Consider the following 57671-nt stretch of genomic DNA (forward strand, 5'->3'; position numbering starts at 1 on the left):
TTGACCTCGACGCGCCGCCTACCAGCCCCAGTCGAGTTCGAGCACCACCGTCGGGTCGGCGGGACCGAGTCCGTTGAGGAACTCCAGGGCCCGGCGTAGTCCCCGGATCTCCTCGGGTCCGTGTCTGAACTCCGCCGACAGGAGAAGGCCACCGGGCGACTCCGGCGGGGCGTTGTCCACGCGGCGCAGCGCCTGGCGCATCAGCTCCCTGAACTGTCGGGTGTCGAGGAGCAGGCACAGGACCTCCTCGTCCTCCGGAGGGCGCGTCCATGCGCCTCCGCCGGCCCCGGGGGCGCAGAACGACATGATCTCGTCGGCGAGCCGCTGTTCCTCGACGGTCACGAGTTCATGGAAGGCCGAGAGGATGCGGACGAGCCGCCGGTAGGACAAGGGGCCGTGGACGGGGACGGCCTCGTCGCCCTGCGCGCTGCGCTCCTGAAGTGCGAGCGCCGCTTCGAAGCTGGGCGCGGCGGTCAGACACAGGGTGTACTTGGAGCTCGGCAAGTCGTTCACGGGCACAACGATAGGCAGGCGGCGCCGCGAGACCCCAGAGCTGGAAGGGACCGACGCGTGCCGGGGCAGGTGTCGCCGTAACCGAATGAATGGTTTCAGCAGCCGCCGGGGAGCGCGCGTTCGACTCCGGCGCGGACCAGGTTGTCCTGGACCCTGCCGAGCAGCCGCTTCAGCATCTCCTTCTCAGCCTCCGTGAGCCCCTCCAGCGCCAACCGGTCGGCCTCGGCGATCGCGGCCTGCACGACGTCGCGCAGCGCCTCCCCCGTCTCGGTGGTGGCGACCACCATGACCCGCCGGTCGTCGACGGCCGGGGCCCGGTGGACGAGCCCCGCGCGTTCGAGCCGTTGCAGGGACTTGGTGACCGTGGACGGGTCGAGCCCACACGCGTCGGCCAGCTCGGTCTGGCGCAGGTCGCCGTGCGCCCACAGGGCCTGGAGGAGTTGCTCCTGGCCGGGGAGCACTCCGGCGTCGCACAGCAGGATGCCGACGAGCTGTGCGGCGGAGCGGGCCGCCGGGCGCAGCAGGCAGGTGATCGGCGTCACGTCCGTCCTCCTGGTGATCATTGGCTAGCCAAGCATATCTTATTGCTGAAGCAATTATTGGTCAGCCAATTATCTAGGAGCCCGCCATGTCCCGCGTCTTCGAAACGGTCAAAGTCGGCGCCGTGGAACTTCCAAACCGCCTGGTGATGTCCCCCATGACCCGCAACCGGGCCGGGGACGGCGGCGTCCCGACCGCCCTCAACGCCGAGTACTACGCGCAGCGGGCCTCCGCCGGCCTGATCATCACCGAGGGCAACCAGCCCAGCGTCGTCAGCCAGGGCTACCTCGCCACCCCCGGGCTGCACTCCGCCGAGCAGGTCGCCGGCTGGAAGGTCGTGACCGACGCCGTGCACGCCGAGGGCGGCCGGATCTTCGCCCAGATCATGCACTCCGGCCGGATCGGCCACCCCGAGATCTCCGGGCACAACCCCAAGGCCCCTTCCCCGGTACAGGCCGACGGGACGACCTACACGCCCGAAGGCCCGAAGGACCACCCGGTCCCCGACGAGCTGACCGTCGAGGAGATCGCCGGGACCGTCGCGGACTTCGCCACCGCCGCACGCAACGCCATCGCCGCCGGCTTCGACGGGGTCGAACTGCACGGCGCCAACGGGTACCTGCTCCAGCAGTTCCTCTCCGACAACGCCAACCTGCGCACCGACTCCTACGGCGGATCCGTGGACAACCGGATCCGGTTCGTCGTCGAGGTCGTCCAGGCGGTGGTCGACGCGGTCGGCGCCGAGCGCACCGGGCTGCGGCTGTCGCCGGGGAACACGTACAACGGGCTCGTGGAGTCCGACCCCGCTGGGGTGTACGTGCCGCTGGTCCGAGCGCTGGAGCCCCTGGGTCTGGCGTACCTACACCTGAATGTCGCCGCGACCGAGCCCGCGCTGGTAGACGAGCTGCGCGCGATCTGGTCCGGCCCGCTGCTGGTCAACCAGGCGGCCACCGGGGCGCTCGCCGACCTGGAGTCGGCGGAGGCGTGGCTGGAGCGCGGCGCGGACGCCGTGGTCTACGGCCGGGCGTTCCTCGCCAACCCGGACCTGGTGGAGCGGCTGCGCACCGGTACGGAACTCAACGACGCCGACGGCGCGACCTTCTACGGCGGCACGCACGTCGGGTACACGGACTACCCGAAGGCCGCCTGACGTTCACCGGTGTTCCGCGCCGCCACTCCACCGGCGGCGCGGAATGCAGCAATCTGCCGCAAGAAGTGGACGGCACGGCGGCCATAGGCTCGTGGTGTGGTCGTGAGCCTGCCCGCTGTTCTCGCCACCGGCCTCCTCGCCGGTGGCGTGTCCTGCGCCGCCGTCCAGGGTGGCCTGCTCGCCGGCCTCGTCGCCCGCCGACCCGCCCCGGAGCCCGCCCCCACCCGGACCCGGGCCGCCCGGCTGGGCGACGACCTCGCCCCGGTCGGCGGATTCCTCGCCGGCAAGTTCGCGTCGCACACCCTGCTCGGCGGGCTGCTGGGCGCGGTCGGCGGTGCCGTCGCGCCGTCGCTCGCGGTGCGCACCGCCGCGCAGATCCTCGCCGGGCTCCTCGTCGTCGGGTTCGGACTCGCGCAGCTCGGCGTGCGGGGACTGACCATCGACGTGCCCGGCTCCTGGTCCCGGTTCGTGCGCGGCCGGGCCCGCTCGACGTCGGCGTTCGCCCCGGCCCTGCTGGGGCTCGCCACCATCGCGGTGCCGTGCGGGGTGACGCTGTCGGTGGAGGCCCTCGCCCTGACGTCCGGCTCGGCCTGGGCCGGCGCGGCCGCGATGGCGGTGTTCGTCGCCGGCACCGGCCCCCTGTTCGCGGCACTGGGCTACCTCGCCCGCAGGGCCGCCTCCGCCTGGCGGGGCCGCCTCGCCGTCGCCACCGGTCTCGTCGTCGTGGCGCTGGGCCTGACCACCCTCAACGGCGGACTCGAACTCGCCGGCTCGCCGCTGGCCGCGTCCCGCCTGGCCAACGCCGCCGGTCTCGGCCCGCGCACGGCGGAGGCGGGCCCGGTGACCGTGGTCGACGGGCACCAGACCGTGACCGTCACCGCCAGCAGTACCTCCTACCGGCCAGCCGACATCCGGGTCGCCGCCGGCCTGCCGACCACCCTGCTCATCCGCTCGAAGGACGTCGGCGGCTGCGCGCGGTCCTTCGTCATCGCGTCGAGGAACGTCCAGCTCCTCCTCCCGGTCAACGGCGACACCCCCGTCGACCTCGGCATCCTGCGGCCCGGACGCCTCGGGTACTCGTGCGCCATGGGCATGTACACAGGCACCCTCACGATCGTCGAGTCCCCGCAGTGACGGTGACGCACACGTTCCGGGTCGAGGGAATGCGCTGCGGCGGGTGCGGACTCCTCGTCGACGACGCCGTCGAGGACCTGCCCGGCGTGCGGACGTCCACGACGTCGGTGCGGGCCGGGCGCACCGTGGTCGAGGCCGGCGCGGAGGTCGACCCCGGGCGGATCGCCGCGGCGATCACCGCCGCCGGGTACCCAGCCACCCGGGTGGCCTGACTCCAGCTACTCCGGCGGGGCGTTCGTCGCGATCCAGGTCAGGAACGGGCGCAGTGCCTTCCACCCCTTCGACACGACAGGTACGAGGTCATCCAGCGCCACCGCCTCCTCAGCGGACACGCTCCGGCTGGCCGTGAGGAACTCCCGGCGCATCAGGTCCAGCCGGGGATGGTCGGCGGGCACCCCGCGCGGCCGGGTGCGCACCTGGTCCCCGCCGAGCTCGAAGCCGGCCTTGCGCACCGCGGCGGTGATCGTGACCAGCGCCGTCCCGGTGTCCGCGTCGTCGACGGCCGCCCAGTACCGCGCGGTCTGCGCCCGATCGACGGCGTGGAAGCCGCCCCCGACGAGCAGTCCGTCGGCGTCGAGCTGCACGTAGTAGCCCACGCTGGGCGCCAGCTCCACGAACCCGCCCTGGTGCAGCTTGTACGGCGACTTGTCGGTGGAGAACCGCACGTCCCGGTACGGGCGGAACACCGACACGCGGCCGCCGCCGAACGCCGGGGCCAGCTCGTCGAGCAGGGCGACGAACGGGGCGCGCACCTGGGTGTCGTACGTGGCGCGGTGCTCCGTCCAGTACGCCTTGGAGTTGTCGGCGGTCAGGCCCTCGTAGAACGCGAAGGCGTCCTCGGTGAATCGGGTCATGGCCCATTGTGGGCACCCCGGACGGGGGAGATCGGGCACCACGCCGGACCGGTAACCGACAGCCCATTTTGCGATATTTCCCATTTGTTCCAGGTACGGTCGGGGCAGAGTCACCGACGACCGGAGGTAACGGCACCGTGTGGACGGAAATCCCGGAGCACCGCAGAGCGACCGCCTGGACCGAGGAAGCCGAGTCCGCCCGGGACGGGGCCGCGCCCATGGAGCGCCGGATGCCGGCCCTCGCGCCGGGCACGCTGTACCGGATGGTGGCCGGCGTGGACCCCGCGCCCCGGCCGATGACCCCGGCGGAACTGGCCGACCTCGGCGACCCGATGGCCGGCACCTTCTTCCGGGCCCGCAAGTTCCCGATGACGGTGCAGGACGTCCTCGCCGGCCTGCCGGCACCGGGCCCGACGTCGCCGCAGTCGGTGTACCTGATCGGCGAGGCCGGGCAGATCCCGCCCGAGCGGTTCCCGAAGCTCCGGCGTGACCTGCGGTTCGCAATCACCCGAGGCGTGGCCGGCCGCGACATCGACCTGCTGGTCAGCACCGGGGCGAACGGCGATCCGGCGAAGACATTCCTGCAGGTCGCGGCATGGGACCCGGTGGCGAAGGTCTTCAACTACTACATGCGGATCACCCCCACGTGGGTGTGGTCCGGCAACTCGTGGTCGGCGCTGGCGGCCGAGTCCCGGGGCAAGGCGTGCTTCGACAGCCACGTCAACGGCAGCGTCGTCATGAAGGAGCTGAAACTCCCCTGGATCAACTGGCAGTCCCAGGCCGCCACCATCCAGATCGCCCCCACCGACCCCCTGCTGAAGAATCCGTTGTACCAGCAGGTCACCGGCGCACAGAACCTCGAGGTGTCGATCCGCCCCCTGGTGCGCCGGTGGACGGCAGCGCGGATCGCGCACGTCACCACCGGTGGCACTGTCGATCACCCCGACCACCTGCTGCGCCAACTGGTCACCACCACGACGATCAACCTGGCCAGCACGGCCACACAGAGCTCCGGGGTCACGAAGGACAGTCCCGACCTGGTGCTGCCGGTCGGATTCTGGTTGAACAACGACGCCCTGTTCGACGTGTTGGAGATCCCGTCACAGGCCGGCGCGCCGGCGGTGCGCGCGGCGCTGTACGTCGACAGCCTGACCACCTTCCAGTTCCGGCTGGAGGAGAAGGCCAGCGGGTTCACCCAGCCAGGGGACACATTCTTCGCGTTCGTGGTGCCCGAGGCGGCGTACGAGGACCTCGACGTGGTGAGCCAGCTGATCGACACCGAGGTGCTGACCGCACGGTTCGTGGCGTGCGCGCTGATGGTGGACTTCACCAACCCGGTGTTCAGCCCGGACCGCGCGCACCTGATGCGGTACGTGCCGCGGGTGCGGACCCCGGTCGCCGGGTTGTCCGAGCGGATCGCCGGCGCGATCGTGGCCGGCGCGGCCGGCAAGCCCGCCTCCAGCCCCGAAGCCGTGTTCGCGGCGAACTGGGCGGTGCCGGAGCGGGACTGGCGGACGGTGTTCGGGGCGCGGACCGACGCGTACCTCGGAAAGGTCTCCGCCAGGATCACCACCCCCACCGGCTTCGAGGACTACACCCGGCTCGCCGAGTCGCGGCGGCGGGACTTCCGCCGGATGAAGCTCAACGAGTTCGCGCTGACGCTGCCGGTCACCAACATCGCCGCGAACGCCCCCGCCCTGCGGATGGGCGAGGACGGCACCGTCACCGTCCGGTGACACACCACACCACGAGGGGAGCAACACCAGCATGGGGAAACTCAGTTCGTACGGGCCACCGGGACGGCTCACCGACCTCAACGACGTCGGGTGCAAGATGTGGAACGTCTTCATCTCCGACAGCGTCGACCAGGCGGCAAAGGGACCGGACCCCAAGGAGATCGTCAACGACAGCCCGCGACCGCAGTTCTACAACCTCACCACCAGGGACACCGCCGCCGACGCGGTGGACGCGACCGTGCGGTGGACGGCGTTCCCGCGCCGGGTGCAGGTGCACTCCACCTCCGACAACCAGCGCTGGCAGCGCGCCGACGCGAGCCGGGACGTCCAGGACGAGTACTGCGAATGGAGCGTCGAGCGCGACGCCCACCAGAAGGTCACCCGGGTCACGTTCACCTGCGAGGGCCCCGAGTACTGGGACGTGCTCGCCCAGACCAGCCCGGACAAGGTGCTGGAGTTGTACCGCACGCACATCAACCCCGCCGTGCTGCACGCCACCTCTTCGACTCGTTCAACCACTACAAGCGCCGCAACATCTGGAACAACTCCACCAGCCACGGGGCCATGCACCTGATCCAGAGCGCCAACACGCTCGGCGCGGAGATCGAACTGGCCGCCGCCGCGACGATCCGCCGGCTCATCAACGGCAAGGAACTCACCACCGAGCAGGAGCTGATCGCCTGCGCGAAGTACGGCCAGCCGGAGCGGCACAGCGACCCGCACATCGGCGGCGAGGTCAACGCCGTGGCCCGCCGCAAGGCCGACCTGACCCTCGCCGACCCGGTGGGGCTCTACTTCGACGACCTGCGCACCGACGGCTGGGCCACCCCGGACGACGCGGACCCGAAGAGCTTCTGGACGTACGTGCGCGGCGCGCAGGGCTACGGCGTCCGCGCCGTCTACGAGGTGCCGGCCGGCAAGCCCTACACCGTCGGCGACATCACCATCAACGGCAAACCGATCCGGTACGGCGCGCAGATCGCCGACTTCATCACCATCAAGCTGACCGCGACGGCCTGCCGGTTCGGCCAGAGCACGGCGCGGCCACAGACCGGGTGCGTGGCCCGCGCCCCGAAGGCGGAGCCGTCGGCGAGCGCGTACACGGCCGAGGCGCTGTCCACCCACGGCTACCTGGGCGCCGACCCCAGCGAGACGCCACGGGTCACCCGGCTCACCTGAGCCACGACGGTCTCATCCCCGCAGGCCGGCGGGGATGAGACCTTCCCCGATCGCCTGACGGCGGCTGCCTTCGGAGCGCTAGGCGGGCCGGACCACCAGACCTCGGTCGGTCAGGAACGCGCGGAGCCGTGCGTCCTGCTCGACGGACAACGGCTCGCGGGGCACGTCGAACATCGCCGAGTCGTCCTGGTAGAAGACATAGGCCTCGGGTACCTCCTCCACCCGGCCGACCAGGTGCCAGCCCCACCGCGTCGACGCCTGATCGGTACCGGACCACAGGCCGTCGCCGTCGATCACGTAACGCCGCGGCACCCGCCACGACGCCGGCACCCGCACCGCGACCAGAAACCGCCACCGGGCCCAGCACAGCAGCCCGATCGCGACCACGAACGCCGCCCAGTCCAGAAAACCGCCCACGCCCACGCCCTCGAAGGCCGCGAGACCCAGCAGACCGAGCACGATCAGGATCATGGCTGCGACGGTGTACGGGCGTGCCGAGCGCAGCGCCCCTCCCGCCAGCATGGCCCGGAAGTACCCGGCACTGCGGCTGGTCGTGAACTCGATGCGCATCCGGCGACCCTACCCGTCGAGGCCCGGGCACGCGGGCCCCGTTGGCGCGGGCGGTGTCGCACACGGCTGCCGGAACGCCGTCGCGGAGTTGTGGGTGCGGGGGTGGCGCGTTCCAGCTAGCGTGTCGGGATGGCCACCTCCTTCAAGATCTGCGTGGACTGCGCGGACCCGCACCTGCTGGCGTCATTCTGGGCCGCCGCACTCGACTACGAGATCGAGGACCACGCGCCCCTCATCCGCCAACTGCTCGACGCCGGAGCGGTCGGCCCCGACGACGTGACCGAGGTCGACGGCCGGCTGGCCTTCCGCGCCGCCGCCGCGATCCGGGACCCGGCTGTGCCCGCCCCGGCGGTCGGCCAGGGTGGCCGGGTGCTCTTCCAGGTCGTCCCGGAGCCGAAGTCCGCGAAGAACCGGATGCACCTGGACCTGCACGTGCCCGATCAGGCGGCGACGGTCGCGCGTCTGGTGGAGCTGGGCGCCACCGTGACCGGGCACGGCGAGGAGGGCGGCCGCGGCTGGACGGTCATGGCCGACCCGGAAGGCAACGAGTTCTGCGTGGCGAACGCCGTCTGACCACAGCAGAGAACCACCACCGTGACCGAGTCGGACCACACCGACGCCGACGAAGCACCGGGTCGCGGCTGTGACACGTCCCGCACCCGGCGTGGCGGCCCACGGTCAGCGGCGCGGTGATGATCTAAGCTCCGGCGAATGGCAACCGCACCGCGCGACACCGCGGCCAGGCCCTGGCGCACCGCGACCAGGCTGGTCGCCGCCGGGCTGGTCGCCGCCGCACTGTTCTGGCTGTTCCTGGCCCGCCCGACCGGTCCCGGTGACGGCCAGGCGGACACCGGCACGACGACCGCCCTGGCCACGGGCACGCCGGCCGTCGGTGCCCTGTTCGTCGACTCCGGGGAACACTTCTGCACCGCGAGCGTCGTGCACAGCCCCGGCCGCAACCTGGCGATGACGGCCGCGCACTGCGTCAGCGGCGGCGGGGACATCTCCTTCGTGCCCGGTTTCGTCGACGGCCGCCGACCGCTCGGCACGTGGCCGGTCACCCGGGTCGTGCTGGACCCGGCGTGGACGGACGGCGGCGATCCGGACGTCGACGTCGGGTTCCTGCTCCTCGGTGACCTCGACGGGCAGCGGATCGAGGACGTCGTCGGCGCGCATCAGCTCGGCCTCGACCGCGGCTTCGAGCAACGGGTCCGGATGACCGGGTACCCCGATGACCGCGACGCGCCCATCACATGCACGCACGACACCGAGCGGTACTCGGCGCACCAGCTCATGATCCGGTGCCCCGGCTTCACCGACGGCACGAGCGGCGGCCCCTGGATCACCGACGCCGACCCTGCGACGGGGCTCGGTACCGTCATCGGGGCGATCGGTGGTTTCGAGGAGGGCGGCGGGACCGCCGGCGTCTCCTACAGCACCTACTTCGACCACCGGATCGGTGACCTCTACCAGCGGGCGATCACCCCGCCGACCGTCACCCGCTGACCGGCACGCTCGGCGGCTCCGAGGCCGACCCGACAGCCGACGTCGCCACCCCATGTCCGGCCGCACCGGACCGGAGGCGCCGATATCAGGCCGGCTATGCCGGTAGGGCGACAGGCGCTGTGCAGCGGCGGCAGGCACAGACGTGGCCGGGTTCCTCCGTTCCGCCACCTCGGCGCTGTGGCCGTTCCAGGATGGGTAGGGACCATTGGGGCAACGGGGGCGGTCGCTCATGGACACGAACACGCACGGGGGCACAACCAAGGACTGGATGCGTCGCATCGCGTGGATGGCCCTGGTCGGCGCGGCCGTCCTGCTGATGGCCGAGATCGACTCGCTCCTGAGATCGCTTGAGGCCGCCAACGAGAACAGCTACGGATTCGGCGCGCTGAGCGGTCTCCGGGGCGACGACAAGCCGACCGTGGCGGCGCTCGACCACTGGGCCCGGGCCGCAGGTGACGTCAACCCGTTCTTCTGGATCGTCGTCCACACAGTGGCGGACTCGGTCTTCGCACTGGGGTACGCCTGGGTCATGGTGGAGGTGCTGAAGTCGCTGGGCTTCGTCTGGCGGTGGCGGCGCCCACGCACGTGGCGGTGGTGGTGGTCCGTTCTGCTGATCGCCGCCCCGGACCTGATCGAAAACGCCCTGACCGCCGCGGTGGCGCTGCCACAGGCGATCACCCCGCACACGTCGTTCGAGCCACGCTTCCTGGCCAGTACGTTCCGCGTGACCATGTGGTTGCACGTGGTCGGGTTGGTCAAGTACGCCATGATCGCCGTGGTGCTCGGCATGATCGCGTGGTTGTGGCTCCAGCGGACCCTACCCGTGGTCGCCCAGGCGACCGCGACGGCTGCTACGGCCATCGCGCCGGCCGGCACGACCACGCAGGCCCAACAGTCCGACGCTGAGGAACCACCCAGAATTCGGTTCCTGTGGACCTTCCGGGTACAGGTCGGCGTACTCGCGCTGCTGACATTCGTCATCGCGGTACCGAACAAGGACCGGATCGGGGCGCTCCAGCAGATCCCGGATGTGCTTCGTTCCTACGCCGACCGGCTGGACTGGTGGTGGTTCGCATGGTCGTCGCTGGCCCTGCTCGCCCTGTGCGTGGCTGTGTTCGTCACCGCGCACTGGCTACGGTTCGCACCACCGACGTCGGAGGCGGGATCGGAGCGGCTGTACCGGGTGCTCCTCGTTCTCGGCGTCGCCTGGTTCGTCCTCGGTGTAGCGAGCTACTTTCTGCGGGGCGCTCTGCGAGGCGTCGGTTTGATGGGCCGTGGGACGTGGGTGGGCGGTGTGGATGTGGCCCTGCCACCGGTGGTGGCCGGCACCATCCTGATCGTGGTCTGGTTCATACATAAGCGCTTCTCGGGCTCGCCGCCCGCGCCGTCCCGCCCGTGGACGGCGACGCACGGCCGGGTGGTGCACGTGCTGACAGTGGCCCCGCTCCTGATCGGGGGCCTCGGCATCGTGCGAGCTTTCGCCGGACCCATCCTGGTGGCACCTCGCGAGTCCCTGTTCTGGGCGTGGTTCGGGATCGGGCTGGGGGCTGCCGTGCTCGGCGCGCCCATCGCCTTCTGTGTGCTCGCGAAGGTGTTCCGGCGCGAGGTCGACGCCGTCGTCCCCAGGCCGATCGCCATGCCCCGCTGGGCGACCTGGGGCACGGTGCTCGTCGCGGCCGTTGTGGTCGTGGCCCTGGGGGCTTTCCCCCTGCGGTTCGCGCCCGCGCTCGGAGCCAACGGCGTCCTCGCCGCAGCGCTCTGCGTGGCCTGCGTGTCGGCCGGTGGCCTCGTGGGGATCTGTCAGCGGTCAGCGTCGTTCGTGGCGCCCAACGGTGCGGGGCGCAGTCTGCCCGTCCTGCTCCTGGTGGCCGCTATCCTGGTCGGTGTCGGTCGGGCGGACCCCGTGGGCACCTATCACAACGCCCGCCTCACGGACGTGGCCAGTCCGGCCGCCGACTCCACCGAGCCGATGTCCGCCGCCTTCAACCGGTGGCTCGATGCCGCGAAGGTGTGCGCCGAGCGGGCCGCACCGACAGAGACCAACCAGCCCGCGACACCGGCGAACGGCCGGAGGGTGCTGCCCCTGGTCATCGTCGCGGCTGCTGGCGGCGGCATCCGGGCCGCTTACTGGACCGAAGCGGCCCTGTCCAGCATCACAGACGAGAAGCAGACGCCGGCCCGCAGCGCATGCCGCCGCCAGTCGATCTTCGCGGTGAGCACCGTGTCCGGTGCCAGCCTCGGGGCCGCAGCCTGGAGCCTGGGACCGACGCCCACCAATGTGCGGCGCTCCGCCGAACTGGGCGACCAGGACGCGCTCGCCGTAGTCGGCGCCACCTGGCTGCTGCGCGATCTCCCCCGCGCGGTGACCGGGTTCAACCCGCGAATCCCGGACCGGGCCGCCGAGATGGAGAAGAGCTGGGAACACACGCTCCCAGCGCTGAAGGAACACTTCCCCGCCAAGGCCGACACGTGGCAGCCAGCGCTCGTGTTCAACGGCACGGACATGCAGACCGGTTGCCGGGTGGCGATCAGCCGACTGCGCGCGGAGCGTCCACCCGCGGATCATCCGACCCCCTGCGACGACCCTGGTGTCGGCGGCGCCGACATGGCGGGGACCTATCACGTCTCCGACTTCCTCCGCCCCGACACCTGCAACCGGGACAATCCCGAAAGAAAGCCCAGCGAGGACTCCCGTCCCCTGCGCACCAGTACCGCGGCTCTGTTGTCAGCCCGCTTCCCGTTCGTGACGCCCACCGGAATGCTGTACGACTGTGCACCGGGCACACCTCGCCGGATCCAGATCGGCGACGGTGGCTATGTCGACAACAGCGCGATCCTGACGGCTCTCGACATCTGGCGCGTCCTGGAACCTCTTGTTGAGAAGCGCAACATCGACTCCACCGAATACCTGATCGCACCCGTGTTCGCCGTGCTGGGCAACGGATACCGCACCAAGGCCACAGCCAACGTGCCCGGCCGACAACGAGAATTGGTGGCGCCACTCGCCGGCCTGCTCATTCCCAGGGCGGCATTGTCGGGAGCCCGGTTGGAGGCCGAGGCCCGGGTCGCGTTCTCCGGAACCGTGCCCGGCGCGAGCGTCACCGATCCAGGTATCCCCTCGACCCGGTTGTTCGTGCTCGCCCCCGGCTCCAAGCCCGAGGTCAGCGCACCCCTCGGCTGGGCCCTGTCGGCGGCTTCCCGGTCAAGCCTCAACTACCAACTGACCCAGGCGGACATGGAACTCGGCCCGTTCACGGAGTTGCTCAACGGCACGGTCACCGTGCCGACCAGCGCGCGGTGACCCGGTCGCTCGCCGGCGACGGAAAGTTCCCACGACCTGCGTGGGTCACGTCACAGGGCGGTCGGGAACCCCCGCTGGACGCGGGTCGACTGTTACGGAAACCGCCATCCCGGCGGCCCCTCACCCTGCCGGAGTCGCCCCGTGTCCAGCGTCCTGTCCCCCACCGCTCCACCCGGTGCGGCCCCCGAACCCACCCGACCCATCTGGTCGCTGACCCCGCTGCTGCGACGGCTGCACTTCTACGCCGGCCTCCTGGTCGCCCCGTTCCTGATCGTGGCGGCGGTGTCCGGGCTCGCGTACTCCGTGGCCCCGCAGATCGACGACATCCTCTACAGCGACGTCCTGTACTCCCGGACGGACACGGGCCCGCAGCGCACCCTGGCCGAGCAGGTCACGGCGGCGCGGACGGCCGTACCGGACGGGACGCTCACCGGCGTCCTGCCCGCCGACGGCGACAAGGCCACCCGGGTCGTGTTCGCCCGCCCCGGGCTGGGCGCCGACTACCGCAGGACCGTCTACGTCGACCCGCACACCGCCGACGTCCAGGGCCAGCTGACCACCTGGTTCGGGTCCACCCCGGCGGTGACCTGGCTCGACGGCCTGCACCGCCACCTGCAGCTCGGCGAACCCGGACGCCTGTACTCAGAACTCGCCGCCAGCTGGCTGTGGCTGATCGCCCTCGGCGGCCTGATCCTGTGGTGGGGCCGGCTGCGGGGCCGCCGTCGACTCCGTGCCCTCCTGACTCCGGAGAAGGGCATCCGAGGGGTACGCCGCACCCGCTCGTGGCACGCGGCGATCGGCGTGTGGACCCTGCTCGGCGCGCTCCTCCTCTCCGCGACCGGCCTGACCTGGTCCACGTACGCCGGCGACAACTTCAACACGGCACTCACAGCGCTGCGTGCCAAGGCCGTACCCCTCGACACGACCCTCCCCGGCAGCACCGGCGCCCCCGGCATGGGCGGCGGCCACGAAGGCCACGGCGTTTCGGCCGCGGGAGCCGACCGCGCCCCGACCGACCCGGCGACCTTCGACCGGGTACTCCTCGCCGCCCGCACCGCCGGCCTCACCGGCCCCCTGGAGATCGGCGTCGCCGAGGAACCCGGCAGCGCCTGGACCGCCGCCCAGGTCGACAACGTCTGGCCCGTGCGCCGCGACCAGATCGCCGCCGACCCGACCACCGGGGCGGTCACCGCCCGGGCGTCCTTCGCCGACCGGCCGTTTCTGGCGCGGCTGACGACCCTGGGCGTCCAGGCGCACATGGGCGTCCTGTTCGGCCCCGCCAACCAGATCTTCCTGGCGCTGACCGCCCTGGGCATCCTCACGATGATCGTGCTCGGCTACCGGATGTGGTGGCAACGCCGCCCCACCCGCGCCGACCGCCGGTCCCGGCTCGGCGCGCCGCCCGTCCGCGGCGGCTGGCGCGGGCTGCCGCTGTGGGCGCTGATTCCCGGACCGCTGGTCGTCGTCGCGGTCGGCTGGGCCATTCCGCTGCTCGGACTCAGCCTCGCCGCGTTCCTCGTGCTCGACCTGGTGATCGGCACGGCACGCCGGTCCCGGCGACCGGCGTCGGCCACCTGAGTTCCGCGGCACCCATGAGGCCAGCCGGGCGAGATCAGGTGCCGGCCCCGGCAGGGCCCGTCGCCATTCTGACAAGGTGTGGACGCTGCGGGTGGCGGGCGGGGAACGTGTGAGGCACACCCTCCTCGGGAGGCATCACCGGTGAACGCTCAGGTAGGACCGCCCCCCGCCCCGCCACCCCGCCGCGTCCTCCTGGCGTACCTGTCGAATCCCGAGCATCTCAACGCGCTGTTCTCGTTCCTGGCGCTGGTGGTGTCCATCGCGGCGCTGATCGTCACCACCCTCACGCTGAGCGATCAGCGCAAGGTCAACGCCCTGCAGATCGAACTGAACACCTTCGAACGACAAAGACAGCTCCGGGTGTACGCCTCGCGGGTGTCGATGTGGGTCCAGGTCGGCGAGGACGCCAGCAGTGTGAAGCCGCGTGGACTGGACATCCAGGTGTCCAACCGCTCCCCGGTCCCGGTCCGGTCCGCGACCCCGTTCGTGCCGTCGGTCGACGCCGCGGGGGTGCACGGCACGCTGGGCGTCGACGTCGGTGACATCCCGCCGTGCACGGAGATCACCTACCGGGTGTACGCCCGGCCCCCGCAGTCGATCCGGCGCGAGGAGCAGAGTGCCGCGTTCGGCGTGTACGTGGTGTTCGCCGAAACCGTCAACGTCTGGAAGCTCACCAGCCACGGGCTGGAACCCGCCACGGCGTCCCAGTACCGGCCCGACCAGACCGGGACGCTCGGCGTCATCCGGCTCAGCTCCACCCCCCTGGCAGACTGCGGCGAAGGAGCATGACCATGAGCATCCGCGACCGGGCCACCCGCGCGACGACCCTGATCCTGATCTTCGCCTCAGCGCTGGCCGGATGCACCTCGACGCCGCAGCCGGCACCCTCCTCCCCCGTCGCGCTCGGACCGTCGGCATCCGCGGCCCCCGGGTGCCCCGCGCCGCCCAGGAGCACCGCAACGCAGACCTCGAGCACGTTGAAGACCACCGTCGGCCGGCTGACCGACGGACACGGCTTCAACTACGCGTTCTCCGACGCCACCCTGGCGAAGCATCCGGAGCTGCTCGCCACCGGGGCGGCGCCGCGATGGTCGGCCGCGACGACGTGGGAGGAGGGCCTGTTCCTCCTGGGCGGCGCGCTCATCCCGGTGACCGTAGCCAACCCGGGCCCCGAACCGGTCACCGTGTCCAACGTGCGGCTGGTGAACATCGTCGAGGAGTGCATGCCGCTGGCCCTGGCGTACAAGATGGGTAACGAGGGCGGCGGCATCGGGGAACAGGTCGACCTGCGGTTCAACATCGACGCCGACGTGCCCGTCGCCTACGCGTACGACCCCCGCGTCGACCCTGCGCAGATCCCGCCGACCGTGCCGTACTTCCCGACCAGGGTCATCACCATCGCGCCGGGCGACAGCCAGCAGATCAGCGTCACGGTCGGCAGCCTGCGCCGGGCGCACGCCTTCGACCTCGCCCTCGACACGAATACTGGCGTGCAACTGGTACGCAACGGGACGTCGCCGTTCCGGTTCGCGCCCTCGCTGTGCCCGAACGCGTCCCAGCGCTCCCAGATGGCCCCCGCCGATCTCGCCTGGATGCGGGGACAGCTGTTCAAGAACGTGCGGGTCCGGGTCGCCATCGCCACCATGGCGGCGGCCGAACCAGCGAAATACTCAGGACCGTGCGACGCACTGTGAGCAGCCTTCGACGACACTGTCGCGCGCGTTGACCGACGCGGGCGATCCGCCTCCGCGCCCACTGCCCGTCGAGGCCGTCGCGATCCCGCGTGGCCCGACGTGTCTGTCGTGTCCGGCGCAACGCGGTCATCGATAGGGTTTCCCGCATGCATGGGCGGCTGCTCGCGGAGATCGCGCACGACGACGATCTGATCCTGTCCGGACGGACCGTCGGACGGTCCTCGGTGCGCGGGATCGTCCGGCGCCACGGCCGGTTGCTGATGGTGCGCTCCCGCGACGGGGACTACAAGTTCCCCGGCGGCGGGGTCGAGGCTGGCGAGTCGGTTCCGGACGCGCTGTGTCGGGAGTTGGCCGAGGAGTGCGGGGCGCGCGTGCTGGGCGTCGGCGAACCTTTCGGACGGGTACTGGAGCACGCGGCGGCCCGGGAGGCCGACTACGACGTGTTCACCAACACGTCCTGGTATCTGCACTGTGAGATCGCGGCGGACTTCGGGGAGCAGCGGCTCGAGGACGACGAGCGGGAGCTCGGGCTGGTACCGGTCTGGGTGGACATCGCAGAGGCGATCGCGGTGAACTCGGCACTGTTGGCGGGTGGGGCCGGTCCGCGCTGGCTCCGTCGTGAGACGACCGTTCTCCGCCTGGTCAACGGGTCCGCCTGATCCGGGTGGCGTCCCCCGGACATCCGCCCTGGCCGGGGTCTCCGCGCTACCGGCGGGCTAGCCGCTCGCCGCGTTGTGCCGTGCGACCAGGCTCGGGAGTTCGTCCAGCGTGTCGATCCGGAACAGGCACCGCTCGGACACGGCCGGGATGTCGAGGATGTGACCCCACGGGCCGCGCCGGATCAGGCACGCCTTCATGCCGGCGTCCATGGCCGGGCGTGCGTCGTTGTCGGGCCGGTCGCCGACGTACAGGATCGAGGACGCGTCGCCGCCGCCTTCGCGGATGACCCGTTCGAAGAAGGCCGGTGACGGCTTCTGCGCGCCCCAACCGTGCGACGTGCCGATCACATCCACGGCGAGGTCCAGAGCGCGGAGGGTCGACTCGGCGTGGGCCGGCTGGTTGCCGGCCAGGCCCACGAACAGGCCCTGATCCTTCAAAGCCGCCAGGCACCCCCGCGCGTCGGGGTAGAGATCCGTCTCGCCGAACGACTCCGGTTCACCGGCGGCCGCTCGGCGGTCGAGTTCCGTCGCGAGATCGAAGCCGGGCCGGAAGGCCCGGAACGTCTCCTGCCAGTCCAGGCCCCGGGCGATCACGGCGCCGTGGACCGCCGACAGCGTGTGCCGTGGGACGCCGAACCAGTCCGCCCAGGTCGCGAACTCGCGGGACTCGTCGAGGATCGTGCCGCCGACGTCGAAGAAGATCGCGTCAATCACTGACGTCCTCCGTGCGGAAGTAGTCGGCGTCCCAGCAGGTCGCCTCCGCCGGCAGGTCCCACCAGTGCGGCACCAGGGTCGGCCGCCACGCGGGGTCCGGTTGGAAGTCGAGCAGGCGGCCGTCGAAGGGCGCGGCCCCCGCCCGGGCCAGGGCCAGCAGCCGTTCGCCCTCGGCCCGGACGGCGGTGCCCTCGGCCTCGTCCCAGAACGCCGGCTCGCCGGTGTACTCGTCGAACTGGGCCTCGTCCTTCCACATCCAGGTGCCGTCCCGGTGGAACAGCAGGTCGAGTTCCTGGTCGCAGACGTCGACCCCGCCGGCCCACCGGACGGCGGGGCGCTCCAGGTTGACGTACCAGGAGGCGAACTCTCCATCCGGTCGCCAACTCCACCAGATCGAGTGGGCCGCGCCGGGCGGCATCAGCATCAGGGTCCGGAAGGGCTGCCAGGTGTGCGGGGCGAACAGTGTGGTCATCCGCAGCGCGGTCAGCAGCGACAGCTGCCGGGTCGGCTGGCCTGCCGCGTCGACCCGGCGCAGGGTCTGTGAGCCAGCGTCGACCCACAGCGCCAGGCCGTGCTCGTCGTCGCTGACCACGCGCCCGGACAGCACCGAACTGATCCGGCCGTCCGGCAACCGGTGCCGGCGGATGATCGTCTGTCCCCGTGGGAAAGTCATTCGAGCCACGGTACCGGCTGGGGCGAGCCTTGACAGTGGCTGCCGTGGTCTGTGGGGTGCAGCGGCCGGCTCACGCCGCTCAGCTGATCGCGGGACCCGCAGCCGGACGGGCCCGCTTGGCCCGGTACAGCGCCTCGTCGGCCGCCCGCAGCCCCGCCCTCCCGTCGCCGGACAGCGCCGCCCAGCCGACACTGACCGACACCGGGGTACCCGGCACCAGCTCCGACCAGTCCTCCGCGTCCACCGCGGCCCGGATCCGCCCGCCGATCTCCACGGCCTCCTCGGCGCTCGCCCCGGGCAGGATCACCACGAACTCGTCCCCGCCGTACCGGGCCAGCAGGTCGCCCTGCCGCACCATCCGGCCGAACACGCCGGCGATCCGTTGCAGGACCACGTCCCCGGCCGGGTGTCCGTGGGTGTCGTTGACCGCCTTGAACCCGTCGAGGTCCAGCGCCCCGATCATCGCGCCCGCGCCCCGCCGGGTGAGATCGGCCAGGAACGCGGAGATCCGCCGCCGGTTCGGCAGCCCGGTCAGCGGGTCGGTCGAGGCCGCGTTCGCGTACTGCGCCGCGACCCGGCGCAGCTTGTCCTGGTCCAGCCGGGCCCCGACACTGTCGGTGAACAGCTCCCGCAGCCGGCGGTCCTCGACAGTGACCATCCGGGCCATCGCCCGCTCGGCGGCCAGCGCCCCGGCGAAGTCCCCGCCCCTGGCCAGCGCGAGGGACCGCAGCCGGACCGGCTCGACCACGCCCATCGTGTCCGAGATCTGCGGCGAGCGTTCCAACAGCTCCACGGCCGTGTCCGTGGCCCCGGCCCCGATCGCGTCGCAGACCGCCGCCGCGGCCAGCACGTTGGCGACGTTGCGGTCGGTCGAGGTGCCGAAGGCGAGCGGGACGGGCAGGTCGACCTGCTGGTCGAGGGCGGCCAGGCGGCGCACGGCGTAGTACAGGAAGGCCCGCTCGAAGCCCTGGATCTCCGCCACGATGGCCCTACTGGCAAGCACCAGGGCCCGCAGCCCCCGCACGCAGCCCTCGGTGTCGCCCCGGTGGTCCAGGTCGATCGCCGCGCCGACCTGCGAAGCGGTGCACGCCGCCGCCGCCGGACCCAGGCCCGCGGCGGCACAGACCCGCGCGGCATGCTGGCGGGCGGTCATCGCCTCGGCGTAGAACCCGATCGCCGTGTACACCACGCACAGGTCGTGCCAGGCGTCCACCGCGCCCAGGGTGGTGTCCGGCATCCGGAGCAGCGCGCGCTCGGCCTGCACGGCGTGCGTCACGGCCGTACCCGTCGAACCCAGCTCGCAGGCGATCATGCCCGACAGGATGTGGAACTGGCCGACCAGTCGGGGGTCGGGCGCCTCGACCAGTGCCGCCTGCATCTGGTCGAGCAGCGCGCCGTGGCCCGCCGGGTGCCCCATGTTGAGGTAGGCGGCCAGCTTCTGGTTCAGCGCCTGGGCCGTGCGGTGCGGGTCCATGGACTCCGCGACCACACGGTCGGCCAGGGCGATGACCTCGGCCAGCCGCCCCTCGCCCATCAAGCCCCGAAACGACGCCCACTCGGCGTCGACCACAGGTCCGTCAGTCCCGCGCGCCACGGGATCACTGTATGCAACTCACGACGCGTCCGCGGGAACTCGCCCGGCCGACGGCACCCGGGACAGCAACGGCACCGCCGGGGCCATCAGCAACGCGGTGGCCAGCAGGGCGAGCCGGACCGACGCGACCTCGCCCACGAACCCCACCACCGGCCCGCCGGCGATCTGGCCGACCGCGTCGACCTGGCCGGCCACCGACAGCACCGTCGCGCGGTGCGCCGGTTCGGTGTGCCGGGTGAAGACCAGCGCGAAGAACGGACCGGCCGCCGAGCGCAGCATCCGGGCCGCCATGTACGCCACCGCCGCCGCCCAGAACACCCCCGACAGCGCGAACCCGGCCACCGCCGCGACGAACAGGCCCTGCACCACGGTCAGCACCAGCACCAGCCGCCCCGGATCGCCGGCGTCCACCCGCCGGGCCAGCGCCCCGGTGAGGAACACCGAACCGAGCAGCCCGGTCGCGCCCAGCACCCCGAACCACAGCAACGCGCCGCCGGCCGGGAACGCGAACGTCAGGAAATGCGCCTTCTCCAGCCGGTCGAAGCCCTCCGAGCCGAGCCCGACGAACAGGCCGACCGCGATCAGCCGGACCAGGGCCGGCCGGCGGCGGATCACCCGCAGCCCGTCGCCGAGCTGACGGAACATCCCCACGTCGGCGGGCGGCCTGCGGAAGGCGTGCTCGGGCATCGCGGCCACCAGTGCCGCCGCGAGCAGCAGCCACAACACCGCCCCGACCAGGATCGGCACGTTGAGCCGGATCCCGGCGAGCGGGACCGCCGCGCCGATCCCGAGCACCGTGGCCACCTGGGCGGCCTGCGCGCCCCGGGTGAAGGTCCGCTCGTCGCTGACCGCGTCGCCGATCTCGTCGGCGACCCAGGCCTCCAGGGCCCCGTCGACGCAACACGCGCCGATCCCCCACAGCGCGATCCCGACGAGGATCGGCCCGAAGGCCGGCACCAGGCCCTCGACGAGCATGCCCGCGCCCATCAGCGCGAAGCCGCAGCACACGGACAGTTTGCGGCCGAACCGGTCAGCGATCAGGCCCGTCGGGGTCTGCGCGACGAAACAGACGACCTCCATCACGGTACCGACGAGCACCAGGTGCAGCGGGCCCAGCCCGACCGTCCGGATCTGGTAGACGAGGTTGAGGGTGAAGATGACGGCGGCCGCGAAGCCGTTGACCGTCGAGATGACCAGATACCACCGAAACGCGAGCAAGCTGACTCCATGGATGCCGAGCGGAACGGCACCGTGGCGGTCAGGGCTGGTGGGGCGCTACTCCCCCGCGCGGACGCCACGGCACCGGAAGGACAGGTGCGCTGTGGTGGCTGAACGCATGGTGGGACCCCTTTTCGTGGCGGTGGCCTTCGCGGTGGAAGCCCGACCGTAGGGCCGGGGCTCCACCCGCGTCAACGCGGTTTCCGGACTGGCCGGTGGACGGTGGCGCGCCGCCGTGGGGGTGCACGCTAAGCCGTGGCGACGACCGCCTTGCGCACGGTGGCCCTCGCGGCCACCGGGGCGTCGCCGGTCGCCCGCACGGCCCGGGCCGGCAGCCGGCGCTCCAAGGCCAGGAAGCCGCCGGCCGAGGCCCCCACCGCCACCGCGAGCCCGATCCACAGCACGGCGGAGTTCCAGGCGAGCAGGCTGGTGAACATCGCCGGGGCCAGCACGCTCGACGCCGACCAGGACAGCTGGTGCACCACCATGTACCGGCCGCGCAGCGCCGCGGGTGCGGAGTCCACGGCCAGGTTGCCCTCGCCCTGACCGTGGAGGATCTCGCCGAGCGAGTACAGCGCGACGATGGCCAGCAGCGCGCCGATCAGGGCGGTCCCGCCCAGGTCCAGCACCCCGAGCAGCGGCATCACGGCGAACGACGCGGCGAACAGCAGCGCGCCGAGCGCGGCGATCCTGGTCCGGCGGTAGCGTTCGGCGAGCCGGGCCAGGGGGACGCCAAAGAGGGAGACCATGGCGGTGTTGACGCCGAAGACGATGCCGATCCAGCTCGCGGACACGCCCAGCGTGCCGGTGGCGTACACCGGGATGGCCAGGCCCAGGGCGGAGAACGCCAGGCCGCCGAGCACGTTGACGCCGGTCAGCGCCAGGTACGGCCGGTCGCGGAGCACCGTGGCGTAGCCGGCGGAGTCCTTGTCCGCTACCTGGCGCGCGACCGTGCCGCGCACCGGGATCAGCAGCAGGGCGGCGACGAGGAAGCTCGCGGCGTTGGCGACAGCGATGGCCAGGTAGCCGGTGGTGCCGCCGCCGGCGATCGCCGCCGCGGCGATCAGGCCGCCGATGCCGAGCCCGCCGTTGCGGACACTGCGGTTGAGGGCGCGCAGCCGGTCGCGTTCCCTGCCCTCGACCAGCTCGCTGATCAGGCCCAGCGTGGCCGGGAACGCGGCCTTCTCCGCGATGCCGGAGATGGTGGCCACGATCAGGAAGCCGGTGAAGTTCCCGACGGCCAGGAAGGACAGGAACGCGACCATCCGCACCGCGTAGCTGCCCAGCAGCACCGGGCGGGCCCCGAACCGGTCGATCGCGATCCCCGACAGCGGGGAGAACCCGACGCCGATCAGGGCTGCCACCGACAGGCCGACTCCGACCGTCGCCAGGGACAGGCCACTGACCGTGGTGAAGAACAGCAGGGCGAAGGGCATGTAGAGGCCGGTGCCGACCGAGTCGATGAGCATGCCGGCGATGAAGGAGCGGCGAACCTTGACGGCGATCATGGGAGAAGCCTCGTAGTTCAAGCGCACTTCACCTCAAGGGGCTGTGGGCGAGGCCACGCACGGACGACGGTGCCGGCCGGCTGGTGCGGGCGGTACTGGCCGCCCGCACCGACACCACAGCCGCACACGAGGCCACAAGCGACCGACCGACGAGGACTGGTGAGGCCCGGTCGGCCGGGCCCACCGGCCACGGTCATCCGACGGCGACCACGAGCTTCCCGCCAGCCTGGTTGGCCTCCATCACCCGGTGGGCGTCGACGATGTCGTCGAAGGCGAACACGCGCCGAGGCCGGGCCTGGTACGCGCCGGCCTCCGCCTTGGCGATCAGTGCGGCGAGGGGCACGTCGTGCAGGCCGAAGTGTTCGGTGCCGAGCATGAAGCTGCCGAAGAAGCTCAGGTGTACGCCGGTCGGCAGGTCCGCGATCGGGTTGAAGTCGCGCACGGGCGCCTGTCCGCCGAGGAAGCCGAGCTGGCATACCCGGCCGCGTGGTCGCACGGTGCGCAGCGAGTCGCGCAGGGCGCTGTTGCCGACGAGGTCGGCGACGGCGTCGACGGTGATCCCGGCGGAGGCGACCTGGGCGGCGAGGTCGCCGTCGTCGAGGAGCACCCGGTGGGCGCCGAGGCCCAGGAGCAGGTCGCGGCGCGCGGGGGTGCGGGTGGTGGCCAGCACCGTTGCACCGAGGTCAGCGGCGATGTTCACGGCGGCCTGCCCGAGGGAGGAGGTGGCACCACGGATGACGACGGTCTCCCCCCGCGCGAGGTCGAGACAGGTGCGCAGGCCGCTCCATGCCGTGGCGTACACCTCGGGCAGCGCCGCCAGGTCCGGCCACGACAGGGTGGTGTCGACGGGCACGACGTTGGTCGCGGGGACCGTGACGAGTTCGGCGTAGCTGCCGTTGCGGGTCCGGCCGAGGCCGCCCATCAGCGCGACGACCCGGGTGCCCGGCGCGAGCCGGCCGGCCGGGTCGGACTCGACGGTGCCGGCGCACTCGATGCCGGGCACCGGAGCGAGGTCGCCCCAGCTGCCGTCGCGCATGTACAGCTCGGCGTGGTTGAGGCCGAACGCGCGCACCCGGATCAGTACCTCCCCGTCCGCGGCGACGGGGTCGGGCAGGTCGGCGGGGATGAGGACCTCGGGTCCGCCGTGGCGGGAGATGACGATGGCACGCATGGAGTACCCCTCTTCATGTTTTTGAATGGTCATTCAACTATTGGGCGAAAAGCAAGGCCGCCACGAGGCGGCCGGGTCTAGCGCAAGCCGGCGAAGGCGTGGTGCACGATCGCCTCGAGGGTGTCGCGGTCGGGGTCGACCTTGCCGACGACCATCAGACCCTGACTGGTCGCGACGAGGAGCCGGGCGGCCCCCTCCACGTCGACGGCGGGACCGATTGCGCCGCGCCGGGCCGCCACGCGCAGCGCCCGGGTGAAGGCGTCGCGCAGCCGGGCGTGGTGTCCGCGCACGACGGCGGCGACCTCCGGATCGGTCGCGGCCAGCTCGACCGCCGAGTTGACCAGCAGACAACCCTGCCGACCCTCCTCCGTGGTCAGATCGCGGACCAGACCGTCGAAGTACGCCCGGACCTCCGCGAGGGAGGCACCGGGATCGTCCAGGGCGCCGAGCTTCTCCGGGACGACCAGCTTCGAATACCGCTCCAGCGAGGCCAGGAACAGCGCGCGTTTTCCGCCGGCGAACGCCCCGTACAGGCTGCCGGGTTGGACCCCGGTCGCCTTGACCAGGTCGGCGACGGACGTGGCCCGGTAGCCGCGCTCCCAGAACTCGCGCATGGCGGTGTCGAGCACCTGCTCGGGTTCGAACTCACGGGGGCGGGGCATGCGTCGACCATAATTGAACGATCGCTCAAAAACAAGTGGGTCAACAGTGGCAGAGCAGTTGGATGACCAGCACGTCGTCATCCAGGGCCTCGATGTATGCGGCGACTCTGCGCAGGTGGGCGTTGCCCGCCTCAGGAACCACGGCGATGTCGTCCAGCGGGCCGCTCTGGTCGCCGTCGATCCAGGTTCCGTCGACGGTCAGCACGGCCCAAGTCGCGATGGCGGAGGCCGCCACCGCGTCAAGAAAATGTTGCCCACCGCGGGAGAAGTGGGCGACCGGGTCGCTACCCAGGGCCCATATGCCGAGGTGCGGATACCGACCCGTCACACTGAAGTGGGCCAGGGACTGGTTCAGCGGCTGGTCCTGATGGTCGATCCGCGCCCGCTCCAGGGGATAGCGAACGGGATCGGCCCGATGCCGCTCCTCGAACCAGGCCCACGGCCGCGCGGGCGGATGGTCGGCGACGGCCCGCCGCCAGTCCTCGCACTCGGCCTCCCACTCCGCTCGGGCACCCGATACCGCACGGTCCCGTGTCCCGTCGAGGTCCAGAAGGCCTCTCGGCCCGCCGTCGCAGTCGGACGGTGGCGGGGACGGCGTCGTACCCGGCTCGATCCCCGCGTAGACCAGGCGGGCGTCACCGACGTGTCCGGTCTTGACCAGCAGCCGGTCACTACCCGCGCTGACCGTCCACCAGTCCCACTGCCCCCGCTCGTTCCAGCCGGGGACGTCCAGGTTCATGTCGAAGGGGGCCATGGCCGCCGCGAGCGCGGCCGCCACGTCCGCCGGGGCGGTCGGCGGCAGGCACACCGTGACCCGGAACTTGGTCATGACTCACTCCTATGGCGTCAGAGTCCTCAGACGGTACACACACGGAGGCGTCAGCGCAGCCCGTCGCGGTGGTAGCAGACCCGCCGGGCCCTGCGCGGCACTCCCCAGAGCCCGCGCGGCTACTCGTTCACCGTCGCGGGCTGAACCGCCGAAGAGCCCGCTCCAGCCGCGGGGCCGGAGCGGGCTCCCCGCGATCGCCTCAGAACACCGTGATCATGTCCAGGTCCGGCGCCGGACCCGAGGCGTTGTAGAAGCGGATCGTGTTGGCGCCGGCGTTGAGGGCGACGTCCACCAGCGCCGAGTTGAGTGGGATGTCCCAGCTCGATCCGTCGAGGGTCAGCTGGATCGCGGCCCCGCCGTTGACGCTGACGCTGAACGACCGCGCCCCGCTGGTCAGGTAGGCGACCCCGAGCTGCCTCGTGCCGGCCGCCGGCACCGTGACAGAGAGGGTCACGTCGTTGCCGGCACCGTTGCCGAGGAAGCCGACCTTGGCCCCGCCGGAGCAGGCGGAACAGTTCGGGGCGGTGGCCGCGCCGCCGCGGGTGCCCTTCTCGGCCTCGACGCTGACGGGGGCGCTGCCAGTGCCCGTGCCGCAGGTGAGTTGGGCGTTGCCCCAGTCGGCGTGGTCGGAGCCGACTCCGTCCCCGGCGTCGGTGACGACGAGCCGCAGGGTGCTGCCGCCCGTGACGTCGGCCGTGAGGTGGGTCGCCGCCTGGGTGTACGTCTTGACGCCGCTGTCGGCGACCTTCGTGGTGTCCTTCCAGATCTGGAACACCACGGAGCCGGCCGTGGTCTTCTCGTCGTCGACGCCGACGTCGGCCGTCACCGTGGTACAACCGCTGCCGAGCGCGTACCGCACGTCGGAGGCGGCGTGCGCGCCCAGGCCCTTGGCGTAGGTGGTGCCGTTGACGGTCAGGGTGTGTCCGTCACCGGCCGCCGCCTCGCCGACGCTGGTGTCCTTCTCCACCGGGCCCCATCCGTTGGTGCTGGAGGTCGGCTGCAGGTCGCTGAGGTAGACAGTGGACCCGGCCGCGGGAGTGACCCGGTACATGACCGTCGCGTGGCTCGGGACGGAGGCGCTGACGGAGCCGACCGTCCTGGTGGTCGCCTTCGACCACAGATCCTTCAGCGTGTACGAGGAGGATCCGCCGATGCCCAGCGCCGAGGCGGTCGTGGCGATGGTGGCCGTGGAGCCGGTCTCGTTGGTCAGCGTCACGGCCCGGGAGCCGTCGGCGAGTGGGCGGGACATCACGACGAGTCCGCCGGAGCTGGACACGACGGTGCCCTGCTTGCCGAGGGTGTCCTGGCTGACGGCGAGGACGTCGGCGTTGGTGAGGATGCCGACCGTCGAGGAACTGGCCGTCGCGAGATTCGTGCCGACGAGCAGTGGCGCGGCCATCTCGGCCCACAGGCTCATGTGGGTGCGGTACTCGGTGGCCGTCATCCCGCCGTTGCCCACCTCGAGCATGTCGGGGTCGTTCCAGGCGCCGGGGCGCGCGTAGCCGGCGAGGGGCTGGTTGGCGTGCGCGATGCCGATCATGCTCCCCCACGAGTCGCCGATGTCGGGGGTGGTCCGCCAGGAGTTGGCGACGTCGGCCCGCCAGGAGTCGACGGGCAGCTGGGGTTCGCGGTGGATGCTGTACAGGATCGGCCGGCCGGCGTCCTTGAGGGAGTCGCGCATGAGGGTGAATCCGGCCTGCGGGTCGACGCCGTCCTCGTTGGCCAGGCACCAGTCGTACTTGAGGTAGTCCACGCCCCAGTCCGCGAAGGTCCGCGCGTCGAGGGCCTCGTGGCCCTTGCTGCCCAGGGCGCCGGGGTAGCCGTTGTAGATGTTGCCGCAGGTGCGGGTGCCGGGGGTGGCGTAGATCCCGAACTTCAGGCCCTTGCCGTGCACGTAGTCGGCGAGGGCCTTGATGCCGGCGGGGAACCGGGTGGGGTCCGCCTGCAGCCGTCCGTTCGCGTCGCGGGTGCCGGCCTGCCAACAGTCGTCCACGTTGACGTACGTGTAGCCGGCGGCGGACAGGCCGGTCGACACGAGCGCGTCGGCCGCGCCCTTGATCTTGGTCTCGTCGATGGAGCAGTGGAAGGCGTTCCAGCTGTTCCAGCCCATCTGCGGGGTCAGCGCCAGGCCGTTGTCCGAGGCGACGGCCGGGGCGGTGCCGGCGACGGACACGGCGGCGAGGAACAGTGCGGCGACGCCGGCCGCGAGCGATCTGCGAGGGAGGGGTGCGGACATCGGTACTCCTTGAAGAGGGGATTCAGGGGCGATGCTGCGCTGGGGAGAGAGGTGGGGACGGCCGGGGAGGAGAGCCGGCCGTCCCCACCGGTCAGGTGGGCAGTCCGACGGCGCGCTCCCCGTTGCGCCACTGCTGGATGACCACGGCGATGACGAGCAGCGCCCCCTGGGCGACGTTCTGCCAGAAGGCGTTGACGCCGACGACGGTGAGGCCGTTCTCCAGCGCGCCGAGGAGTGCGACCGCGAGGAGGGTGCCGCCGACGCCGCCCTTGCCGCCCTTGAGGGCACAGCCGCCCAGGGCCGCCGCGGTGATGGCCTTGAGCTCCAGGCCCTCGCTGCCGGACACGGGCTGTCCGGATCCGGTGCGCGCGGTCAGGAGGATGCCGGCGATGGCGGCGACGACGCCGGCGAGGGCGTACACGGAGATCAGGTATTTGTTGATCTTGATGCCGGCGAGGCGGGCCGCCGTGTCGTTGCCGCCGATGGCGTAGATGTTGCGGCCGATGTCGGTGAACTTCAGCAACAGGTGCACGCCGAGCGCGACCACGGCCAGGATCCACACCTGGACCGGCAGGCCGAGGAGCTTGCCCCGGGCGAGGAACACGAAGAAATCGTCGCCCAGCACGTAGCCCTGGGCACGCCCATTGGAGATCAACTGCGCGATTCCCTTGTACGCCGCGAGCGTGGCCAGCGTCGCGATGACCGGGTTCACCCGGCCGTACACGATGATGAGGCCGTTGACGACGCCGGCCGCCACGCCGACGGCAATCGCCGCACCGATCCCGAACAGCGGGTTTCCGCCCGTGGCCGTGAACGCCATCGCGCTGATCACCGACGCCACGCCAGCCTGCGAGCCCACGGAGATGTCCAGCGCCCCGCAGATGATGACGACGGTCTGCACGACGGCCAGAAGGCCGGCGATGGTGACCGTCTCGCCGATGACGGCGATGTTCGCGACGCTGAGATAGGCGGAGTTGAGCAGCCCGAACACGCCGGCCACGACCACGAGGGCCGCGACGAGACTCAGGTTCTGGGTGCCGATCCCACTGATCAGGGTGCGCAGGCCTCGTCGGGGTGCCGTGGTGCTGGTGTCCGTCGGCAGCACCGGCGTGGGCGCGGTGGCGGGTTTCACGGTGCGTCTCCATGGGTCGTCCCGGCCGGTCGCTCCGGGGTGGTCGATGACGTCGTCCGGGTCCGTCGGGACACGGCGAACGCTGTGGTCGTTCCGGTCCGTCGGGCCGGGGCGGTCGCGGTGGTCGGGCCGGTGGTTCCGGCCGGTCGCGCCGGGGTGGAGCGCGCGGGTCGGGCGGTCATCGCTGTCCTCCGGGTGCCGTGCCGAGGTCGTCGGCCATCGCGAGGGCGAGGATCTTCTCCTCGGTGGCCTCGCCGAGGGTGAGTTCGCCGGTGATCCTGCCGCCCTGCATGACGACGATCCGGTCGGCGAGCCCGAGAACCTCGGGCAGGTCGGAGGAGATCACCAGCAACGCGACTCCGGTCTTGGCGAGGTCGGCGATGATCTGGTAGATCTCGGCCTTCGCCCCCACGTCGATGCCCCGGGTGGGTTCGTCGAGGATGAGGACCCTGGGCCGGCGCGCCAGCCACCGGGCGAGCACCACCTTCTGCTGGTTGCCCCCCGACAGCGTGCGCACCTCCTGCTCCAGGGACCGGGTCCGGACCCGCAACCGGTCGGTGTACAGCCGCACGAGACTGCGCTCGGCCGCCCGGCGGACGAACCGGAACCAACGCAGCCGGTCCAGTACCACCAGGGAGGCGTTGTCGCGCACCGACCGGTGCAGGAACAGCGCCTGGGCCTTGCGTTCCTCCGGCGCGAGCCCGATCCCCGCCGCGATCGCGTCGGCGGGCTGCCGCAGCCGGACCTGCCGGCCACCGACGGACACGGTGCCCGACCGGATCGGCAGGTCCCCGGCGAGGGCCCGGGCCAGCTCGGACCGTCCGGCGCCGACGAGGCCGGCGAGGGCGACGACCTCCCCGGCGCGCACGGTCAGGCTGATGTCGCGGACGTCGTCGGTGGTGACGTCGCGGACGTCGAGCACCGTGTCCCCCGCGCCGCCGTGCTCGCGGGCGAACAGAGTGGACAGGTCCCGGCCGACCATCATCTTGACGATCTCACCCTCGTCGGTCGCCCAGGTCTCCCTGACCCCGACCACGCCGCCGTCGCGCAGGACGGCGATCCGGTCGGAGAGCTGGAAGATCTCCCGCATCCGGTGCGACACGTAGATCACGGCCAGGCCGCGCTCCCGGAGCCGACCGATCAGGGCGAACAACGCCTCGACCTCGTGCTCGGACAGCGACGACGTCGGCTCGTCGAACGCGATCACCCGGGCGTCGGTGGTCAACGCGCGGAGGATCTCCACGAGCTGGCGCTGCGAGGCCGACAACCGCGAGCCCAGCATGTCCGGGTCGAGGATCCGGTCGAAGCCCAGCTCGGCCAGGTCGGCGCGGATCTTCCGGCGCAGCGCACCCCGGTCCAGGCGGTGCGCGACACCGCGGGGCAGCGCCCCGACGTAGACGTTCTCGGCGACGGAGACGTGCGGAATGATCTCCGGCTCCTGCGGGATGATCCGGATCCCGGCGGCGCGCGCGTCGGCGGGACTGTGCAGGGGCAGCACCTTGCCGTCGAGCCGGACGGTGCCGGCGTCGGGCAGGTGGTCTCCGTTGATGATCCGGATCAGGGTGGACTTGCCGGCCCCGTTCTCCCCCATCAGCGCGGTCACCTGGCCGGCGGGGAACTCCAGGCTCACGTCCCGCAGTGCCGGCACGCCGGAGAAGCTCTTGCTCACCCCGTCGACGCGGAGACCCGCGCCGACGGTGAGCTCAGGAACTACGCCGAGCACTTGACTCCGGCTTCCTTCCAGGTGGCGGCGTCGACCATCTTGGTGGGGGCGAACGCCTCGGCCGGCATCGCGACGCCGTTCTTGAGCTTGTCGAACATGGTTTGCACCGCGAGTGCCCCGACCTCGTAGCCGTTGATGAACAGGGCGGCCTTCATGCCGGTCGGCTTGCCCGAGCCCCAGTCCTTGCACGCCAGGTACGCGCCCAGGCCGACGCCGATGACGTTGTCAGCCGTGTAGCCGCCGTTCTGCAGCGCGGTCACGCCGCCGGAGACGTTCTCGTCGTTGCAGCCCCACACGATCCAGTGCTTGACGGCGCGGTTCGCCGTGACCGTGGCGGCGACCTTGTCCTGCGCGGAGGTCGGAGTGTTCTCCGTGCCGACGTCGATGTTCTTCACCGTCTTGCCGGTGGCGGTCTTGAACGCGTCCTTCGCGGCGGTCACCCGGTCGGTGCACACCGTGACGTCCTGCTTCCACGCGGAGATGATCGCGGTGTCGGCCTCGGCCCAGCCGGCCTTCGTGAACTCCGCCGCGGCCCGCTTGCCGACCTCGCCGCCCATCTGGGTGCCGCTGAACCCGATCCGCGGCACCAGCTTGTCCTTGGCACACTTCGACGGGTCGGTGCCGTCCACGCAGATCTGGTCGTCGGAGGCCAGCAGCGCGACGCCGCCGGTCTTGGCGGCCTGCACGACCTGGGGGCCCACGGCCGGGTCGGGCACCACGATGATCACGCCGTTGGCCTTCTGCGCTACCGCGGCGTTCACCTCGCTGACCGTCTTGTTCGCGTCGTTGCCGAGGTTGACGACCTTCAGGTCGATCCCCAGCTCCTTCGCCTTGGCCTGCGCGCCGGCGGCCTCGCCGACGAAGTACTCCTGGTCGCCCTGCTTCTGCAGGTAGGAGATCGAGATCTTGCCGGTCACCTTCGTGTCCGCGCCGGCCTTCGCGTCCTCCTTGCCGGAGGAACAGGCGGCCAGGCCGACAACGAGGGCGAATCCGGCCGTCAACGCGACGCCACTGTGGATACGGGATCGGAACATGTGCGGTTCTCCTTGCGAGGACCACCCGGCGGAGGGTGGCTGCGGGTCAGGGTCTTTCGAGGGGGTACCCGGTGGAACCTGAAGTCACCAAAATCATTCAGATTCAAACGTGCACCAACACATGACACTCCCGGGTCCGCGAGATGTCAAGCACGTGAAGCCGATCACATTTTTTGATCTTGAAAGCCCGCGGACAGGGGCCCCGAAGGTCCACCAGGGCATATTTTACTCGGGCAATACGGCCACAATTGCCATAGGCGATCTACGAAAAAGCGTGACGAGAGGGCCCCATCTGACTGGACCACTCATCGGGGGCCTTGGTGAGTCACACAGTCCGACATCCTTGGATGTTTGATTAGGTTGCTTTCCTATTTCCGGGGTCAAGCGGGGGCCGATGGGCGCGAGCTTCCGCGCACCGCGCTCACCATCCGGAGCAAAACATCACGCAGCGTGCCTCAACACAAAGCAACAGGACGCACGCTGGCCACCTGATGCCTCTGCTTAATGCGGAGAAAAACCCTAATCCAGGCAGCTAAAGTCACCCTGAGTCACGAATTGCTCCCGAGGCGCCCTGCGTGCTGAGTACATCTGGTCAAAAGGAGGGGTTGATTGTGGGTGATGCTGAGTGATATTGTGTGAACATGTTTACTCATTGGATGCGCTGCGCGGGGATCCCCCGCACGTTCGGCCGTGGGGCGCCGCATCCGTCCTTGCCGAGTGGTGGCTATCTCGGCCCAGGGGCCGACCCCGCCACGGAGCTGCCGCGCTCCTCCTAGGTCGCCGGGCCCCGAACTACGGCTGGCCCACGCGCGACAGCCCGGCGAGCAGCCCCGGGAGCGTGCGCATGTCGTCGAAGAGTGTGGTGTCCGGGCCCTCCAGCCAGTGCGCGGGCGTCACTCCCCCGGCATAACCGAGGACGCGCATGCCGGCCGCGCGGGCTGCCTGGACCCCGTACCGGCTGTCCTCGACCACGACACACCGCGACGGATCAACACCCATCGACCTGGCCGCGTACAAGAACAGATCAGGCGCCGGCTTGCCCCGCGCCACCTCCGCCGCACTGAAGATCCGGCCCTCGAAGCGCCCGTACAGACCGGTCCGACCCAACGTGTCACGCATCTTCGCCTGACTACCGTTGGACGCCACACACGTGGGCAAGGTGATCCCGTCGAGCGCCTCGACCACCCCGTCGACGGCGGTCAGCTCGGACTCCACCGCCACGGCCTGACGCCGCTCATACGTCTCCAGCCACGTCGCCGCGACATCCGGCCCGAGACGGTCGCCAAGCTGCTCCTCGATGAACGGGCTCGACCGGCCGATGAACCGCTCCACGACCTCCGACCCCGTCATCGGCCAACCCAGCTCCACCCCGAGGGCCAACTGGATCCGCACGGCGATCCGCTCGATGTCGACCAGCACCCCGTCACAATCGAAAATCACCAACCCGATCCGCGGTGTCGTCATCCGGCCCCCGTTCCTCGATCGCGATGCGCGCATGCTCTCACGGGACTCCGCCCGTTGGGGTGACACGTGCCGGGCGGCGGCCACCTCGCCTGTTGCTAGCCGGCCGGCGGCTGGTCGATGCCAGGCCCTCCGGTGTGCGGCGTCCGGACGTAGCCCTCTGTCGGCGCGGGCAACGCGCCCACGCACGTCATGGAGCAGGCGTTGACCAGGAGCGGCAGGACGTCAGCGCCCGACGTCCACCGCGAGATCCAGACCTGGTGGAGCCTCACACCCTCGACGCTCCGGTCGCAGACACTGCAGGTACGAATCGTCGTGGCACCCCACACGCCGGGGTCGAGGTCATCTCCGTGGGCGCCGGCCACCGGCGGGCGCAGGGACGGAAAGTGCGGCCGCAGTGTGCGGTTGCCATAGAGGGCCCGAGTGCTCACCGTGCTGCGCCGCAGGTTGGAGCACCGGGTGATCTCGTAGGGAAACCAGTGCAGACGGTAGGAGGTGTACGGGGTGAACTCCTCCAGGGCTCGCATCTCGCCGATCTCAGGTGGGATGCGCACCAGGTTGCTGCCGTACAGCACAAGGTGCTTCACCGACGTCAGCTGGGCGATGGTCGGCGGGAGGGTGACGACCTCGCGCCGCTGTTCCGCGGTGAGTTCCACGAGCGGGGTGAAGACCTCCCGTCCGTCGGCCGCCGCCTCCTCGACAAGTTCGAGCAGGCGGATCCATCCCGGCGCGGTGACGTCCTGGCGTTCCGGATGAAACCGGGTCGGCCGCCGCGGCCGGGTGCTCATCCGGTCGATACATCCGCACAGATCGCGAGCCGAACCACGGCCGCCCGGACCGGAGGCGCGGGCCCAGCGGTTGGGGAACACCTGCGACTCCACATCCTCACCCATCCGTCCACAGTACGGTCACCACCTACTCGACAGCACCCGACCGACGACGTCACGGGCCCGGCACGATGGGGCGGGGTTCGCCTCCGCCGACGGTCTCGATGAGAGCGCGCAGGTGCGCCGACCGGTTGGCGGTCGACCAGACCAGCGCCCACTCGGTACGCGGAGCGTCGCGGATCGGCAGGTAGGTGATGCCGGGGTGGCTGTAGTACCACCGGACGTGCTCGTTCAACGGGCAGACGAGCTGCCCGGCGGCGACCCGGGTGAGGACCTCGTGGAAGGTCCGCGCGGCCGGGCCCCTCGGGATCAGCCGGCCCTCGGGCGTGCGCTTGGGGAGCATCGCCTCGAGCCAGTAGTCCGGCATGTCAGCTCCGGGGTCCAGGACGGTGCGCCCGCCGAGGTCGTTCATCGACACCGCGTCCCGGCCGGCCAGGTCCGAGTCGGTGGACACCGCGAGGACCCGGCCCTCGGTCAGGACGACCGGGCCGACGGTCAGGTCGGGTTCGCGTACCGGGAGCCACATGAGCTGGACGTCGACGTCGCCGGAACGCAGCCGGGTGAAGGGGTCGCTGAAATGGAACTCGCTGATCTCCACGTCGCCGTCCGGGTGCCGGGCACGGAACGCCTCGACCACGGGGCGCAGTTCCGCGCCGAGCGCGCCCATCACCCCGAGGCGCAGCGTGCCGCCGATGCCCTGCCCTGCGGCGGTGGCGCGGGCCAGGCCGCCCTGGAGCAGGTCGTACGCCTGTTGGAGATCGTCGCGGAGCCGACGCCCGATCGGGGTCAGGGTTACGGTGCGACTGGTGCGGTCGAACAGGGTCGCGCCGATGCGGCGTTCCTGCTTGCGGATCGCCTGGCTCACCCGGGCCTGTGAGACGCGCAGCAGCTCCGCGGTCCTCCCGAAGTGCAGTTCCTCGGCGAGGGTCAGGAAGATCTCGATGTCGCGCAGTTCCACGTCGCTCCCCGGGTCGTCGATAACCGGCGGCTATCGACGCTGCGCCGATCCCGCCCGTGATCATGCCGAGGAAGCACCCGCAAGATCAAGAAAACGGCTCGCGTCAGGCCGAATTGCCCGAAACGACGGGGACCGGCGGAGCGGATCCGCGAGAATGGGACGCGTATGGCCCGCGCGCGGACAAAGGAGTGCCAGCCATGTTCACACCGGCCGAACTCTCCACCGACAGTCCCGAGGCCGACCTCGTCGAACAGCACCACACGGTGGCGTTCGGCTACGGCATGGCCGACTTCGACGACCCGGACCACCTGTTGTGGGACGTCGAACTCGACGAGGACGACTACCGCTGACGCCGTGACATGATCAAAAGGGCAGCCCACACTGCCCTCGAATCTACCCACGAAACGGCGAAACGGACGCGGGTGCCGCCCGATGCTGGGTGGCATGCTGAGCCGTACCGCGCTGTCCCGGGTCGCGTTCGCCGTGACCGTTCTGTCCGCGACGGCCCTGCTCGCCGCGTTCGCCCTGACCCCGTCCCCGGCCGGCGCCGTCCCGATCGCCGGTCAGACCACCCGGGTGTCCGCTGCCACCGGCCTGCCCACGGACCGGGAGGGCAGCAGCTACGACGGCGCGATCTCCGAGGACGGCACCCAGGTGGCGTTCATGTCCTACAGTCACCTCGATCCGCTGGACTCCTGCGTGGGCGACTGCAACTACCCCGACGTGTACCTGCGCGACAGCCGCGCGAACCGGACCGTGCTCCTCACCCGGGGCCAGCTCGCACCGCCGCCGCGGGTGGCGTACCCGGGGCCGCAGACGAGCACCGTCGACCAGCCGGCCAGCCTGCAACTGACCGTCACCAGCCAGGCGGGCCCGGTCACCTGGGCTGCCGACGGCCTGCCCACCGGGCTGACCATCGACAAGGACACCGGCCTGATCTCGGGCACCCCGACCGCGCCCGCGACGTACGACGTGAAGGTCACCGCCACCGACCGCAACAGCCGCCGAGGCGACCTGACGTTCGAGTGGGTCGTGCGCGACGTGCCGGTGACGGTGCACGAGCACTCCGGCCTGATCAAGGTCGTCGGGTACCGCATAGCGGACGTGACCAACTCCGCCACCGGCGGGCACCCGCCGTACCGCTGGTCGGCCACGAACATGCCGCCCGGCCTGACGATCGACCCGGCGACCGGCACGATGTCGGGCACCCCGAGCCAGGTGGGGGTCACCGACTCCGTCGTCACGGCCACCGACACCACCGGCGCGTCCGGCAACACGACCGTCCGGTGGGACATCGTCCCCCGGTTACTGGTCATCCACGAGAGCCGACCAGGACCGGACCTCGGCGACATCCGCGACCACGCCGTGAACCCGGAGCGCCTGCGCGTGGTCAGCGGCGGGGAGGCCCCCTTCACGTGGACGATCGTGGGCACGCCGCCGCCGGGGATCACGTACACGCCCACCACGGGGCCCGAGCTCGAACTCAGGGGCACCCCGACGACCCTCGGCACCTTCCGGTTCCGGGTGGACGTGCGCAGCGCCGACCTCGGCGAGGCGCACTTCCCACTCAACTGGACCATCGTCGGCTCCACGGTCAGCGGCGAGACGCGACTGCGGGCCGAAGCGGCCGACCCGGAGGAGTGGCGCGCCGACGGCGAGAGCGAGCTGCCGTCGGTCTCGGGCACGGGCCGGTACGTCGCGTTCCAGACCGACGCGACCAACCTGGTCCGCGAGGACTCCGACAACATGAACGACGTCGTGATCGTCGATCGCGACCCCGACGGTGACGGCGTCTTCGACGAGCCCCGCCCCGGGAGCACCGCGATGGACTACCGCTACCTGTACGCAGGTCAGGTCCGGACGTCGGAGGGCTCCCGGACCAACGCCACCGAGTCGCCGAGCCTGAACGCTGACGCGACCGCCGTCGCCTGGCGGGACAGGACCCTGCACGGCGATCCCGACTACTCCCGGGTGCGGATCACCCCCCTCGTGCACGGCGAGAACGGTCAGCTCACCGCCGGCCCGATCGAGGACGCGGCCTTCCCCGCGCTCGCGGGCATGCACCCGGTGAGCACCGGCGACCCGGCGATCTCGGCCGACGGCCGGCACGTCGTGTTCGCCGCCCTCTACTGCGGGACCTCCTGCGGCGCCACCCAGCGCGAGATCCTGGTGGACCACGACCGGGTGACCGGCACCGCGACCAGGATCGACGCCGGTGACGGCGGCAAGCCGCTGGCCGAGGGCGGCTTCGGCAAGGTGGCCGTCTCACGGACCGGCCAGATGGTCGCGTTCGCTTACGCCCGGCGCGTCACGGGCGAGCCCGCGACGCAGGTGTACGTCGTGGACCGCGGCACCCCGACCGGTGGCACGTTCCCCGGCCCGGCCACGTACTGGCTGGCCTCCCGCGACGCCACGGGCGCCCCGGCGGCCGGGGCCGAGCCGACCCTGTCCACCGACGGGCGGTACCTGGCGTTCGTCACCGACGACCGGGGCGTGCACAACGGGTGGGACCGGTACCTGTCGTCGGAGCGGAGTTCGTGCCTGCACACCCGGTACACGGCGAATATCTGTCAGGTCGTCGCCCGCGACCTGATCCGGGACCGGGCGCACGTCAAGGCCGGGACGCCGGTCGGCCCGGCAGAACTGGTCTCCGCCAGCCACACGTTCCCGTGCGTCGTGCCCACCGGCGGCACGGGCACGCCCTCCCGGGGCCCGACGCCCGCCACGCCCCCACCGCCGAACAGCACCTGCGGCGGCAACGAGCACAGCAACGCGCCGGCGCTGTCGGGCGACGGACGGTTCGTCGCGTTCGGCTCGACGGCCGACGACCTTGCTCCCGACGACGTCAACGGGTACGCCGACGTGTTCACCCGCGAGTTCATGCCGGGCCTGAAGAAGGTGGACCCGCTCGTGTTCGGCACGGTGGACGTCGGCGACAAGGCGACCGAGACCGCCACAGTCACGGTCGAGGGCTTCGGTCCGCTGCCGATCAGCAAGGCGGACATCGCCAAGGGACCCGACTTCACCCTCGACCCGGCGGACACCTGCGCCGGCACCGTCCGGCACGAGGAGGACCCCTGTCTCGTCCCGGTGCGGTTCACGCCCACCGCGAAGGGCGAACGCACCGGCACGGTCACCGTCACCGGAGGTCGCGCCCCGGTGAAGGGCCTGCTGGACATCGGGCTCGTCGGCGGTACCGGTCCGGCACGGCACAACGCGATCGCGCAGCCGGACCCGGTCGCGTTCGGCGACCGTCTCCTGATCACCCCGAGCGGCCCGGCCACGGTGACCGTGACCAACCAGGGCACCCGGGATCCGGAGAAGATCGGCGCCGTGGCCCTGGACGGCCAGTTCGCCGCGGACTACGCGATCACCAGGAACCTGTGTCAGGACGTGGTGCTCGCGCCGGGCGCCAGTTGCACGGTCGCGCTGACCCACGCCCCGCACGGCGTCGGCCAGCGCCCCGGCAGCCTCAGGATCGTCCACGGACCCCTGGACACCCCGCTGCTCGTCGGGTTGACCGGCGGCGGCAAGGCGCCGACGCTGCGCGCCAACCCCGCCGTGGTCCGCCCCGGCGGGACGACGTCCGTGCAGGGCACCAACTTCCCCGCGTCCCGGCCGGTCACGGTCGTCCTGGCCGGTCTGGCACCCGTGACGGTGACGGCGGACGCGGACGGCAACCTCGCCACGACGTACCTGGTGTTGCCGAAGACCCCCGCGCTGCCGCGCACGCTCGCGGCGGTGATCCCCGGCGTGTCCGACCCGGTGGCGTTCACCGTGCCGGGACTGGCCACGCCGGTGACGGCCCCGCTCCTGGTCGAGGCCGGCACTCTGCAGGAGTCGGACTTCCACCGGCGTAGGTAGGGCCGCCGAAACAAACGTGCCAATCGATAGTCATCACTATCCTTGGAGCCATTCTGTCGGCATTCTGCTGGTATGTGGATCAGAGCCCTCACGACCGCGACCCTCCTCACCGGACTGTTGGTGCCCGCCCCGGCTGCCGCCGCCGGCACCCTCGCCGCCATCGAGGAACGGGTGTACGTGGAAACGACCGTGGACTCCGACCACGACGGCAGACCCGACCGGGTGGCCCTCGACATCGCCCGGCCGGCGGACGGGGCGAAGGTGCCGGTCATCTTCGAGCACAGCCCCTACCGGACCGGGCTGAACGCCGTCACCAACCACGACGTCAACGTCGACCGGCTCCCCCAGGAGACCGCCCTCGCCGGGCCCGGCGACGGACCGACAGTGCTGAAGGCGATGCCCGACCTGCCCGGCTGGTACGACGACTACTTCGTCCCCAGGGGCTACGCCGTCGTGCTCGGGCACAGCATCGGCACCGGGGCCTCCGAGGGCTGCCCGACCAGCGGGGACGCCGCCGAGACCCAGTCCACCAAAGCGGTCATCGACTGGCTCAACGGCCGGGCCAGGGGCTACTCCCCCTCCGGCCAGCCGGTGACGGCGTCGTGGAGCACCGGCAAGGTCGGCATGACCGGGATCTCCTACAACGGCACGCTGCCGAACATGGTGGCCACCACCGGCGTCGACGGCCTGAAGACCATCGTGCCGATCTCCGCCATCTCCAGCTGGTACGACTACTACCGGGCCAACGGCCTCGTCGTCGCACCGGGCGGCTACCAGGGCGAGGACGCCGACATCCTCGCCAAGGCCGTGGTCCAGCGCCCCGGCTGCGCCGACGAGATCGCCGACCTGACCGCCCGGCAGGACCGGACCACCGGCGACTACCAGCCGTTCTGGCAGGACCGGGACTACACCCGGCTGGCCTCCGGCGTGAAGGCGTCGGTGTTCGTGATGCACGGGCAGAGCGACTGGAACGTGAAGGGCAAGCAGTACGCCTCCTGGTGGGACGCGCTGGCCCGCGCGGGCGTACCCCGCAAGATCTGGCTGCACAACGCCGGACACGGCGCGCCGTCGCGTTCGGACTACCAGGCCACGCTGGGCCGGTGGTTCGACTACTGGCTCAAGGGAGTCAACAACGGGATCATGGACGAGCCGATGGCGGACGTGCAGTACGCCGACGGGACGTGGAAGCAGCTCGCCAACTGGCCCGACCCTGCCGTCCGCGACGTGAACCTGAGCCTGACCGCCGCAGGTGACCTCTCGACCACCCCCGTGCCGAGCGAGATCCGGCACAGCTTCACCGACGAGGGCCGGACGAAGACCCCCGCCACCCTCGTCGCGAACCCGGACACCGCGAACCCCAACCGGCTCGTGTACCGCACGGCCACCCTGCCGGCCGCCGTCCGCCTGTCCGGGACGCCCAGGGTCTCGCTGCAGGCCGCCGTGACCAACCGGCCCGACGCGAACCTCACCGCGCTGCTCGTCGACTACGGCACCGGCACCCCCGTGATCGTCACCCGCGGCTGGCTCGACCCGCAGAACCGCACCGGGCCCGACACGACCACACCCGTTGTGCAGGGCCAGGAGTACACCCTGAGATTCGATCTCCAACCCAAGGACCACGTCTTCGCCACCGGCCATCGGATCGGACTCGTGGTGATCAGCACGGACTACGACTTCACGCTCCGGCCGCTCGGCGGCACCGGCCTCAGGCTCGCCCCGGCCTACAGCACCCTGACCCTGCCGTCGGTGGGCCTGACCACGGGCACCGTGGTCTACTCCGACGACTTCGAGACGGACCGCGGCTGGCAGGTCAACCCCGACGGCACCGACACCGCGACCGCCGGCCGGTTCGAACGCGGCAACCCCGAGACCACCACCAGCGGCGGCACGATGCAGGACGGCACCACCCCGTCCGGATCCTTCGACCTGGTCACCGGGGCACTGGCCGGGGCGTCGGTCGGCGCCAACGACCTCGACGGCGGCGTGAGCAGCGTCCGGTCGCCGGCGATCGCGCTGCCGGCGGGCGGCAACTATACGCTGACGTTCGCCTGCTATCTGGCGCACCTGAACAACGCGTCCAGTGCGGACTACCTCCGGGTCCGGGTGCTGCACGCCGGCGGCACGGCAACGGTGTTCACCCGGACCGGCTCGGCGACCCAGGTCACGGCCGCGTGGAGCACGCAGACCGTGGACCTGTCCGCCTACGCCGGGCAGAGCATCCGACTCGTGGTCGAGGCCGCCGACACCGACCCGGGCTCCCTGATCGAGGCCGGCGTCGACGACGTCAGGATTCTCCGGTCATAGGCTCAAAATGATTGGCGCTTACCTCGTCGTGGCGGGAATGATCGGTGGTGTCTCGGCCGACGCGAGCCCTGTGCCGCGCCCGGCCAGCCCGGAGAGGGAGTTGCGATGACCGTTGCCGCGTCCGAGGTCCACACGACAGCCGGGACGGTGCGTGGCAGCCGGGAGCCGGGCCTGGCAGTCTTCCGGGGCATCCCGTTCGCCGAGCCACCCGTCGGCGTGCTGCGTCTCGCCGCCCCGCGCCCGGCCCGGGGCTGGACCGGGGTGCGCGACGCCGTGTCGTACGGCCCACCGCCCCCGCAGGCCGGCGCGCTCGGTATGGACGCGCTGTCGCAGGACCCCGCAGCCGACAACTGGCTGACCCTCAACGTCTGGTCCCCCGACACGGGCGCCGACCTGCCGGTCATGGTGTGGATCCAGGGCGGCGGCTACGTGATCGGCATGTCCAGCCTCCCCGAGTACGACGGCGCCCGGCTCGCCCGGGACGGCGGCGTGGTCGTCGTGACGTTCAACTACCGCGTGGGTGCCGAAGGCTTCGCGCAGATCGAGGGCGCACCGGCCAACCGGGGCCTGCTCGACCAGGTCGCCGCCCTGGAATGGGTGCGCGACAACATCAGGTCCTTCGGCGGCGACCCCGACCGGGTCACCGTCTTCGGCGAGTCAGCCGGCGGCGGGTCGGTCGCGGCGCTGCTGGCCATGCCGCGCGCCGCCGGGCTCTTCCGACGCGCCATCGCGCAGAGCGTGCCGGGCGCGTTCTTCACGGCGGAACTCGCCGACGACATCGCCGCAGCCTGTGCCACCGAGCTGGGACTGCGCCCCACGGTCGCCGATCTGTCCACGGTGACCCCGGCCCAACTGTCCGCCGCCGGTGACGCGATGACCGCCAAGATGGGCCAGGGGGCGCGACGCTGGGGCCGGGCGGCGTCCCGGTCGATCCCGTTCTCGCCCGTCGTCGACGGCGACGTCCTGCCCCGCACCCCGTGGCGGGCCCTGGCCGACGGCGCCGGCCGGGACATCGAACTCCTCGTCGGGCACACCCGTGACGAGCAGCGGCTGTTCAGCCTGATCGAGGGCATCCTCGGCCAGGTGACACCGGAGCAGTCGGCGACGGCCCTGGACACCTTCGCCCCCGGCCCGGACGGCGCTCGCCAGTACCGCGACGGCTTCCCCGACGCCGGACCCGAAGAGTTGTACGAACTGGTGCACTCGGACTGGCTGTTCCGGATGCCCTCGCTGCACCTCGCCGAGGCGCAGGTCGCCGGCGGCGGTCGCGCCCACCTGTATGAGTTGACGTGGCCCGCCCCGGGCATGGGCGGCGCGCTCGGTGCCTGCCACGGCCTCGACGTGCCGCTCGTCTTCGGCAACCTGAGCAGCGGGCAGACCGCGATGCTCATCGGCGGTCCGTCGCCCGAGGCGGAGGAGCTGTCGGCCAGGATGCGCGGGGCGTGGACGGCGTTCGCGGCCCAGGGCGACCCGGGGTGGCCGGCGTACGACGCCGGGCAGCGTCTCACCCAGCTTTTCGACGCACAGCCTGCTGTCACGGCGTACCCGGAAGAGGTGTCCCGGCTGATCTGGCAGGACCACACGTTCGCCGAGCTGCCACTCATCCGTGGCTAGTTGTTGGGCGACGGCGCGTTTCGACCGCATCCGGGTGCCCGCTTGACGATGGGCACCCGGATGTCATTCATCGCGCGCGTGGCGGATACACCCCGGTGGGTAGCTGTACCGGCAGCACGATCTCCTTGCCCAGGTAGGCCCGCCAGGCCAGCCGGTACATCTGCTCGTAAACGTCGACGCGGGTCCGAAAGTCCTGCCACACATCGTGGCTGTTGATGACCGGCAGTGGAGGCCTCGGATCGCGGACGAACGTGTACACCGCGAGCCGGTCCGGCCACTGAACGGAGATCTCCACGAGGTCTTCGCCTGTTCGGACCGCGGATATCACTTCGATCGTCATTTTTCGAAGACCACCTCACCGGTCCAGGCACTCGTGATGGTCAGCGGTCCACTCGGGCGGCGCGGCGCAGCCGGCCTTCGGACCGGTCGGGATGCTCCGGACCGCCCACCGAGCCCGGCTCCCAGGACGACCACATCTCCCCGGAATCGCGCCGCCGCTCGTCGCGGTCCCAGATCCGCTCACCCGCCCGGCGTCGCCCGACCAGCTGCAGGACCCCGCCCACCACCGTGATCAGCAGACCCGCCACGAACCAGAACTGCCGACCCGAGGTCGCCGCGCCGGTCACGAGCAGCGCCGCCCACGGCAGGTAGCACAGCGCTCCGAACGCCTGCGTGACCAACCCCACCAGCAGCAGCGTCGGACTCGTCCCGGTTCGTCTGATGGCAAGCGCCACCCTCGCGAACCGGATAACCACACAAACCACTACGAATAACGCTACGAACTCCACCATGCTGACTGTCGCCCCCGTGTCGGCCCCTTCAGGTCTCGGGGACCCTACCAACTATCGGAGCTGCCGGAGTGCCCTGAAATCGACCGGACCGCCCGGGCCCCGTTCGCACGGGGCGCGGGCGACGCTCGGCGTCAGGGGTTCTGGAAGCCGGCCTTGGTGAGGATCGCCTTGGCCTTGTCGGAGAGTACGTAGGCGACGAACGCGGCGGCTCCGGCGCTGTTGGGGGCCTTGGCGATCGCGACGATCGGGTACTCGTTGACGGCCTGGGCCGACGCGGTGAACTCGATGGCCTCGACGTCGGCGGACGCGGCCTGGGCGTCGGTGCGGTACACGAGGGCCGCGTCGACCTCGCCGAGCCGGACCTTCGTGAGCGCGGCCTTGACGTCCGCCTCGAGGGTGACGGGGGTGACCTTCACGTTCGCGGCCGCGAGGGCCTTGGTGGCCGCCGCGCCGCAGGGCACCTGAGTCGCGCAGAGTGCGACCTTGACGTTCGGCTTGGCCAGGTCCTCGATCGTCTTGATGCCGGCCTTGTTGCCCTTCGGCACGGCGATCACGAGCTGGTTCCTCGCGAACACCGTCGGGGCGGTCGCCAGGTTCGCGTCGGTGACCTGCTTCATGTTCGTCGGGCTGGCCGAGGCGAACACGTCGGCGGGCGCGCCGTTGACGATCTGGGTGGCGAGCGTGGAGCTGGCCCCGAAGCTGAACGTCACCTTCACCCCGGGGTGGGCGGCCTCGAAGTCCTTGCCGATCGCCGTGAACGACTCCGTCAACGACGCGGCCGCGAGCACGGTGACCGTGCCGGTGAGTTTCTCCCCGGTCGGGGGCGTCGTCGACGGCTTGTCCGCGCCACCGCCGCAACCGGCCAGGGCGAGTGCGGCGACCGTGGCGACCGCCAGCATCCGTACCAGTCTCATGAACGCTCCTGTCCCTTCGCCCCACGCTGGGGCACCTCGACCACCACGTTGGTGGACTTCACTACCGCCGTCGCCGGCACCCCGACCTGCAGGCCCAGCTCGTCGGCGGCCTCGCGGCTCATCAGCGACACGATCCGGTGCCCGCCGGCGTGGATCTCCACCTGCGCCATCACGCCGTCGCGGATCACCTCGGTCACGATCCCGGGCAGCCGGTTGCGCGCCGAGGACCCCGAGCCCTTGTCGGCCTCGGCGGAATGCGTCCGCAGGAATCCGGCCAGCGCCCCGCCCTCGACGACCCGGTGCCCGTGGTCGTCGCGGCTGACCGGCAGTCTCCCGCCGTCGGCCCAGCGGCGCACCGTGTCCACGCTGACACCCAGCAGCCCCGCCACCTCGCCCATCCGGAATGCGACCATGCCCCGACTCTAGGGCATCGCAGATGCGGGTCGTGTTGACGGTTCGTCTGGCATCTGCCAGATCATTCGACGCCTGGTGGTCGCTTCCGCCCATGCCGGTGTCACCGGCATGGGCGGGCGGGGCATGATGTGATCATGAGCCGCTCGCCCGACCAGGAAGGTGCCCCCGTGCAGACCGACGTCTCCCTGTTCTCCTATGGCACGCTGCGCCAGTCCAACGTGCAACGCGCCCTCTTCGGTCGCGAACTCGACGGAAGACCGGACCAGCTTCAGGGGTACCGACTGGACATGGTCGAGATCACCGACCCGGAGGTCGTGGCCACCAGCGGCTCGGCGCACCACCCGATCCTGCACGCCACCGGTGACCCCGCCGACCTCGTCGCCGGCACCGTCCTGGCCATCACCGAGGCGGAACTCGCCGCCGCCGACGGCTACGAGACCGACGACTACAGCCGGGCCCTGGCACCGTTGGCGTCGGGCGGCTCGGCGTGGGTGTACGCGGCCTCGCACCCAGCCCCCTGATCCGGGCGGCGGGCCGCGCTCAGTAGACGTCGCGGACGTAGCGCCGGTCGCTGGCCAACTGCTGGACGTAGGCGGCGGCCGACTCCTCGTCCATGCCGCCGTGCGCGGCCACGATCCCGCGGAGCGCCTCGTCGACGTCCTTGGCCATCCGGTTGCCGCCGCAGAGATAGACGTGGGCGCCGTCCTGCAGCCAGCGCCACAGCCGGGGACCGTGCTCCCGCATCCGGTCCTGCACGTAGATCGCCGTGCGCTGGTCACGCGAGAAGGCGGTGTCGAGGCGGTCGAGGTGACCGGAGGCGAGGTGGGCCCGCAGGTCGTCGCGGTAGTAGAAGTCGGTGGCCTCGCGCTGTTCGCCGAAGAACAGCCAGTTGGGTCCGGTGTGGCCGCGGGCCCGGCGGTCCTCGAGGAAGCCGATGAACGGGGCGACGCCGGTGCCCGGGCCCACCATGATCATGGGGGTCGCGGCGTCGGCCGGCGGGCGGAAGTGCGGCAGGCGTTGGACGAACACCTGCACCGGGCCGTCGTCGGCGCAGTCGGCCAGGTACGCCGAGCACACGCCCGCCCGGTCGCGCCCGAGATCGTTGGTGTAGCGGACCACGGACACCGTGAGGCGCACCTCGCCGGGATGGACCAGCGGGCTCGAGGAGATCGAGTACTGGCGGGGCTGCAGGCGTTTGAGCACGCCGGCCCACGCCGCAGCCGACGCCCGGACGGGAAAGGATCCGACGACGTCGGCGGCCTGGCGACCCCAGCTCCATTTCGCCAACTCGCCCTTGTTGTCCGGGCGCAGGAGCCGGCGGAGCTGGCGGTCGCCCGTGGACTCGGCGACGAACCTGAGCAGGTCAGGGGTGATGCGGGCGATGTCGAACCGGGTCCGCAGGGCCTCGCCGAGCGGGATGACCCCGCTGTCGGGGACCTCCACGCCCTCCTGAGGGTCCAGGCCCGTGAGAGCGAGCCATTCGGCGACCAGTTCGGCGCGGTTGGCCGGCCACACGCCGAGGGCGTCGCCGACATCGTAGGCGAGTTCGCCGCCCTGGGTGTCGAAGGCGAACTGCCGCACCTCCTTGTGCGACCCGGGGAGACTGAGCAGGCGGTTGCCGATCAGCAGGGTCGCGAACGGGGACGCCTTGGAGTAGCCGGCGGGCGCGGAGGGCCGGGCCGCCGCGGCGACCGCGATGACGGGTACCGGCCGCCGGTCGGGCACGGTGGCAAGGGCGACGGTGACCTGGTCGAGCCACTGGCCGGCGGCCTCGTCGTAGTCGGGTTCGCAGTCCACGCGTGGGTGCAGGCGGGTCGCGCCGAGTTCGGCGAGGCGTTCGTCCAGGCGGCGGCCGTGGCCGCAGAAGTCCTCGTAGCTGGAGTCGCCGAACGCCAGGACGGAGTACCGCAGCCCGTCGAGGCGGGCGGCGTCGGGGGCGTTGAGCCCGCGCCAGAGGTCCGCGCCGTTGTCGGGGGCGTCGCCGTCACCGAAGGTGCTGGTCACGATCAGCGCGTCGGTGTCGGCGGTGAGCTGGCCGGGGGTCGTGTCGGCCATGGCCAGCAGGGTCGCGGGGTGCCCGGCCCCGGTGATGCGGGCGGCCGCGGCGGCGGCGAAGTCCTCGGCGTTGCCGGTCTGCGAGGCCCACAAAAGGAGAAGCCTCCGGGTCGGGGCGGTCCGGTCGGCGACCTGGTCCGAGGCGGATTCGGTTGCGGCCCGGTCGGTGGCCTGGTCCGGGGCGGGTGCGGTCCGGTCCGCGGCCACGTCCGGGAACGCGACGGCGACCGGCTCGGAGGCGGAAGCGGTCCGGGAGAACATGCCGGCCAGCACACCGTCCACCCACCGCGCCGTCTCGGGGTCGAAGGGCGCGTTGGCGGGCAGCGTCGGAACGCCGCCGGGCGGGGCCAGGGTCAGGCCGGAGAGGTATCCGGTCAGGTACCGGCGCTGCTGTTCGCCCAGCGTGGGGCCGGTGAGATCGGTCAGGCCGAACAGAGCGGCGAGTGCGTCGACGGCCGTGGCCGGCCCTACCGCCGGTGACAGGGCCCCGGGCTGCGAAGTAGTGAGCCCGACCGCCTGCGCCGTGGCCTCGGAGGCCGTAGCCGGCCCGACCGCGTGCGCCGTGGCCGCGGATCGCGCGGTGGTGACGGGAGCGTCCGTGGGCGGTCGCTGCGCGGGGACCGTCGGACCGGTCCCGGTGGGCTCCCCGGGTGCCCGGGCCGGCACCACGCGCAGTGCCACGGCGCAGGCCTTGAACTCCGGTTGGAAGGAGATCGGGTCGACGGCGTCGTTGGTGACGGCGTTGACGCTGAGGTACTCGCCGAACAGGTCGTTCCAGTGAAACGGTGCGAAGCAGTTTCCGGGCCGCACCCGGTCGGTGACGACCGCCGGCAGGACGGCACGGCCCCGGCGGGAGGCGACCTCGATGTGGTCGCCGTCGCGGGCGGCCATGGCGGCGGCGTCGTCGGGGTGCAGTTCGACGAACGGCCCCGGGTTGAGTTTGTTGAGTGCGGCGACCTTGCCGGTCTTGGTCAGGGTGTGCCACTGGTGCTGGAGGCGTCCGGTGTTGAGGACGAACGGGTAGTCGTCGTCGGGGAGTTCGGCGGCGGGCAGGTGCGGGCGGGCGAAGAACTGGGCGCGGCCGGTCGCGGTGGGGAACACCAGCCGGGGCCGGGTGCCGTCGTCGCGTTCCAGCAGGGTCTGGCTGACGCCGTCGTTGAGGTAGCGGATCGGGTTGCGGTCGCCAGTTTCCGGGGACGGGGCCGGCCACTGCACCGGGGTCTCGCGCAGCCTCTGGTAGCTGACGCCGCGCAGGTCCCAGCCGGTCTTCGGGTTCCAGGCCCGCTTCAGCTCCTCGAAGACCTCCTCGGCGTCCGTGTAGGTGAACGCGTCGGCGAAGCCCATCTCGCAGGCGACGCGGGCGATCAGCCGCCAGTCGGGCAGCGCCTGCCCCGGCGGGTCGACGACGCCCTGGACGAGGGTGAGGTTCCGCTCCGAGTTGACCATGACTCCGTCGGACTCGGCCCACAGCGTGGCGGGCAGGACGACGTCGGCGTACGCGTTGGTCTCGGTCTCGGTGAACACGTCCTGGGTGATGACCAGCTCGGCGGCCTCCAGCCCGGCGATGACGGTCCTGCGGTTGGCCACGGAGGCGACCGGGTTCGTGCAGATGATCCAGCAGGCCCTGATGTCGCCGGCGGCCATCCGCTCGAACATCTCCACCGTGCCGCGCCCGACCTCGGTCCGCAGAGTGCCCGCCTCGACGCCCCAGAGGTCCTCGACGAAGGCGCGCTCGGCGTCCACGAGGACGGAACGCTGGCCGGGCAGGCCCGGGCCCATGTAGCCCATCTCTCGGCCGCCCATCGCGTTGGGCTGGCCCGTGAGCGAGAACGGGCCGCTGCCGGGGCGGCAGATCGCCCCGGTGGCCAGGTGCAGGTTGACCAGGGCGTTGGTGTTCCACGTGCCGTGGGTGGACTGGTTGAGGCCCATCGTCCAGCAGCTCATCCACTCGCCGGCCCCGCCGATCCACTCCGCCGCCCGCCGGATGTCCGCCTCGGGGATGCCGGTGACCTCGGCGACCTTCGCTGGCGGGTAGTCGGCCAGGAAGGCTGGCATGTCCTCCCAGCCGTCGGTGAACTCCGCGATGAACGCCGCGTCGGTGTGGCCGCCGGCGACCAGGAGGTGCAACAGGCCGTTCAGGAGCGCCAGGTCCGTACCCGGCTTGATCTGGAGGAAGAGGTCCGCCTTGTCGGCGGTGGCGGTACGTCGCGGGTCGACGACGATGAGTTTGGCCCCGGTCGATCTGACCCGGTCCATCATCCGCAGGAACAGGATCGGGTGGCAGTCGGCCATGTTGGAGCCGATGACGAGGAAGGCGTCCGCGCGGTGGAAGTCCTGATAGGAGCCAGGTGGGCCGTCCGCGCCCAGGGACAGCTTGTAGCCGGAACCGGCGCTGGCCATGCACAGCCGGGAGTTGGACTCGATCTGGCTCGTGCGGACGAACCCCTTGGCCAGCTTGTTCGCCAGGTACTGCGCCTCCAGGGACATCTGCCCGGACACGTAGAAGGACAGCGCGTCGGGGCCGTGCTCGTCCAGAATGGCCCGCAGTCGCCCGGCGACCGTCGTGATCGCCTCGTCGACGTCGGCGGCGGTGGGCTCCGCGCCCCGCTCGGCCCGGATCAGCGCCGTCGCGGCCCGTCCGGGGGCGGCCATCATGTTCGCGCTGGTCGAACCCTTCGTGCACAGTCGCCCGAAGTTCGCGGGGTGGTCCTTGTCCCCGGAAACCTTCGTGACCGTTCGCCGGCCCGTGGCGACGTCGCGGCCGATGTCGAGCACGATGCCGCAGCCGACGCCGCAGTACGAGCAGACCGTCCGCACGCTGTCCGCCTTCAAGCCCCGCGCTCCCTCCCACAGATCGACCCGCAGTCGTCACCTTAGGACGGCCGCATTACCGGTTGATCACGACGTGTGGACACGGGGAGTTAACGGGACCGCACACCGTCGTCCGGGCGGATGTGCGCCGCACGGCCCCCCGATGGCGTTTACTGGACAGATGATCGATCACATCTCCCTTCAGGTCAGCGATCTGGCCGCCAGCGCGGCGTTCTACGACGCGGTCCTCGCCCCGCTCGGCGGCCGCCGGATCGCCGAACACGAGGACGTCGTCGGCTACGGCACGTCGTTCCCCGACTTCTGGATCGGCCTGGCCACGACCGGTGGCCGGGCGCGCGAGACACACGTGGCGTTCACGGCCGCCGACCGGGAGAGCGTGCGGGCGTTCTTCGACGCGGCGGTCGAGGCCGGGGCGGAGGTGCTGCACGAGCCGGCCGTGCGCCCGGAATACCACGAGACGTACTACGGGGCGTACGTCCGTGACCCCGACGGCAACAACGTCGAGGCCGTCTGTCACCGGTAGTCACGGGCCCAGCGGGCCTGCCGCCTTGAGGGTGCGCAGCACCGGGGCCGTCTCCAGCGTCCTGATCCCCTCGATCGGGCCGAGCCGGTGGGTCAGGTAGGCGTGCAGCCCGGCCGGGTCCGCACACAGCGCGTGGGCGACAAGATTGGTCGGGCCGGTGGTGGCCGCCACGAACGCCAGCTCGTCATGCCCGGCCAGGGCGACCGCCACCGCGTCCAGCCGCGCCGGGGTGACCGCCATCCACAGCAGCGCCTGGGTGGTGGCGCCGAACAGCGCGGGGTCGATCTCGACGTCGAAGAACAGCGCGCCGCCCGCCCGCAGGTCCGCGAGGCGGCGCGCGACGGTCGCCGGCGACCAGCCGGTCGCGGTGGCCAGGTCGGCGAGCACGGCCCGGCCGTCGCGGGACAGGGCCGCCAGCAGCGCGGCGTCGGACTCGGCCACGTCCCGTCCGACGCCCGCCGGGGGTTCCAACTGCCGGCGCTGCTCCTCGGTGAGGGCGTGCGCCCGGCCCCGCCACGCCGTCGGCCCGCCCAGGTAGGTGTGCAGGACGTAGTGCGCGGACACCGCCGTGATGCTCGCGGTGCGCGGGATGTCGCGCAGCAGCAGCGGATGGCTGGTCGCGGACTCCGCCGGGGTGTCGATGATCGCGAGGATCTCGGTGCCGCCGGAGGCCAGCTTCACCCACGACGTGTCCGCGCGCCGGGCGAGGGCGTGCGCGACGTCCTGGGAGGTGTGCGGGCTGGCGGTGAGCCGGACCATCCACTGCGCCCGGCCCGCCCGCGCCGGCTCGGCGAGCCCGACGACGCGCAGCCCCGCCTCGGCCCGAAGTCGCCGGTAGCGGCGGGCCACGGTCTGGGTGGAAACGCCCAGCACCGCGCCGATCCGGCTGAACGGCACCCGGCCGTCCACGTGCAGCGCGTGCACGACAGCGCGGTCCAGGTCGTCCATATTCCGCAGAATACCGCCCTCCGATGGAACAGATCTTCAAAGATCGCAGAAGAACTGGAGCTTTCCGGGTACCTGGCGGCACGCTCTGACCCGTCACAGTCGAGCGACCCGGAGGTACCCGATGCACCGTCACCGCTGGCGTTGGGCCGCGCTGGCCACCCTGCTGACCGCCGAGGCCATGAACCTGCTGGACGCCACGATCGTGCAGGTCGCCGCCCCGGTGATCCACGCGGACCTGGGCGGCCCGGCCGCCGACATCCAGTGGTACGCCGCCGCCTACACCCTGCCCTTCGCCATGCTCCTGATCACCGGCGGCCGGCTCGGGGACATCGTCGGCCGCCGCCGGGTGTTCCGGATCGGGGTCACCGGCTTCGTCCTGGCGTCGGTGGCCTGCGCCCTCGCCGGTTCCGCCGGAACGATGATCGCGGCCCGGGCCGTGCAGGGCTGCGCCGCGGCACTGGTGATCCCACAGACGTTCGGGCTGATCAAGAGCATGTTCACCGGCCCGGAGACCGCCCGGGCGCTGGGCACCATCGGGCCGGTGATGGGGCTGTCGGCCGTGTGCGGGCCGGCGCTCGGCGGGATCCTCACCCACGCCGACCTGTTCGGCTCCTCCTGGCGGGCGGTGTTCCTGGTCAACGTGCCGCTCGGCGTCGCAGTCCTCCTGGCCGCCCCGCTGCTCGCCGAGGACCGCTCCCCCGACCGGCCCCGGCTCGCCCTGGTCGGCACGGCGCTGGCGGCGGTCGGCACCGGCCTCGTCGTGTACCCACTCATCGCCCCCGGCCGGCACTGGACGGTCCTCGCCGTCGGCGTCGCCACCCTCGCACTGTTCGGCCTGCACCAGCGACGGGCCGCCCACCCGTTGATCGAGGGCAGCCTGTTCGGCAACCGGGGCTTCCCCGCGGCCCTGGTGTGCTCGGCCCTGTTCTTCGCCGCGATGAACGGCCTGATGCTCGTCGTCGTGGTGCACCTGCAGCTCGGCCTCGGCGCCGACGTCCTCACCGCCGGGCTGACCATGCTGCCCTGGTCAGGCGGGATGGCCGTGGCCTCCTGGGTCGCCGGCGCGCACCTGGTCCCCCGGTACGGCGCCCGGGTCATGCACGCCGGGCTCGCCACCATGCTCACCGGGGTCCTCGGCGCCGTCGCGGTGTACGCCACGGCCGGCGGGTACCCGTGGCCGCTGCTCGGGGCACTGGCCGTGTGCGGCACCGGACTGGGGCTGTTCACCGTCCCGTTCTTCACCACGGCGCTGCACCGGGTCCGGCCGCACGAGACCGGCTCGGCCGCCGGGCTGCTCAACGCCGTCCAGCAGTTGGGCGGCACGCTCGGCACCGCCCTGCTGGGCAGCGTCTTCCTCGGCACGTTCGCCGCGACGGGCTCCGCGACCGGTGCCGCCGGGCGCGCGTTCTGGGTCGGCGGGGGCCTGCTGGTCGCGACCGGCGTGGCCGTGCGGGTGATGACGTCCGGGCCGCGCGGCGTTTCCCCGAAAGACGCCCGCCAGCCCGCGGCGGCGGGCCACAATTCCCGGGGAGGCTGATGGGCGTGCACGAACTGGCGATCACAGAGAGCGTCGTGGCGAGCGTCCGCGACCGCCTCGGTGACGCCCGCGTCCTGGCCGTGACCCTCGAGATCGGCCGGTTGTCGGGGGTGGTGGCCGACTCGGTGCGGTTCTGCTTCGACCTGTGCACCGAGGGCACGCCGCTGCAGGGCGCGCGGCTGGACATCGTCGACGTCCCCGGCGGCGCGTACTGCCGGGGGTGCCGGTCCGACGTCGAGCTCGTCGACCTGATCCCGTTGTGCCCGTGCGGCAGCGCGGACCTCGACATCACGAGCGGACAGGAACTCATGATCAGACAGGTGGAGGTGGCCTGACGTGTGCGCGACGTGCGGGTGCGACGAGGACTCCCGGTCAACGGTCACGGATCTCGACAGCGGCCGGGTGGTCACCCGGCCCGGCCCGGGACACGCCCCGGACCATAGCCATGGGCACGACCACGACCACGACCACGAAGCCGACCACGGGCACGGCGCCGCCGGACCCGCCCGGACCGCCACCCGGGTCGTCACGCTGGAGCAGAGCGTGCTCGCCAAGAACGACCTGCTCGCCGGGCGCAACCGCGACTGGCTGGCGGCCCGCTTCATCCTCGCCCTGAACGTGATGAGCTCCCCCGGCTCCGGCAAGACGACGCTGCTGGAGCGCACGGTCCGCGACCTGCGCGCGGAGGTACCCGTCTCGGTGGTCGAGGGTGACCAGGAGACCCTCCTGGACGCCGAACGGATCCGGGCGACCGGCTGCCGGGTGGTCCAGATCAACACCGGCAGCGGCTGCCACCTCGACGCCGAGATGCTCGGCCGGGGCCTGGCCACGCTCGACCCGCCGGTCGGGTCGCTGGTGCTGATCGAGAACGTCGGCAACCTGGTCTGCCCCGCGCTGTTCGATCTCGGGGAGCGCGCCCGGGTGGTCGTCATGTCGGTGACGGAGGGCGACGACAAGCCGCTGAAGTACCCGCACATGTTCCGGTCCGCGCAGCTCATGGTCATCAACAAGGTCGACCTGGCGCCGCATGTGGACTTCGACCCCGACCGGTGCGCCGGGCACGCCCGGACGGTCAACCCCGGCCTGGAGGTACTGTCCGTCTCGGCGACCCGCGGCGACGGCCTCGACGCGTGGTACGCGTGGCTGCGCGGTCACCTGGCGGCCCGCCGCCCTTGACCACATAATCAGATCATCTTTATATTTTCGGTATGGCGTCGATGCGCGAACCGACCTTCTGGATCCTCACGGCCCTGGCCACCCGGGCCCTGCACGGCTACGGGGTGATCCAGGAGGTCGCCACGCTGTCCGCCGGCCAGATCACCCTCCAGGCCGGCACCCTCTACGCCGCCCTCGACCGACTCACCGCCGAGGGCCTGGTCGAGCCCGACCGCGAGGAGGTCGTCGACGGCCGCACCCGGCGCTACTACCGGCTCACCCGGCCCGGTGCCGCCGCCCTGGAAGCCGAGACGGAACGCATGCGGCGCACCGCCGCGACGGCCGCCCGCCGACTCGCCGAGCGTGCGACCGGCATGGGCGGCCCGGCGGCGCAGCCGTCATGACCCCCCTCGCCCGTCGGTACGCCCGGCTCCTGCGCGCCTACCCGCCCTCCCCGCGCCGGGCGCGCTCGTCGGGTGGCTGCTGACGGGCTGGGTGAGTCGGCGTACCGAGAAATGCCCTGGGTGGCTTCGGGGTTTTGTCACGTTCTGCACGGTGTGTACGCTGATCGGGGTGCTGCCGGCGTTCGCGATCGGCGTGACGGTGCTCGGCTGGCCGGCGGAGATGTGGCGGCCGGATCCGTTCTGGGCGGGGCTGGTCGGCATCGGGCGGCCACCGGCGGTTCTGGCCCTCGTGCAGGCGCTCGCCGCGCTGGCCGTCGCGGCGTTCCCGCGCCCTGCGGGCCGCGCCCGGGGACCGGCGCTACCCTGATCCGACCTACCCGCCCGGCCGCCCGGGACAGTTCACCGTCCTTACATCTCCGCGCCACCGGGCGGATGTGCCGATCCGGGGCACTCCGGCCTGGAAACCGGTGGACGGGTCCCGCTATTGTGCGTCGAGTCGTTCGCGGGGTGACGTGATCGGGAGAGGTGGGGACATGCGCCTACTGGCGGGCAGAATGTGGCCGGTCGTCACGACCTTCTGCGCGGTGATCCTGACGGCCGCCCCGGCGGTCGCGGCCGACGAGATCGCCGCGGCGTTCAGCCCCACGGCGGTGACGATCGGCGTGGGCGGCGCCCCGGTGACGGTCGCGCTCACCCTCACCAACACCAGCGCCGCGCCGGGCACCGCCGGCTTCACCATCTCGATGCCCGCCGAGCTGGTCGCCCAGGGCGTGCAGTTCACGGCGGCCGCCGCCGGCTGCCAGGCCGCCCCGACGGTCGTCACCTGCCCCGTGATCCCGGTGGCTGCGGCGTCGAACACCGCCGTCACCGTGTCGATCGCCCCGCCGGCCCAGTCCGCCCTCACCTCCGGACAGACCGTGGCCGGCTCGTTGAGCGCCGCCGGCTCCTTCCTCACCACCGCCGCCGGCGCGATCACCGCGACCGTCCCCGTGACGCTCAACGGGCCGGTGTCCACCGGGATCCCGTCGGTCACCGGGCGGGTGCTGGACCTGGAGACCAAGCCGGTGCCGGGCGCCGTGGTCACCATCACCGACTCCGCCGGCAAGTCCCGGGGCGTGACGTCCGGGGACACCGGAGCGTTCACGTACACGGCGGCGTCCGTGGCCGAGCAGTTCACCGCCGGCACCCTCACCCTGGTGGCGACGAAGACCGGGTACACACCGGTGACGGTCACCCGGACCGCCACCCCCGGACTCGCGGTGTCCGATGTCGACATCTCGCTGACCCTGACGGCGGCGGCCGCGCCCAACGCCGTGCAGCGGATCGAGAAGTCCCCGGTCGCCGGCGCGGCCGACGGCGACGACGGCAGTCCGATGCTGACGTTCGCAGTGATCCTGGGCGTCCTGCTGCTCGGCGGCGGCGGGGCGTGCGTGTACTTCCTGCTCCGCAAGGGCCGCGACGGCGACGAGGGCCCGGCCCGCCCGACGCCCACGGTGTACCGCAGCTCGACGCCCAGCGCGCCCCAGCGGCCCGACCACGCGACCCAGATCCTGCGGACCGTCCCCGCCGAGCCGGCCCACGCACCGCCGTCGTCCGCGCACGAGCCGACCGTCCGCCACCCGGCTGCCCCGACGTCCGAGCCGACCGCCGTCCGCCATCCGGCCGCCGCGCTGTCCGAGCCGACCGTGGTCCGGAATCCGTCGTCGGCGCTGTCCGAGCCGACCGCCGTGCACAACCAGCCCGCTCCCGGCCTGAACGAGCCGACGGCCCTGCGCAAGCGGCCTGGCCGCGAGCCCAAGCCGTGGGACTGGCTCGACGACTAGCGAGTCGTCCCCGGGTGGCACCGGCGAGGGGTGCCCGCGCCACCCGGGACGGTCAGATCTCTGAGCTGTAGGTGGAGAACAGCAGGTTGTCGGTCGGGACGCCGACGTTGTTGAAGCAGATCACCGGGGCCAGCACGTCCGACCCGGAGATCGTCCACGTCTTCTCCAGGTTGCAGTAGTAGCCGGACGGGCCACCCAGCGCGGTCACCTGAAGATGGGTGCGGCTGACGCCGACGGCGGGGAACACCATCGTGTACCGGCCGGGAGGGGCCGAGCCGAACGTGTTCGACGCACCGAGCGAGTTGTAGCTGCTGCCCGCGGGCGCCCCGGTCAGGTTCGTCTGGTAGGCGAGCCGGGTCGGCGGGTTGGCAGCTCCGAAGACCGACCGCTTGAGGTGGTACGACGCGGTCCACCACGTGTCGACCGGCGCGCCGTTGGAGTCGGTGCACGACACCGGCACCAGATAGTCCGTTCCGCTGAAGTACCAGTTGTCGACCCTGCACCGGCGGGCCATGTCATTGGGGTGCACCGCCGTGGCCTGCAGGTCACCGTCGTAGCCGCCGGTGCTCAGCCCCGCGAACTTGACCGTCCACGTGCCGGTTCCGGTGTGGGTGATCGAGTTGGCGGCCCCGGTCGAGTTGTAGCTCGCCAACACGCCACCGGACATGTTGGAGTACACGTAGGCGTGCGCTCCCCCGCCGACCGGCCCGCCGGAGCTGCGCATGTAGGTCATGGTGAACGCCGAGTTGTCCTGGAAGTTTCCCTTGAAGCACAGGACGGTCACGACCTTCGTCCCGCCGCTGTCGAACCAGTTCTCGATGTCGCAGTACCTGGCGTTGTCGTTGACGGCGGTGACGTGCACGATCCCGTTGGTCGAGGCACTGCACGGGAGCTTGAGCTGGTACTTCCCGATCGCGATCTGGGTCACGGTGATCCACGAACCGGGGCAGGTGGAGCGGTAGGTGCCCCACTGGTATGCGGTGTTGGTGACCGAGCCGGGGGCCGGCGCGGGATTGTCCATATAGGCGAACGCCCAGACGTCCGGCACCGCGGCGTGGGCCGGGGACGCGGACAGCAGGGTGGACGCGACGAGCGCGAGACAGCCGGCCAGGGCCAGTAGTCTGCGGCGGAGAGGGGTCATCGCTGCTCCTGGGGTCGGAGGGTTGCGCCCACCCTAGACAAGACATTGACACTTGTCAGTCAATCTGGAGACTCCACGGCCCCGTGACCGCCGCTACCATGCCCGCCCCCGACCGATGGTGCGCGGCCGGCGTCCGAGTCGTCCTGCCGACACCGCGGACCGGGCTGCTCAGGCGGGGTTCCAGGCGGTTCAGCTGGCCGGTCGGCCGCCGAACCGCCACGGGTGGACCTCGACCCGCTCGTACAGGCCCGCCTCGGCGTACGGGCCGCGGGCCAGCATCGCCTCCGCGGCGGCCCGGTCGGGCAGTTCGACCAGCGTCGCGGTGCCCAGCCACTCCACGCCGTCCTCGGACAGCATCGGCCCGTGCGCGATGAGGCGCTCGGAGTAGCCGGCGGCGAGGTAGTCGCGCTGGTCGGCCCGGTACCGGTCGCGCACGTCGGTCATGCCGTGCCGGCCGTGCCCGATGACCAGGAAGCGCGGGTCCTCGCCGGTGCCGGTGAACGCCCACATCGTCCGGCCGAGGGTGTTGCTCCAGCGGCGGACCAGCACGTCGGCGAACACGCCGGCCCGGTAGTACGGCTCGTCGTAGGCGAACGCCCGGGCCGCGGCGGAGTCGGGCAGGTCGACGATGTGCACGCTGCCGGTCACGCCCTCGCCGTCCTCGGTGAGGGTGGGGCCCCGGGCGATCATGACGTCGGCGTAGCCGTCCATGAAGGTCCAGTGTTCCTCGGTCCGCTCCCACCGCAGGTCCCCGACGTCTGGGCGGTCGTGACCGTACACGAAGTAATCCACCATCGGATCATAGGCGGGGATCGTGCCGCTCCCCATCGGCGACGCAGCCGGGCTTGCGCGCCAGGACAGGGCGGGGGCCGTCGCGGACTCAGTGGTGCGCGGCGACGAGATCGGCGAGCGCGTCCTGAATCGTGGTCGCGACCAGCTCGGCGAGGGGCTGGTGACCGTCGAGGCGGAGGTGCAGGCCGTCGCCTCCGGCCCGGGCGACCGTGGCCGCGTCGGCGAAGTGCACGCCACGCGCCCGAGCCACCTTCAGCAGTTCCTCCGACAACCGGCGCGACTTGTCCACCGCGGCGGCGTCGAAGGCCCCGAGGGTGTTCGCCGCGAACATCGGCTGGGTGTCGTC

The 57671-nt window shown here is 71.6% G+C and carries 53 protein-coding genes (1 of these 53 only partly in view); 25 read left to right on the top strand and 28 right to left on the bottom strand.

All coding sequences use genetic code 11. The features are described from left to right. Positions 1-18: 18 nt before the first annotated feature. Together IW245_RS14340 and IW245_RS14345 are read right to left on the bottom strand one after the other, a co-directional pair. Positions 19-513 carry a hypothetical protein gene (locus IW245_RS14340; protein WP_197003670.1) on the bottom strand — a complete coding sequence of 165 codons (495 nt, stop codon included), beginning with the start codon at positions 511-513 and terminating at the stop codon, positions 19-21. Between the two features lie 95 nt (positions 514-608). Beyond that, positions 609-1076 (bottom strand): MarR family winged helix-turn-helix transcriptional regulator, encoded by a 468-nt coding sequence (locus IW245_RS14345; protein ID WP_197003671.1) that lies wholly within the window; start codon positions 1074-1076, stop codon positions 609-611. A gap of 65 nt (positions 1077-1141) precedes the next feature. On the opposite strand from IW245_RS14345, the gene IW245_RS14350 reads away from it, so the two are divergent. From IW245_RS14350 to IW245_RS14360, 3 genes are all read left to right on the top strand, one after another. Then, the gene (locus IW245_RS14350) at positions 1142-2203 is read left to right on the top strand and encodes an alkene reductase (protein WP_197003672.1); all 1062 of its coding nucleotides are present in this window, start codon (positions 1142-1144) and stop codon (positions 2201-2203) included. A gap of 102 nt (positions 2204-2305) precedes the next feature. Next, positions 2306-3337, top strand: a complete 1032-nt coding sequence (locus IW245_RS14355; protein WP_233473013.1) for a sulfite exporter TauE/SafE family protein — start codon at positions 2306-2308, stop codon at positions 3335-3337. Next, a complete protein-coding gene (locus tag IW245_RS14360; protein ID WP_233473014.1) occupies positions 3334-3549 on the top strand; it encodes a heavy-metal-associated domain-containing protein in 216 nt (71 codons plus the stop codon). Before IW245_RS14355 ends, IW245_RS14360 begins: the two co-directional genes overlap by 4 nt. A gap of 6 nt (positions 3550-3555) precedes the next feature. Here IW245_RS14360 and IW245_RS14365 read toward each other — a convergent pair whose 3' ends face one another. Continuing rightward, on the bottom strand, positions 3556-4191 hold the full coding sequence (locus tag IW245_RS14365; RefSeq protein WP_197003674.1) for a DUF2461 domain-containing protein: 636 nt from the start codon (positions 4189-4191) through the stop codon (positions 3556-3558). Positions 4192-4328: 137 nt separating this feature from the next. Here IW245_RS14365 and IW245_RS14370 point away from each other — a divergent pair, with 137 nt between their 5' ends. Genes IW245_RS14370 through IW245_RS14380 form a run of 3 tightly spaced genes read left to right on the top strand, consistent with a single transcriptional unit; the run spans position 4329 to position 7106 of the window. Continuing rightward, complete coding sequence (locus tag IW245_RS14370; RefSeq protein ID WP_197003675.1) at positions 4329-5927, top strand: hypothetical protein; 1599 nt, start codon at positions 4329-4331, stop codon at positions 5925-5927. Between the two features lie 31 nt (positions 5928-5958). Beyond that, entirely contained in the window at positions 5959-6501 is a 543-nt protein-coding gene (locus IW245_RS14375; protein WP_197003676.1) for a DUF8225 domain-containing protein, read from the top strand. Further along, the gene (locus IW245_RS14380; RefSeq protein WP_497942881.1) at positions 6462-7106 is read left to right on the top strand and encodes a DUF8225 domain-containing protein; all 645 of its coding nucleotides are present in this window, start codon (positions 6462-6464) and stop codon (positions 7104-7106) included. Before IW245_RS14375 ends, IW245_RS14380 begins: the two co-directional genes overlap by 40 nt. A 78-nt stretch (positions 7107-7184) precedes the next feature. Here the strand turns inward: IW245_RS14380 and IW245_RS14385 are convergent, their stop codons facing one another. After that, positions 7185-7676 (bottom strand): YcxB family protein, encoded by a 492-nt coding sequence (locus IW245_RS14385; RefSeq protein ID WP_197003678.1) that lies wholly within the window; start codon positions 7674-7676, stop codon positions 7185-7187. Between the two features lie 129 nt (positions 7677-7805). Between IW245_RS14385 and IW245_RS14390 the strand changes: the two genes are divergently transcribed. The 7 genes from IW245_RS14390 (at position 7806) to IW245_RS14420 (ending at position 16414) form a co-directional block, all read left to right on the top strand. Further along, positions 7806-8249: a VOC family protein gene (locus IW245_RS14390; RefSeq protein ID WP_197003679.1), complete on the top strand. Its 444-nt coding sequence runs from the start codon at positions 7806-7808 to the stop codon at positions 8247-8249. A 138-nt stretch (positions 8250-8387) separates the two neighbouring features. Further along, positions 8388-9182 carry a trypsin-like serine peptidase gene (locus tag IW245_RS14395; RefSeq protein WP_197003680.1) on the top strand — a complete coding sequence of 265 codons (795 nt, stop codon included), beginning with the start codon at positions 8388-8390 and terminating at the stop codon, positions 9180-9182. Positions 9183-9450: 268 nt separating this feature from the next. Next, entirely contained in the window at positions 9451-12483 is a 3033-nt protein-coding gene (locus tag IW245_RS14400) for a hypothetical protein (protein ID WP_197003681.1), read from the top strand. 141 nt (positions 12484-12624) lie between these two features. Then, entirely contained in the window at positions 12625-14061 is a 1437-nt protein-coding gene (locus IW245_RS14405; protein WP_233473015.1) for a PepSY-associated TM helix domain-containing protein, read from the top strand. Between the two features lie 141 nt (positions 14062-14202). Then, entirely contained in the window at positions 14203-14850 is a 648-nt protein-coding gene (locus IW245_RS14410; protein ID WP_197003682.1) for a hypothetical protein, read from the top strand. Between the two features lie 2 nt (positions 14851-14852). Beyond that, positions 14853-15755, top strand: coding sequence for a hypothetical protein (locus IW245_RS14415; RefSeq protein WP_197003683.1), 903 nt, complete (start codon positions 14853-14855; stop codon positions 15753-15755). A 146-nt stretch (positions 15756-15901) separates the two neighbouring features. Beyond that, on the top strand, positions 15902-16414 hold the full coding sequence (locus IW245_RS14420) for an NUDIX domain-containing protein (protein ID WP_197003684.1): 513 nt from the start codon (positions 15902-15904) through the stop codon (positions 16412-16414). A gap of 57 nt (positions 16415-16471) precedes the next feature. On the opposite strand, the gene IW245_RS14425 is transcribed toward IW245_RS14420, so the two are convergent. The 15 genes from IW245_RS14425 to IW245_RS14495 form a co-directional block, all read right to left on the bottom strand. Further along, complete coding sequence (locus IW245_RS14425) at positions 16472-17128, bottom strand: HAD family hydrolase (RefSeq protein WP_197003685.1); 657 nt, start codon at positions 17126-17128, stop codon at positions 16472-16474. After that, positions 17121-17801, bottom strand: a complete 681-nt coding sequence (locus IW245_RS14430; protein ID WP_197003686.1) for a ribonuclease FAU-1 family protein — start codon at positions 17799-17801, stop codon at positions 17121-17123. Before IW245_RS14430 ends, IW245_RS14425 begins: the two co-directional genes overlap by 8 nt. A 79-nt stretch (positions 17802-17880) precedes the next feature. Continuing rightward, positions 17881-19395, bottom strand: a complete 1515-nt coding sequence (locus IW245_RS42190) for a GGDEF domain-containing protein (RefSeq protein WP_307788887.1) — start codon at positions 19393-19395, stop codon at positions 17881-17883. 18 nt (positions 19396-19413) lie between these two features. Beyond that, entirely contained in the window at positions 19414-20613 is a 1200-nt protein-coding gene (locus IW245_RS14440) for an MFS transporter (RefSeq protein WP_197003687.1), read from the bottom strand. Between the two features lie 248 nt (positions 20614-20861). Then, positions 20862-22121, bottom strand: coding sequence for an MFS transporter (locus IW245_RS14445; protein ID WP_197003688.1), 1260 nt, complete (start codon positions 22119-22121; stop codon positions 20862-20864). A gap of 193 nt (positions 22122-22314) precedes the next feature. Then, entirely contained in the window at positions 22315-23292 is a 978-nt protein-coding gene (locus IW245_RS14450) for a zinc-binding dehydrogenase (protein ID WP_197003689.1), read from the bottom strand. 77 nt (positions 23293-23369) lie between these two features. Continuing rightward, positions 23370-23954 carry a TetR/AcrR family transcriptional regulator gene (locus tag IW245_RS14455; RefSeq protein WP_197003690.1) on the bottom strand — a complete coding sequence of 195 codons (585 nt, stop codon included), beginning with the start codon at positions 23952-23954 and terminating at the stop codon, positions 23370-23372. Positions 23955-23994: 40 nt separating this feature from the next. Then, positions 23995-24783 (bottom strand): hypothetical protein, encoded by a 789-nt coding sequence (locus IW245_RS14460; protein ID WP_197003691.1) that lies wholly within the window; start codon positions 24781-24783, stop codon positions 23995-23997. A gap of 199 nt (positions 24784-24982) precedes the next feature. Beyond that, on the bottom strand, positions 24983-27019 hold the full coding sequence (locus IW245_RS14465) for an NPCBM/NEW2 domain-containing protein (protein WP_197003692.1): 2037 nt from the start codon (positions 27017-27019) through the stop codon (positions 24983-24985). Between the two features lie 91 nt (positions 27020-27110). Further along, the gene (locus IW245_RS14470; protein ID WP_233473016.1) at positions 27111-28151 is read right to left on the bottom strand and encodes an ABC transporter permease; all 1041 of its coding nucleotides are present in this window, start codon (positions 28149-28151) and stop codon (positions 27111-27113) included. A gap of 178 nt (positions 28152-28329) precedes the next feature. After that, the gene (locus IW245_RS14475; RefSeq protein ID WP_233473017.1) at positions 28330-29874 is read right to left on the bottom strand and encodes a sugar ABC transporter ATP-binding protein; all 1545 of its coding nucleotides are present in this window, start codon (positions 29872-29874) and stop codon (positions 28330-28332) included. Continuing rightward, complete coding sequence (locus IW245_RS14480) at positions 29862-30908, bottom strand: substrate-binding domain-containing protein (RefSeq protein WP_197003693.1); 1047 nt, start codon at positions 30906-30908, stop codon at positions 29862-29864. The genes IW245_RS14475 and IW245_RS14480 overlap by 13 nt, the downstream gene beginning before the upstream one ends. A gap of 792 nt (positions 30909-31700) precedes the next feature. Beyond that, complete coding sequence (locus IW245_RS14485) at positions 31701-32372, bottom strand: HAD family hydrolase (RefSeq protein WP_197003694.1); 672 nt, start codon at positions 32370-32372, stop codon at positions 31701-31703. Positions 32373-32467: 95 nt separating this feature from the next. After that, positions 32468-33262, bottom strand: coding sequence for a leucine-rich repeat domain-containing protein (locus tag IW245_RS14490; protein WP_197003695.1), 795 nt, complete (start codon positions 33260-33262; stop codon positions 32468-32470). Positions 33263-33311: 49 nt separating this feature from the next. After that, positions 33312-34214, bottom strand: a complete 903-nt coding sequence (locus IW245_RS14495) for a LysR family transcriptional regulator (RefSeq protein ID WP_197003696.1) — start codon at positions 34212-34214, stop codon at positions 33312-33314. A gap of 197 nt (positions 34215-34411) precedes the next feature. On the opposite strand from IW245_RS14495, the gene IW245_RS14500 reads away from it, so the two are divergent. The 4 genes from IW245_RS14500 to IW245_RS14515 all read left to right on the top strand — a co-directional run bounded on the left by IW245_RS14500 (position 34412) and on the right by IW245_RS14515 (position 41996). Beyond that, a complete protein-coding gene (locus IW245_RS14500; protein WP_197003697.1) occupies positions 34412-34564 on the top strand; it encodes a hypothetical protein in 153 nt (50 codons plus the stop codon). Between the two features lie 94 nt (positions 34565-34658). After that, the gene (locus tag IW245_RS14505; RefSeq protein ID WP_231398800.1) at positions 34659-38078 is read left to right on the top strand and encodes a putative Ig domain-containing protein; all 3420 of its coding nucleotides are present in this window, start codon (positions 34659-34661) and stop codon (positions 38076-38078) included. Between the two features lie 72 nt (positions 38079-38150). Beyond that, positions 38151-40382: a Xaa-Pro dipeptidyl-peptidase gene (locus IW245_RS14510; protein ID WP_197003699.1), complete on the top strand. Its 2232-nt coding sequence runs from the start codon at positions 38151-38153 to the stop codon at positions 40380-40382. A 105-nt stretch (positions 40383-40487) separates the two neighbouring features. Further along, positions 40488-41996: a carboxylesterase/lipase family protein gene (locus IW245_RS14515; RefSeq protein WP_197003700.1), complete on the top strand. Its 1509-nt coding sequence runs from the start codon at positions 40488-40490 to the stop codon at positions 41994-41996. Between the two features lie 67 nt (positions 41997-42063). Here the strand turns inward: IW245_RS14515 and IW245_RS14520 are convergent, their stop codons facing one another. The 4 genes from IW245_RS14520 to IW245_RS14535 form a co-directional block, all read right to left on the bottom strand. Beyond that, positions 42064-42336: a hypothetical protein gene (locus IW245_RS14520; protein WP_197003701.1), complete on the bottom strand. Its 273-nt coding sequence runs from the start codon at positions 42334-42336 to the stop codon at positions 42064-42066. A gap of 40 nt (positions 42337-42376) precedes the next feature. Continuing rightward, positions 42377-42682: a hypothetical protein gene (locus IW245_RS14525; RefSeq protein ID WP_197003702.1), complete on the bottom strand. Its 306-nt coding sequence runs from the start codon at positions 42680-42682 to the stop codon at positions 42377-42379. A gap of 236 nt (positions 42683-42918) precedes the next feature. Next, positions 42919-43701: a molybdate ABC transporter substrate-binding protein gene (modA, locus tag IW245_RS14530; RefSeq protein ID WP_197003703.1), complete on the bottom strand. Its 783-nt coding sequence runs from the start codon at positions 43699-43701 to the stop codon at positions 42919-42921. Further along, entirely contained in the window at positions 43698-44114 is a 417-nt protein-coding gene (locus IW245_RS14535; protein WP_197003704.1) for a TOBE domain-containing protein, read from the bottom strand. The genes modA and IW245_RS14535 overlap by 4 nt, the downstream gene beginning before the upstream one ends. A 135-nt stretch (positions 44115-44249) precedes the next feature. Here IW245_RS14535 and IW245_RS14540 point away from each other — a divergent pair, with 135 nt between their 5' ends. Then, positions 44250-44636 (top strand): gamma-glutamylcyclotransferase family protein, encoded by a 387-nt coding sequence (locus IW245_RS14540; RefSeq protein ID WP_197003705.1) that lies wholly within the window; start codon positions 44250-44252, stop codon positions 44634-44636. Positions 44637-44655: 19 nt separating this feature from the next. On the opposite strand, the gene IW245_RS14545 is transcribed toward IW245_RS14540, so the two are convergent. Next, positions 44656-49002, bottom strand: coding sequence for a bifunctional nitrate reductase/sulfite reductase flavoprotein subunit alpha (locus IW245_RS14545; protein WP_197003706.1), 4347 nt, complete (start codon positions 49000-49002; stop codon positions 44656-44658). A gap of 160 nt (positions 49003-49162) precedes the next feature. Between IW245_RS14545 and IW245_RS14550 the strand changes: the two genes are divergently transcribed. Beyond that, positions 49163-49525, top strand: a complete 363-nt coding sequence (locus tag IW245_RS14550; protein WP_197003707.1) for a VOC family protein — start codon at positions 49163-49165, stop codon at positions 49523-49525. Here the strand turns inward: IW245_RS14550 and IW245_RS14555 are convergent, their stop codons facing one another. Further along, entirely contained in the window at positions 49526-50473 is a 948-nt protein-coding gene (locus tag IW245_RS14555; protein ID WP_197003708.1) for an Lrp/AsnC family transcriptional regulator, read from the bottom strand. Between the two features lie 121 nt (positions 50474-50594). Here IW245_RS14555 and IW245_RS14560 point away from each other — a divergent pair, with 121 nt between their 5' ends. The 6 genes from IW245_RS14560 (at position 50595) to IW245_RS14585 (ending at position 55392) form a co-directional block, all read left to right on the top strand. Beyond that, positions 50595-52010, top strand: a complete 1416-nt coding sequence (locus tag IW245_RS14560) for an MFS transporter (RefSeq protein ID WP_197003709.1) — start codon at positions 50595-50597, stop codon at positions 52008-52010. Positions 52011-52015: 5 nt separating this feature from the next. Next, complete coding sequence (locus IW245_RS14565; protein WP_197003710.1) at positions 52016-52345, top strand: hydrogenase maturation nickel metallochaperone HypA/HybF; 330 nt, start codon at positions 52016-52018, stop codon at positions 52343-52345. A gap of 1 nt (position 52346) precedes the next feature. Beyond that, a complete protein-coding gene (gene hypB / locus IW245_RS14570) occupies positions 52347-53186 on the top strand; it encodes a hydrogenase nickel incorporation protein HypB (RefSeq protein ID WP_233473019.1) in 840 nt (279 codons plus the stop codon). Between the two features lie 32 nt (positions 53187-53218). Next, the gene (locus IW245_RS14575; protein WP_197003711.1) at positions 53219-53569 is read left to right on the top strand and encodes a PadR family transcriptional regulator; all 351 of its coding nucleotides are present in this window, start codon (positions 53219-53221) and stop codon (positions 53567-53569) included. A gap of 151 nt (positions 53570-53720) precedes the next feature. Continuing rightward, positions 53721-53936, top strand: coding sequence for a hypothetical protein (locus IW245_RS14580; protein ID WP_197003712.1), 216 nt, complete (start codon positions 53721-53723; stop codon positions 53934-53936). Between the two features lie 166 nt (positions 53937-54102). Next, positions 54103-55392 carry a carboxypeptidase-like regulatory domain-containing protein gene (locus IW245_RS14585; RefSeq protein ID WP_197003713.1) on the top strand — a complete coding sequence of 430 codons (1290 nt, stop codon included), beginning with the start codon at positions 54103-54105 and terminating at the stop codon, positions 55390-55392. A gap of 52 nt (positions 55393-55444) precedes the next feature. On the opposite strand, the gene IW245_RS14590 is transcribed toward IW245_RS14585, so the two are convergent. The 3 genes from IW245_RS14590 to IW245_RS14600 all read right to left on the bottom strand — a co-directional run. Next, positions 55445-56533: a hypothetical protein gene (locus IW245_RS14590; protein WP_197003714.1), complete on the bottom strand. Its 1089-nt coding sequence runs from the start codon at positions 56531-56533 to the stop codon at positions 55445-55447. Between the two features lie 189 nt (positions 56534-56722). Continuing rightward, positions 56723-57325, bottom strand: coding sequence for a YciI family protein (locus IW245_RS14595; protein WP_233473020.1), 603 nt, complete (start codon positions 57323-57325; stop codon positions 56723-56725). Positions 57326-57413: 88 nt separating this feature from the next. Continuing rightward, positions 57414-57671, bottom strand: partial view of a GDSL-type esterase/lipase family protein gene (locus IW245_RS14600; protein ID WP_197003716.1) — the 3' end only. It continues 429 nt past the right edge of the window; 258 of the gene's 687 nt are visible here — the last part of the coding sequence; its start codon lies beyond the right edge, outside the window; the stop codon is at positions 57414-57416.

Origin of the sequence: Longispora fulva, from assembly GCF_015751905.1 — a bacterium.
In the GTDB taxonomy this organism is placed as follows: domain Bacteria; phylum Actinomycetota; class Actinomycetes; order Mycobacteriales; family Micromonosporaceae; genus Longispora; species Longispora fulva.

Bases quoted from the DNA above. Each gene is read 5' to 3' on its own strand.
- IW245_RS14345 (WP_197003671.1), bottom strand. From the start codon at position 1,076: ATGATCACCAGGAGGACGGACGTGACGCCGATCACCTGCCTGCTGCGC.
- IW245_RS14350 (WP_197003672.1), top strand. From the start codon at position 1,142: ATGTCCCGCGTCTTCGAAACGGTCAAAGTCGGCGCCGTGGAACTTCCA.
- IW245_RS14365 (WP_197003674.1), bottom strand. From the start codon at position 4,191: ATGACCCGATTCACCGAGGACGCCTTCGCGTTCTACGAGGGCCTGACC.
- IW245_RS14375 (WP_197003676.1), top strand. From the start codon at position 5,959: ATGGGGAAACTCAGTTCGTACGGGCCACCGGGACGGCTCACCGACCTC.
- IW245_RS14385 (WP_197003678.1), bottom strand. From the start codon at position 7,676: ATGCGCATCGAGTTCACGACCAGCCGCAGTGCCGGGTACTTCCGGGCC.
- IW245_RS14390 (WP_197003679.1), top strand. From the start codon at position 7,806: ATGGCCACCTCCTTCAAGATCTGCGTGGACTGCGCGGACCCGCACCTG.
- IW245_RS14395 (WP_197003680.1), top strand. From the start codon at position 8,388: ATGGCAACCGCACCGCGCGACACCGCGGCCAGGCCCTGGCGCACCGCG.
- IW245_RS14400 (WP_197003681.1), top strand. From the start codon at position 9,451: ATGCGTCGCATCGCGTGGATGGCCCTGGTCGGCGCGGCCGTCCTGCTG.
- IW245_RS14415 (WP_197003683.1), top strand. From the start codon at position 14,853: ATGAGCATCCGCGACCGGGCCACCCGCGCGACGACCCTGATCCTGATC.
- IW245_RS14420 (WP_197003684.1), top strand. From the start codon at position 15,902: ATGCATGGGCGGCTGCTCGCGGAGATCGCGCACGACGACGATCTGATC.
- IW245_RS14430 (WP_197003686.1), bottom strand. From the start codon at position 17,801: ATGACTTTCCCACGGGGACAGACGATCATCCGCCGGCACCGGTTGCCG.
- IW245_RS14445 (WP_197003688.1), bottom strand. From the start codon at position 22,121: ATGATCGCCGTCAAGGTTCGCCGCTCCTTCATCGCCGGCATGCTCATC.
- IW245_RS14450 (WP_197003689.1), bottom strand. From the start codon at position 23,292: ATGCGTGCCATCGTCATCTCCCGCCACGGCGGACCCGAGGTCCTCATC.
- IW245_RS14455 (WP_197003690.1), bottom strand. From the start codon at position 23,954: ATGCCCCGCCCCCGTGAGTTCGAACCCGAGCAGGTGCTCGACACCGCC.
- IW245_RS14460 (WP_197003691.1), bottom strand. From the start codon at position 24,783: ATGACCAAGTTCCGGGTCACGGTGTGCCTGCCGCCGACCGCCCCGGCG.
- IW245_RS14465 (WP_197003692.1), bottom strand. From the start codon at position 27,019: ATGTCCGCACCCCTCCCTCGCAGATCGCTCGCGGCCGGCGTCGCCGCA.
- IW245_RS14480 (WP_197003693.1), bottom strand. From the start codon at position 30,908: ATGTTCCGATCCCGTATCCACAGTGGCGTCGCGTTGACGGCCGGATTC.
- IW245_RS14485 (WP_197003694.1), bottom strand. From the start codon at position 32,372: ATGACGACACCGCGGATCGGGTTGGTGATTTTCGATTGTGACGGGGTG.
- IW245_RS14490 (WP_197003695.1), bottom strand. From the start codon at position 33,262: ATGGGTGAGGATGTGGAGTCGCAGGTGTTCCCCAACCGCTGGGCCCGC.
- IW245_RS14500 (WP_197003697.1), top strand. From the start codon at position 34,412: ATGTTCACACCGGCCGAACTCTCCACCGACAGTCCCGAGGCCGACCTC.
- IW245_RS14505 (WP_231398800.1), top strand. From the start codon at position 34,659: ATGCTGAGCCGTACCGCGCTGTCCCGGGTCGCGTTCGCCGTGACCGTT.
- IW245_RS14510 (WP_197003699.1), top strand. From the start codon at position 38,151: ATGTGGATCAGAGCCCTCACGACCGCGACCCTCCTCACCGGACTGTTG.
- IW245_RS14515 (WP_197003700.1), top strand. From the start codon at position 40,488: ATGACCGTTGCCGCGTCCGAGGTCCACACGACAGCCGGGACGGTGCGT.
- IW245_RS14520 (WP_197003701.1), bottom strand. From the start codon at position 42,336: ATGACGATCGAAGTGATATCCGCGGTCCGAACAGGCGAAGACCTCGTG.
- modA (WP_197003703.1), bottom strand. From the start codon at position 43,701: ATGAGACTGGTACGGATGCTGGCGGTCGCCACGGTCGCCGCACTCGCC.
- IW245_RS14535 (WP_197003704.1), bottom strand. From the start codon at position 44,114: ATGGTCGCATTCCGGATGGGCGAGGTGGCGGGGCTGCTGGGTGTCAGC.
- IW245_RS14540 (WP_197003705.1), top strand. From the start codon at position 44,250: ATGAGCCGCTCGCCCGACCAGGAAGGTGCCCCCGTGCAGACCGACGTC.
- IW245_RS14550 (WP_197003707.1), top strand. From the start codon at position 49,163: ATGATCGATCACATCTCCCTTCAGGTCAGCGATCTGGCCGCCAGCGCG.
- IW245_RS14555 (WP_197003708.1), bottom strand. From the start codon at position 50,473: ATGGACGACCTGGACCGCGCTGTCGTGCACGCGCTGCACGTGGACGGC.
- IW245_RS14560 (WP_197003709.1), top strand. From the start codon at position 50,595: ATGCACCGTCACCGCTGGCGTTGGGCCGCGCTGGCCACCCTGCTGACC.
- IW245_RS14575 (WP_197003711.1), top strand. From the start codon at position 53,219: ATGGCGTCGATGCGCGAACCGACCTTCTGGATCCTCACGGCCCTGGCC.
- IW245_RS14585 (WP_197003713.1), top strand. From the start codon at position 54,103: ATGCGCCTACTGGCGGGCAGAATGTGGCCGGTCGTCACGACCTTCTGC.
- IW245_RS14590 (WP_197003714.1), bottom strand. From the start codon at position 56,533: ATGACCCCTCTCCGCCGCAGACTACTGGCCCTGGCCGGCTGTCTCGCG.